This window comes from Clostridium minihomine, assembly GCF_900240385.1.
GTDB classification, from domain to species: domain Bacteria; phylum Bacillota; class Clostridia; order Oscillospirales; family Acutalibacteraceae; genus Faecalispora; species Faecalispora minihomine.
In genome coordinates this window covers 173,015-230,685 of sequence record NZ_OEQH01000003.1, presented here as the reverse complement: position 1 = coordinate 230,685, position 57,671 = coordinate 173,015, and the positions used below count along the sequence as shown (strand labels likewise).

Sequence of the window (57,671 nt, the reverse complement as noted above, 5' to 3'; positions counted from 1 at the left end):
ATCAAATCACCGCCGGCGATCATAGCCAAAACAGACGTGTTTTTGATGAGGTTCACTGCCTGATTGGTCAGCGGCGGCAAAACGATTTTCACCGTCTGAGGCAAAACAATATACCGCATCGCCTGCAAATGAGTAAATCCCTGACTTTTGGCTGCTTCCATCTGCCCCACCGGAATAGACTGGATTCCGGCTCTGACAACCTCACTGATATAAGCACCGGTATAAACGCCCACACCAACTACACCGATGGTGAATTTATCCATCATAATGCCCAGAAGGGGCAAACCGTTATAGAGAAAAAAGATTTGGATGACCAACGGAATATTCTGCATAAACTCCACATAAACCCGGCTGATCCCTTTCAGCGGACGGGCTTTTGAAGAGGAAAACATACCGAAGACAACACCCAATAGTAAGGCAAGTGTCAACGCCAGCACAGCAATTGCCAATGTTGTCAAAAATCCCTGTGCGAAAATTTGCCAGTCACCCAACAGTCTTCCCCATTTATCCAAAGAAAAAGGTGAACTTTTCATCCTCTATCCCTGCCTTTCTATAAGAATTGTCTGCGGGTGTTTTCCACCCGCCCGATTACCGAAAATCAGTTAAGACCCCATTTTGCAATCATCTGATCCAACTCGCCGCTGGCTTTTAAGGAATTAACGATGCCGTTGACATACTCTGCCAAGTCCTTGTTATCCAGCTTGCTGGTTACACCATACTCCTGGGGTGAATATTTTTCGTCCAGAATCACAGTGGTATCATCCACATAACCGCTCAAAATAGAGCCATCCACCGAGAAACACTGTACTCGGCCGGAATCCAGCGCGGCTTTGATTTCAGGATATGTGGCATACTCATCAAACTTAATCTTAATTCCATCTTTGTCTGCGGCCTCCTGAATGGCTTTCATCGAAGTCGCGCTTTGTGCCACCCCGATGGTTTTTCCATCCAGACCCTTCAGATCGGTAATACCGGAAGCTTTTTTCACCATCAGCTTTACCGCATCGGAATAATAAGGATCCGAGAAATTATAGGTCTTTTTGCGCTCTTCGGTAATGGTAAAGGTGGCAATCACCAAATCAATTTCACCGTTATCAAGAAGCGGGCCGCGTGTTTTGGCGGTAACCGCCTGTGTTTGCAGCTTGCTTTCATCGCCCAGCAAATCCTTTGCAATCACTTTTGCCAGATCAATTTCAAACCCTTCCACTTCACCGGTAGCCGTATTTTTCAATCCGAAATTCGGTACGTCCACCTTAACACCGACTTTTAAAACGCCGGCCGCTTTGATTTTATCCAGCGTCGGAGTAGAGGAAGCAGATGCTGCGTCAGATCCTTGGCCTTCTGCCGCAGAAGAAACAGGGGCGGTGCCGGAACAAGCCGTCAGAGCCAGCATAGATACGGCGAGCAGCGCCGCACAGGCCTTTTTGAATGTTTTCATGATATTCTCTCCTTCATTTCTGTAATCAATCGATCGTCATTTTAAACGGTCGATAAAGAAACGCATTATTTTAAAATCTTGCTAAGAAAGGCTTTTGTCCGGTCGCTGGTGGGGTTTTGGAAGAAATGTTCCGGTTCCCCTTCTTCCAAAATGGTTCCTTGATCCATAAAGATAATCCGGTCGGCCACCTGGCGGGCAAACCCCATTTCGTGGGTAACCACCACCATGGTGATATTGATTTTGGACAATCGAATCATAACGTCTAAAACCTCTTGTACCGTTTCCGGATCCAAAGCGCTGGTGGGTTCATCAAACAGAATAATTTTCTGCTTGGTGGCCAGCGCGCGGGCAATGGCAACTCTTTGCTGCTGTCCGCCGCTCAAGGTTGTGGGGTAAACATTTGCCTTATCCCGAAGGCCAACCACATCTAAGTATTCATAGGCAATTTCTTCTGCTTCTTGTTTCGAAAGCTTTTGCAGCTTAATGGGCGCCAGCGTAATATTTTGAAGCACCGTCATATGCGGATACAGGTTAAATTGCTGAAACACCATCGCGCAGTTTTTGCGCACCATTTCATTTTTATTTTGAGCCGTCAGCTCTGTTCCGTCTATAAAAACTTTTCCGGATGTAGGCTCTTCCAAAAAATTCATACAACGAACCATCGTGCTTTTTCCGGAACCAGAAGGACCGATTACCACCAATTTTTCCCCCTCGTTCACAGTAAGGCTAATATCCCTGAGCACCTCAAGCTCCCCAAAATTTTTACAGACACGATCCAGTTTAATCATGTTGTTCCCTCCCGTCTGTGCGTTCCATCGAAAATCATGATAAAAGAAACAGGAATCCTAAGGCAGCGCAAATGCGTTCCCTTGAATTTGAAATTATTAGTTTTAAATCCTGCATTTCGATTTGCAGATATCATACTCTGTTGATTTTAAAATGTCAACCAATCACTTTTTGAGTTTTTGAGTTAAATTGAAGTAAAATTAATTTATTTTGAGTTTTTCGACTGATTTATTCCTTAGTTATTATAAATTACTTCTAAATTCTATTTGCATTGTGAAATTTATTTCTCTGTTTTTTAAGAAAATTAAAATATTGATTTTTACCCATTTATGAAATTATTTATTTATAATATTTCAAAAATATAATTTTTGTTCTGAAAACTCACGGTGAGTTTGATAATATCGCCACCAAACCATCTTTTTTCAGTCGCACGTCTATTCAGCAAACTGTTTTTTCAGTAAATGAAACGTTACAAAGGAATCCACCGCAAAGAAAACCGGACATTTCCAAATAAAAAAGAACGTTTTCCTTGCCGCTCAGGCAAAAACGGAACAGCTGGTTCAAATATCTAAAAAATGTATATAGAAAAATGCCCTCGGAATATCCGAGGGCATTTTTCAAGGCCTTTCCGCCGCTTTTTGCGGCGGAGCAAACCATTGCCGGCCATCTATTTTTTCTGTTCTTCAAGAAAATCTTCTTGTTTTTCTAAAGCACTCTCTTCTTGTCCCAAAAAATCTTCTTCTTTTGCCAAGGTGTTTCCTTCCTCTTCTGCACACTGCTGAATTCCCTGCAGCATCCGCACTAAAAACGGCGGCAGCTTAACACCGATTGCCTGAATGTTTTCCAAAATACTGAGCAGCTCGTTGGTAATCAGCCATACCGCAACCAGCGACGCCACCGCGAACTGAAACGTCGTCTGCTGTATACCCACCTGATTACCGGCATACAGCAACAGCCAGTCTACAATCGCCCCAACGCCGACCAAAAGCCACATACATACCTTTTTCACAATTCCCAGAATACTTCGGTAAGAGCTGAGCGGCTCCTTTCGATAAACGGAAGCGATCATTCCCGTGATATAGTCGGCAAGATTGGACAGAATCAAAAGATACATCGGCACAGCAAGAATTCCCAGCCAAGCAGACAATGCCGCAAACACAGTTGTTACAGCCGCCTTGATTTTATCCACACTCCCCTCCCCCTTTAAGCGGCATTAAAGCACATTAAAATTACATTGTGCGGTGTTATCCTCTGCCCGCACCTGAATATGCGCGTGGCGAATTGGGGGCTTTAGCGCCGTAATATCAATCAGCCATCCACGCCCACCGGCATCTAACCGCGGTTCTGATGCCCGTATGACATCCCGGCCGGTAACGGTTACCTCCGGTTTTGCCTCACACCGAGCCAAAACCGTGTAAATTTCGCCTGCAGTCATGTCTTTGCTTCGGGTATCCAAAGAAAGGCCCGACACCTGAGGCGGCTGAGAAGCCGTAAAGTTATTAAAACCACCTCTGCGGATAATGGTTGGATAGTCTTTAAAGGAAAGGTTCAGGTCGACATTTCCCGTTCCATTTTTCACACCGGGAACTCGTCCAGTTTCACTATACTGCCAAATAGATGCAGGGAAATCATTAGACATGGCGTGATGATATTGGGCAAGCCATAAATCAAACCGCTTAACCCGGTTCCAATCCAAGTGATTTCGCAGCACGTTCAGGTTTGCATAAACTGCCACATAATATCCTGCTTTTTCCACTTTGTCACACCAAGACACCACTAAATCTGTCAGTTTTTCTTTAGATAACCGCAAAATGGCGTCCTGCTCCACATCCAACGCAACGGGATATTCCAGCTTGCACCCTTTGATAACATTGAGGAAAAATTCTGCTTCTTTCTTTACTTCTTCCTCGGTTACCGCGTGCATCCAGTGATATGCTCCGGTATGCAGACCCGCCGCAGCCGCACCGCTTAGATTACGGCTCATACTTTTATCTGCCAGCGTATGCCCTTCGGTGGCCTTAACCATAGAAAAATCATACCCGGATTCCTTCACAAATTTCCAGTTTACAATTCCCGTCCCATTATATACATCAATCCCTTTTTTGTTGACATAATAACTCTCCTTTCCTTACTATTAGATGCAAAAAAAAGGAAACTTGCTCTTAATTCAGCAAGTTTTCCTAAATAAATTTATTCTGTTATTTTCGAATTTTTTATTCGCAACAATGCGGATTCCGCAAGAGCAACAAGATATTTCGCTGTGGGCTCTAAAACCCCGGGATCCACCCGAAAAGCCGGGTGATGCAACGGCGCCGAGTCTCCAATTCCAATTTGTATGTACACACTGGGCAGCAATGCTTGATAATACGCAAAATCTTCCCCGCCCATATACAGCTGAGAAGGAATTGCCGAAAGCCCCTGCCGCAAAGCAACCTGCCCGGCCAGCTTAGACCAACCGAAATCGTTTTGGGCGCTGGGCGGGCCTTCTATCCACTGAAAATCGGCCGCAACATCAAAAGCACTGCAAAGGTTCTGCGTTAAGTCCTGCATTCTTTGTGCAATTCGTTTGCGATCTTCTTGTGCTAACGTGCGCACCGTACCTTCCAGTTCCACCGAAGCAGGCAGTACATTCCAGGTGTTTCCGCCCTGAATGCGGGTCACACTGACTACCGCGGGAGAAAGGGGCGACAGATTTCGGCTCACCACTGTTTGCAGTGCGGTAACCAGCTGTGCGGCAGCCACAATAGAGTCCGAGCCTTTTTGCGGCTCGGCCCCATGGCTTCCTTTGCCCTGCAGCACAATTTGAAATCGATCCACCGCCGCAGTCACAGGCCCGGCGCTGACCGCTACCGTTCCCACCGGCACATTGACCACCCCGTGAATTCCAAACATCACAGAAACATCTTTCAGAACTCCGCTTTCTGTAATCAGCAAAGCACCCCGAGACGACTCTTCCCCCGGCTGAAACACAACTTTTACTGTGCCCTCCAGTTCCTCTCGCCGTTTGTGCAGCGCAATCGCAGCCCCCAAAGCCGCTGTGGTGTGAAAATCATGGCCGCAGGCATGCATCCGTCCTTCCCTCTCTGAGGAATAAGGAACCCCGCTTTCTTCCCCAATGGGCAAAGCATCGATATCGCCCCGCAAAGCCACTGTTTTCCCTGTTCTTTTCCCCCGTATCACCGCCACCAAACCGGTTCTCAGGGGAAGCGGCAGAATCTCCACTCCTGCCGCCTCTAAAATCTCTTTTATCTTTTCCGTTGTTTGATATTCTTCAAAAGAAAGCTCCGGATTACGGTGAAACCACTCAAAGTATTCCCGAAGCGAATTTTCTGTGTGTGCCGCCAAGAAAAAACTCCCCTTTCCAGCCCCATCTTGCTTTCGCCCATTACCCTATAATGTATATATGTATTTATAGCATTATGCATATCTTACCGATTTTGACCGGTTTTGTCAATCTTTCGAAAGAAAACCCATAGCAAAATTTGCGAATATTTCTGATTTGGCTATTTTTTTTGGTTTTTAATAACCATTGATATAGCCATTTGTCATCAAATATACTATACTTAAATTCAGGTAATTCATATTTAAGGAGGAAAGAATCATTTTCAACTGCTGAATTTGCTCTGAAAATGACGGAAAACACAATGGAAAATCTAATTTTGTCCGCAGAGGTAATTGCGCCCCTTTGTATCTTGATGGCCTTGGGCTACTTCATTAAGCAAAGGGGAATGGTTTGCGAAAAAACGGTAGAGCAAATGAACAATTTGGTCTTTCGTATTTTTCTTCCCACTATGTTGTTCTATAACGTTTATCAAACAGATTTAAGCATGGCAGTTCGTCCAAAGGTTTTAATATACGGCGTAATCGCCATGTTGTCCATGTACTTTTTATCCATCCTCATCGCAGTGTTTGCACTGAAAGACAACGCCCAGAGGGGCGCTGTGGCACAAGCTTCTTTTCGAAGCAACTTTGTCATATTCGGCCTTCCGGTTACCATATCGCTGTTTGGCCCTGAAAAAGCAGGCGTTACCGCACTGTTGATTGCGATTATTGTTCCTTTGTATAATCTGTTATCTGTAATTCTGTTAGAGGTTTTCCGGGGACAAAAGATACAGGTAAAACAGGTATTGTTAAAGATTGTAACAAACCCTCTTATTATAGGTGCCGTGCTGGCTCTGTTGTGCCTGTTTTTCCAACTCAGGCTTCCCAAAGCGGTGGAAGGAATCGTAAGTAACATTGCGGGAACGGCTACTCCGCTGGCACTGATTTCGCTGGGTGCATCCTTTTCTTTTGCGGACACAAAAACATACCGCAAGCAACTGGTTTTAGGCGTATTCAATAAGCTGCTGCTTTCCCCCATGCTGTTTGTGCCCATTGGCATTTACCTTGGCTTTCGCAATGAGGAACTCATCGCCCTGTTGGTCATGTTGGGCGCCCCCGCTGCGGTGTCTTCTTACACCATGGCGCAGCAAATGGGGTCAGATGGCAAACTGGCCGGGCAGCTGGTAGTTTATACCTCTATCTTTTCCATACTTACCATATTCTATTGGATCTTTGCACTCAAACAATTGAGCTATATCTAACAAAAACGGCCCCTCTGCCTTTTCGGGATTCCCCCTGCATATTTCGAAAGAAAAAGAAAAAAATATCAGGAAACAAAGCCCGAAACCACTGCAAGGCATTGACAAGCTCTTAATTATATTGCATAATAGATTTCACTTGTTTTTAGCACTTTAGCCATGAATTTAAAAGCAAGAAGCATAGATGCAGAAGGGAACGATCGGATGTGAAAGAAGGTTCCTCTCGGGGATTTTCCGCTTACTCCCTTAAGCTGATTGCCGCAGCCGCGATGTTGGCCGACCATTTTGCGTGGCTGTTTGTGCCAACCTATAGCACAGCGGGTCAAATCATACATATGATCGGGCGCATGACAATTCCTATTATGTGTTTTTTTATTGCAGAGGGGTATTACCATTCCCGCAGCCACCCAAAATACGCCGCACGTTTGGCGATTTTTGCAGTGATTTCTCAAATCCCATATCATTATTTTCGCACCGGAAATCTGAACTTTGCTTCTGCCCCGTTTCAGTTCAGTGTAATATTCACATTGCTGTGCAGTTTTCTGGCTTTGTGGCTTTGGGATAAAAAAGGGGCTCAACCGGTTGGTTGGCTGGGGTTATTTCTTTTGATGATCTTGTCCTCTATGGGGGATTGGTCCGTTTTCGCAGTACTGTTCACGTTGGCATTTGCCATGAACCGGGACAGCCGGAAAAGGCAAAGCTTATATTTTGCCATCATCGCTGTATCGGCAGCAAGTATTTTGGCAATTGAAACAGCACTGGGCGGCAAACCGCCTTGGGGCGGACTTTTTCAATTTGGGCTTTTATTGCCGCTTCCTCTATTGCTTTGTTACAATGGGGAACGCGGCGGATCAGATAACAGCAAGTGGTTTTTTTATGTATTTTACCCCTTGCACCTGATGATTTTAACTGTTTTGCATCAATTGATTGCTTGAGTAATTTATTTAAGACTTTTGGAGGTGACTGAAATGTCTAAACGGGAAAACGTTTCGATGTCTGTAATTCGGCGACTCCCGCGCTACTACCGATTCTTGACCCATTTAAAAAAGATAGGGATGACTCGTATTTCTTCTAAGGAGCTGTCAGAAAAAATGGGGCTGACTGCCTCTCAAATCCGTCAGGATTTAAACTGCTTTGGCGGATTCGGACAGCAGGGCTATGGCTACATTGTGGATCAACTGCAACGGGAAATCGCCGGGATTCTTGGCATTTGCAATTCTTATAAGGCGATTATGATCGGAGCCGGAAACATGGGTCAGGCACTGGCCATGCACATGTCGTTTACCACGCAGGGATTCCAACTGTGCGGAATTTTTGATAACTCCCCATCAAAAATCGGTACAGAAATCAATGGCATTACTATAACCGATATGCAGCTGCTGGAAGAATTCTGCGAAAGAGAAAAGCCTACGATGGCAATTCTATGTATTCCCCGGGAAAGTGCAGAAAAGCTGGCAGATCAGTTGTATGAATTTGGAATTAAAAATTTCTGGAATTTCAGCCATTATGACATTGCGATGAAATTCCCCGATACCATCGTGGAAAACGTCCACCTGAACGACAGTTTGATGACCTTATGCTATCGCATCTCAGATAATCAGCTGCCAAAAGATGAAACAACGGATCCCACTATTTAAAACGAAAAACAAAAGCTGTTCTGTTCGCACACGCGGACAAAACAGCTTTTTCTTTTGGCAAGACAGCGGCAGCAAAAACATTTTAATCGAATGAAATATTCAAAAAAGATAAAAACAAGATCAAAAGTCCCGGTTTTCAATGAAAACCAGGACTTTTTTGAATCAGATCCGCTTATACTCGCTGTTCTGAAAGAAAAACTTATTCTTTTGCGGCTCCGTTTTTTGCCTGCCGTTTCTTATCCAGAATCGCCTGTTCGGGCGGATGTTCCGGATAGAGAAAATTCTGCACACGGCTTTGACAATCCGTATCCCCGCAGTAATAAAGCACATCTCCATCGCACAGAACCGCATAGGGGCCGGGGGAAATCATCATCATCTCTCCCCTGCGGATCCCCAAAATCGTGGCCGTTGTATAATGCCAGAAGTTAATGTCGGAAATAGACAAGTTTAAATACGGTGTTTGCGTGGTGATTTCAATCTCAAAAGGAATAAAAGGATTAAATGCCTGGAACCGTTCTGTCCTGTCCAGAATTTCCGAAATACATTCGTTCATATGCTCCGTTTCCTTTTGCTGCCGTTCCAGACTCTCTAAAATGTTTTTTTTCAGATCGTAAATAGACTTGATGTCCATAAACTGCTGAACAAACTGAACGGCATTATCATAAGAGCGAATCACTACCCCGCTGCCTTTTACTACCGTTACAATCTCTAAATCAGACAACACGGAAATGGCACGGCGGGCTGTTTCGGAAGAAACACTGTACTGACTGGCAAGGGCGGAACGGGCGTAAAGCTTGTCTCCAACCTGATATCTCCGTTCCACAATCTTGGCCGCGATATCCGCCGCAATCTGTTGATATACCGGAGCGGACACCTTAATTTTATGTTCCATGGAATGCGATCCTTTCAGTCAAACCATTGTGTTTTATTTCTCTTGCTTATATTCTTTGGCCGCACCCACAAATCCCTGGAACAGGGGATGAGGACGATTGGGCCGCGATTTAAATTCCGGATGGAACTGGGCACCCATAAACCAGGGATGATCCGGAAGCTCCATCATTTCAACAATACGGTTATCAGGGGAACGGCCGCAGAATACCACACCGGCCTGCTCCAAACGATCTCGATAATCGTTATTTACTTCATAACGGTGACGATGACGCTCTGAAATCAGCGGCTGATCGCCATACAGCTCAAACGCTTTGGTTTCGGGCAACAGCTTGCAGGGGTATTTTCCCAAACGCATGGTTCCGCCCAGCTGCACCACATCTTTTTGTTCCGGCATCAGGTCGATTACCGGGTGGCTGCTTTGGGGATCAAACTCTGCAGAGTTGGCATCTTCCAGCCCCAGAACATGGCGGCTGTATTCCACAATCGCCATCTGCATTCCCAAGCAAATTCCCAAAAACGGCACTTTATTTTCACGGGCATAACGCACGGCAAGAATTTTGCCCTCAATGCCGCGCTGGCCAAAGCCGCCGGGAACCAAAACGCCATGAGCCCCGTCCAGCATTTCTGCCACATTTTCCGGCGAAATCATTTCGGAATCCACCCAGCGGACGTCCACCTTTACCTGGTTGCCGATTCCGCCATGGGTTAAAGCTTCTGCCACACTCAAATAAGCGTCATGCAGATCCACATATTTTCCCACCATCGCAATGGTTACATTTTCGGTGATTGCCATGGCCGTGTTGACCATCTTCATCCACTCGGTCAAATCCGCACCGTGGGTGTCCAACCCAAAATGCTTGCAGACAATATCGTCCAACCGCTCTTCTTTCAATGCCAGCGGCACAGAATACAAAAGAGGCAAGTCCAAATTCTGAATTACGCAATTTTCTTTTACATTGCAGAAAAGAGCAATCTTTTTCTTTTGATCTTCTCCCACCGGAAGTTCGGAACGCAAAACGATGATATCCGGCTGAATTCCAATCGAAAGCAGTTCCTTAACGCTGTGCTGAGTAGGCTTGGTTTTCTGTTCGTGAGAAGCCGACAGATACGGCACTAACGTAACATGAATAAACAGACAGTTGTTCCGGCCAATTTCTGTGGCAAACTGGCGAATCGCCTCTAAAAACGGCTGGCTCTCAATGTCGCCCACTGTTCCGCCTACCTCAATAATGGCAACGTCCACATTTTCTTTTTCGGCCATAATCCGATGTTTAATCTCATTTGTAATATGAGGAATCACCTGAACCGTAGCGCCGCCGTAATCGCCGTTACGCTCTTTTTGCAAAACATTCCAATAAATCCGACCTGAAGTCACGTTGCTGTTCTGCGTCAGGTTTTCATCAATAAAACGCTCATAATGCCCTAAATCCAAGTCTGTTTCCGCACCATCATCGGTCACAAATACCTCTCCATGCTGAAAGGGATTCATTGTTCCCGGATCCACATTTAAATATGGATCAAATTTCTGCATGGTTACGCGTAACCCCCGCGATTTCAGCAATCGCCCTAAGGATGCCGCGGTAATCCCTTTTCCTAAACCAGACACTACACCGCCTGTTACAAACACATATTTCGCTGCCATAATTTCCTCCTACCAGCCCTGTCATTGTGGAACCTTTTGTTTGTCCTCAAAAAATAAAGTTCCCACCAAACTGCTGGGAACACAAATTACCGCATTTTATTATATCGCCTATCACATCTGGTGTCAATGCGATAGGCGATATTTTGTCCGATTCGTAAGGAGTTTCCAAAATACAAATAAAATAGTGCAATTTTTCCGCAGATTAATTAAGAGCTTTCTGAATCAGATCTTCAAAATGCTGCTGTGACTTTACGCCCACTTCAGACCACTCTTTGGCTCCGTTCTTAAACAAAATCAGGGTGGGGATACTCATAATGCCAAACCGGCGGGCCAAATCCTGCTGGTCATCCACATCTACTTTGGCAACGGTCAGCTGTCCGTCAAACTTTTTTGCCAGCTCTTCTACAATCGGGGCTACCATGCGGCAAGGGCCGCACCAGCTTGCCCAGAAGTCTACTAAAACCAAGGAATTTTCACTGATTAACTTGTCAAATTCTTCTGCGTTTGCGTGAATGATTTCCAATGTAATCTCTCCTTTATTCTGAATTATTTCGCTATCTCGCTTTTCGGTTCCTGCGTTTTTGATGCTTCGCCTACCGATGTCTCATTCTTAGCCGCTTCCTTTTCAGAAGTTTCGGCCTTAGAGGCTTTGTTTCCCGACGATTCTTCCTGATACTGTTCCAAAGTAATCTTTGTAATCGTCACATCGGTCAGCGGCTTGCTTCTTTCGTCCACCGGCACCGCTGCAATTTCATCTACAACATCCAAGCCTTCAAATACCTGGGCAAATACTGTGTGCCCATACTGTTTTACGTTATAAGCACCGTCTAACGGGGGATTTCCACCGTTGTCTTCATACAGTTTTTTGTACTCATCCGTGATTTTGGCCGGGTCCAGCATTGTTTGTTCGGGAAAACCAGATTGCTTATAGAACTCATATATTTCCTGATAATATTCCCAACTGTTCATTGCAGAAGCCGGGGTCTGATTGATAAAGAACTGGCTTCCGTTGGTATTCGCCCCAGAATTGGCCATGGCAACCGCTCCGCGGATATTAACCAAAGTTTTGCTGAATTCATCCTTAAAGGGCCCTCCAAAAGCACTTTCTCCCCCAGAGCCCGTAGCAGTGGGGTCCCCGCCCTGAACCATAAAACCATCAATTACCCGGTGAAAAGAAATTCCGTTATAATACCCTTTTTCTGATAATTTTTTGAAATTTTCGACTGCTTTCGGTGCAGCGTCTGGAAAAAATCGAAGTTTCATTTCTCCCATACTGGTTTCTATCACAGCAATTTCTTCACCCGCTGCCGGCTTATCCAACTGATATCCAAGCGTGTGCTTGTCCTCTTTGGAACAACCGCCAATCAGCAGAACCAAAAACAGAACAGACAACATAGCACAGATTTTTTTGTGCATCAGGCCATCACCCTTTCCAAAATGAACTTCTCATTATTTTAGTATATTTTACCCTGATATGCAAGCATTCTCTAACACAAGCGAAAAAACAAAAATCCCCTGCTCTTTCCCAGAAAAAACAGAACCTTTCAAATTCTGTGTTAGCCGGGTTCTTTTGCGCATATAGATATCTTGACCAGAAAAAGGAGGGTAAAATAATGGGCTTGCATAATTATAAGCCTGAGGGCTGGATGATTGATACACCGGAAAATCGAGCTGCCATGGGAAATATCACCACCTTAATGGATGCTTGCCGGGACGAAAAAATATTGGAGGGGCGCGCTCTGGTCTGTGACAGTTCCCATAATCTTTTGGTGGATTTGGGCTGTATGAAAGGGCTGATCCCACGGGAGGAGGGAGCTTTGGGGATTCGGGAAGGGACTACCCGGGACATCGCCATTATCTCTCGCGTAAACCGTCCCGTTTGCTTTATGATAACCGGTTTTCAAAAGGATGATGCAGGAAACTCCATCGCAGTACTTTCCCGGCGGGCCGCACAGGAAAAATGCCGGAAAGAGTACATAGAAAAACTGCATCCCGGCGATATTACAGATGCCCGTATTACTCATCTGGAAACTTTCGGGGCTTTTGCCGACATCGGCTGCGGAGTGATTTCTCTTTTGCCCATCGACGCAATCTCCGTATCACGTATTGATCACCCCAGGGAACGTTTCACGGTGGGTATGGACATCCGAGCCGTGATTAAATCCATTGAAGGCGACCGAATCACCTTAACCCAAAAAGAACTTCTGGGAACCTGGGAGGAAAATGTGGCCTTGTTCCATACCGGAGAAACTGTGGCGGGCATCATCCGCTCAACAGAGCCTTACGGAATTTTTGTGGAACTGGCGCCAAACCTTGCCGGACTGGCAGAAGTAAAAGAAGGCGTTCTGCCGGGACAGCAGGCCAGTGTTTATATTAAAAGCATTCTTCCCTCCCGCATGAAAATCAAACTGATTATCATAGACACCTTTGATTACTCCTATCGTCCCATTCCGCCAAAATATTTCTTTAAAGGAGATCGCATGGAGCGTTTTGTCTATTCCCCGGAATGCAGCGATAAACAAATTATTACCGAATTCATAGAAAAGAATCCGCTTTAAAAAGCTGTTCCTCCTATAAAAAGACCCTGTGCACTGGCGTTTGCCGTGGCACAGGGTCTTTTTTTCTTATTCCTCAATCGCTTCCAGTTTTAAAATGTGCGAATTAATAACCTGTTGAAAGGTTCGGTTATGGCTGCGGTTCCCATGTTCATCCAAATAAGAAACCGGGCGATAGTAATGGGTCAATTTTTGCTGCTGCAAAAAACGCAGTGCTTCTTTCCGGCTTCGGCATTTTGCAATAATGTCCGCTATTTTAATCGCATACATTGCCTCATAAGGCTCTAAACGATAGGCTTCGGTATAATTGGTCAAAGCCGTTTCGTGCTTCTCTAAGTTCTCTTGTGCCTGTGCCAAAATAGCGTACATATGGGCTCGATGTCTGGCTTGGCGGTTTACGGTAATACCTTCTTCCACAACGCTTCCTGCGGGAAGCTGGCTCCAACCATTGGTTTCCAAATATGCCTGCGCATATTTGGCGGTTTGCTGATCGCACCCACCCAGCCAACTGCCGGCTCTGGCGGCCAGATACAGCTGCTGCGGCGTTTTCGGTTCGCCGCACAAAGCAATCACCTTGCGCAGGCGTTCCTGATCATTGGGAAGAGCCGAATATAACTCTCTGGCCTCTTCCTCCACAGAATATTGAACGGGAACCGTTGCCCCCATCAGACGGAACAATGCCGCCGCTAAATCGGGACGGTTGTTTGCTGCGAATTCCATGAATACACCAGCTTTCTCTTTCTGATGCCTTTATTATACCGCCTGCTGACTTATTTCTCAATAGTACTTTCGTTCAAAGATTCTGAAGATTCTTCAAACACAAATTCGTTGTCTTTGTAATGGCAGGTAACCTGTTTGCCGGCGTGGATTTCCCCCTCCAACATCTGTTCTGAAATTTTATCTTCTAATTTTGACTGAATGGCACGGCGCAGCGGCCGAGCTCCGTATACCGGATCAAAACCTTCTTTGGCGATGGCGCTGACGGCTTCATCAGTAAAGCGAATGCCAACACCAATTTCCACCAGACGCTTGCGAAGAGTTTCCAGCATACGAACCGCAATTTCGCGGATATCCGAATCGGACAGCTTATGGAACACAATGATATCGTCCACACGATTCAAAAATTCGGGACGGAAAGTATTCTTCAGCTCGCCCAAAACCATTTCCTTTACCTTTTCGCTGTCGGTTGCTTTTTCGTCAGAGGTAAATCCAAGGCTTCCCTTCTTTTCCGTAATTAAACGGGCCCCCACGTTAGAGGTCATGATAATAACGGTGTTTTTAAAGTCCACCTTTCTGCCTTGGGCATCCGTCAGACGGCCGTCTTCTAAAATCTGAAGCAAAATATTGAATACATCGGGATGGGCTTTCTCGATTTCGTCAAACAAAACTACGGAATAAGGTTTGCGACGCACCGCTTCTGTCAGCTGACCGCCCTCGTCATACCCCACATATCCGGGGGGCGAACCAATCAGGCGGGATACCGTATGCTTCTCCATATATTCAGACATATCCAGACGAATCATAGCGTTCTCGTTGCCAAACATCGACTCTGCCAAAGCCTTGCACAGCTCTGTTTTACCCACACCGGTTGGGCCAAGGAAAATAAACGAACCCACAGGACGTTTCGGATCTTTGAGGCCCACACGCCCACGGCGAATGGCACGGGACACGGCACTGACTGCCTCATTCTGCCCAACCAAGCGCTTGTGAAGGGTATCTTCCAAGCGAAGCAGACGGGCGCTTTCTTCTTCTGTCAGCTGAGATACAGGCACACTGGTCCACATAGACACCACGTTCGCAATATCTTCGGGCGTTACCTCGCCACCCAGATGGGCACGTTTTTCTGTCCAAAGATTTTTCTGATTCTCCAGCTCTTCTCTGGCTTTTCTCTCTTCGTCCCGCACTTTGGCGGCACGCTCAAATTCCTGCGCGTTAATAGCGGCTGCTTTTTCTTGCTCCAGCTCTTTCACTCGTTTTTCCATGTCCTGTAAATCAGAAGGAGCGGTAAAGGCACGCAGCCTTACACGAGAAGATGCTTCATCCACCAAGTCAATGGCTTTATCCGGCAGGAATCGATCTGCAATATAACGGGCCGAAAGCTTTACAGCAGCTTCAATGGCCTCATCGGTAATCTTGACCTTGTGGTGTGCTTCATACCGGTCACGCAGCCCCTTGAGGATTCCAATGGCCTCTTCTTCGCTGGGCTCCCCAACCATAACCGGCTGGAAGCGGCGTTCCAAAGCGGCATCTTTTTCAATATACTTGCGATACTCGTTCACTGTAGTGGCACCAATGACCTGAAAATCCCCTCTGGCCAAAGCGGGCTTTAAAATATTGGCGGCATCGGTGGAACCTTCTGCAGAACCGGCCCCGATAATGGTATGCAGCTCATCAATGAATAAAATGATATTCCCCGCATTGCGCACTTCTTCCATCGCAGCCTTAATTCGTTCTTCAAAATCGCCCCGATACTTGGTTCCGGCAACCATGCCGGTTAAATCCAGCGCAATCAAACGTTTGCCTTTCAGCAATTCCGGCACCTGGCCTTCTGCAATTTTCAGCGCAAGCCCTTCTGCAACCGCTGTTTTACCCACACCGGGCTCTCCAATCAGGCAGGGGTTATTTTTGGTACGGCGGGACAAAATCTGAATCACCCGCTCAATTTCTGTCTGGCGGCCGATGACCGGATCAACACCGCCTTTGGCAGCCAATGCCGTCAGGTCACGCCCAAACTGATCCAATGTTTTGGTTCCCTTTCCGCTTCTGCCACCGCCTGAAACTGAATGCATCCCTGAAGACGGCCCGGATTCTTCCCCGCTGTTCAAAGCAGAACTGATTTCATTCATAATATCGCTGGACTTTGCACCCAGCGATTGAAGAAAACGAACACCATAGCTGTCACCTTCTGACAAAATAGCAATCAGAAGATGTTCCGTTCCCACATAATTGTGGCCCAGCCGTGCGGCTTCCATCACGGCAATTTGTAAAATCCGTTTGCTGCGGGGTGTAAAATCATCCGCTGACAAACTGGTTTTGGCACCGCTCCCAATCTTTTGAGACAGCATTCCTTCCATCTGTTCCGCTGTCACCTGAAGCTTATTCAGCACAGTAGCGGCAACGCCGGACCCTTCCTTTAAAAGCCCCAGCACAATGTGCTCGCTTCCAATATAGGTATGACCCAGATTTTCTGCCGATTCTATGGCAAGGTTTAGTGCATTGTTTGCCTTTTCTGTAAATCCGTTAAAACGATACATAAATCGTCCCCCCTTTTTTATTGTACATTCAGCTGCTGAGAAACGATGCCGGCACGAAGTGCGTCCCGTTCCGCAGCTGTCATTTTTTTCGTCAGCATCATTGTAGCAGGCTGCACCTGCACAATCAGGCTGTTAATGGTGTCATAGGAAATTCCCGCCAGAAAACCCGCGGCAACCCCCATTCTGACATAAGAAATCAATCGCATAAACTCGTCACTGCTGAGTACCCGCGCACTTTTCAAAATTCCCATGGCACGGTAAATCTGATCCTGTGTTTCCACGGTTTTAACCAGTTCCTCCCGGGCAGTCCGTTCCTGCGCAATCAACTGATCGGCAATGCTTTTCAAATTGGCAATGGCGGCCTGTTCGCTCAGTCCCAGCGTTACCTGATTGGAAAGCTGATAGATGGCCCCTATGGATTCGGTGCCTTCTCCGTAAATACCCCGGATAACCAAACCAAGCTTTGACAGGCTGGCAGCCACACGCCTCATTGCGCCGCTTTCTTGCAGCGCCGGCAGATGCAGCATTAAAGAGGCCCGCATTCCGGTTCCCAAATTTGTTGGGCATTGGGTTAAAAATCCCAATTCCTCATCATATGCAAAGTGTAAGCTTTCATTCAACAAGGTATCCACCCGATCCACCAGATCATAGACACCTTCTAAATCCAGCCCTTCCCGCATCACTTGAATCCGCAGATGATCCTCTTCATTTATCATAATAGAAATTGTTTCATCCTGAGTTAACAGCAATCCCCTTCCGTGGGGAGCCGAAATAAATTCCGGGCTGACCAAATGGCGTTCCACTAAAGAAACCGCTTCATTCTGGCTGATATCATCCAGAGAAACAAACCGAAAATCCTGAGCAATGGCACTGTTTCCGTGCATCACTGCATCCCGAACGGCTTGCTCTACCTTTTCTCGCTGATCCCCGCTCATTTTTACCGGAAACGGATATTCCCCAAGGTTCCGAGCCAGCCGAACACGGGTGCTGATTACCACATCGGATTCTTTCCCGCTTTTTTCATACCATTTCATCATGCTTTCCCGTCTCCTTCCAGCTTCTTGATTTCGTCACGCAATATTGCAGCCCGTTCAAAATTCTGGCTTTCTATAGCTTCTTTTAACTCTTTCTTCTTTTGCTTTAGCTCACTGGATGCCTTGGGGGGTACACTCAGTTTCGATTCCGGTGTCACCCGCAACGCGCGACTGGTCGGGCGTTTTCCGCAATGGCTGGTATTCCCATGAATTCTTTGCACAGAAGGCATCATGCGGCTGCGAAAGGTTCGGTAACATTCCGCACACCCAACCTTACCGCTTTGGGCGATTTCCCCAAAGGAAGAACCACAGCCCGGGCAACGAATGGTGTCTGTCATTTCAGGCGTCTGGCTTCCAAAAAAGCTGCCAAGCAAACTGTTAAAATCCAGTGAAAAGGGATAAAAAAAATTACCATAGCCCATTTTATGCGCACATCCACTGCACAAGGCGTATTCACTCAATTCACCGTTTACAATAATCTTCACATAAGTAGTTGCGGAATTTTTTCCGCAAAGCTGACATTTCATACAAATCCCTCCTGCACTCAAATCTGTGTCATCAGCATATGCTTAAATAAGGCGGCCCGCAGCACATCGCGGTCTTCCTGCGGAACGCAGAAATAACACCGATCGTTAAGAGCTGCCGCCATAGCGCTTGCTACTTCTTCTAAAAGAATCTCACGCTGACATAGGTTAGAAAGCATCGCCCTGGCGGTGGCGCTGTCTAATGACCGGCCGATGGAATTTACGGTATGCATAATGGCACTGCTTCCATCCATGCGGATTCGGGTAATGCGGATATATCCTCCGCCGCCCCGTCTGCTTTCCACCAAATAGCCTTGCTCCGGCGTAAAGCGAGAGGTAATAACGTAGCTGATCTGACTGGGGACACACCCCAACACTTCGGCCAGCTCATTGCGCTGGATTTCTGCCCGCCCATCTGCTGCTTCCAGCAAATTCAAAATATAATTGGCAACATTGTCGCTGATTTTCATGTCGATCCGTCCAATCCGGTTTTTGATTTTGACTTTCTTTGACTTTATGTTTTTATTATAGAGATCTCAAACTGATTCGTCAAGGTCAGTTAAAGTCAAATTGAATTTAATTTTCCAAATTATCTCCAACTATCTTTTCTTAGAAACGATTTTCAAATGATTTTAAGAAATCTCTTGCATTTTAAAGTGTAGTCACCCTATTCTTATTTTATTCTGACCAGTTCATTTCTCTGCCTTTATAATTCTACAGTTGAAGAATATATTTTAAAAATGAGCGAGAAAAATTATTGTAACACCATTTCTCCATTTGCAATATACTATAGTGTAAACCGAAAGGAGGAATACAATAATGTGTAACAATAACTTTGGTGGCGGCGGCTGCAGCTGGATCATCATTTTAATCCTCATTTTGTGCTGCTGCGGTGGCTGGGGCGGCAATAGCTGCGGTGGCGGCTGTGGCAATGATTGTGGCGGTTGTGGCGGTTGTGGCGGCTGCTGCTAAATCTTAGTTCAGCACTTAATCTCACACGCACGCAAAAAGGAGCTGTGGAAACCCCACAGCTCTTTTTTCGTTTGCCCAGAAAAAACAAGAAAGGCGCCTATCGCCCACTTCATGTAAATTCCCGCTATTTTATTTTTGGGATTCAAAACACGTTCATTTGCCTGACTGCCAACAATTATTTCTGACACAGCACACCGTCAGCAAATTGCCTGCAAAATTTTTTCATTCGAAGCTTCTCTTGAAACAAATCACGGTGTTTGCCATTTTGCAGCCTCACATTTGCTATAGAAATCTTATCCGTTGGCTTTTAATAATTTTTTTCTTTTCTTGAGTTCGCTCAGCTGTTCATCCGGTGTCAAAAAGGCCCCCAATGCACAGGGATGCGACGTGTACATTCCATGAAAATCTGATCCGCCGGTCATCAAAAGACCTTTTAGCCTGGCCAGTGCCACATACTGGGGAATATCCTCTTTTTTGTGCACAGGATGCCAAACCTCAATTCCGTCAATTTCACCGGAGTCTGCCAGCTCCATCATCAGATCATGCCCGTCATACTGACCGGGATGCGCCATAACTGCCAATCCCCCGGCACCATGAATTTGTTTAATCACATCATGGACATCCGGATATTCAATCGGGCAATAGGCCAACCCACCGCGGGGATTAAATAGCTTTTGAAACAAAGAACCAAACATTTCTGTGGTATAGCCCGCATCAATTAACGCATGCATAATGTGCTGTTTATAAATATTAGTGCACCCCTGCGCTCTGCGCATCACCATTTCCGCAGGAATGGGATACAGCCGCATCACTTTTTGCATCATGATATTGGCCGCCATGCGCCGGGATTCTCCAATCTTTTTACATAGCCCCTCAAGCCGGTCAGGACTTTCACAACAATACCCCAAAATATGTACTTTTCTGTCCCGGTCGTTATCATAAGCAGAAATTTCTATTCCCTGAATGACTTCCACACCGTGACGGTCACCAAAAATTTTTGCCCGAGTTGCACCGGCAAACGTATCGTGATCAGTTACCGCAATTGTACCGATCCCCTTATTTTTTGCCAGCAAAACCAGCTCATCAATCGCGATAGAGCCGTCGGACATCCTTGTATGGCAATGCAAATCCGCAGCCACACAATCACCCTCCCATCAAATACTGTAATTGATAAAAAACGTTATTCATTATACTACAACGACAAAAAGGAAACAAGCCAAGGCTTTAAAAAAAGCTTGGCTTGTTTGAATCAAGTGCTAAAACTCAAACAAAACTTTATTTTTTCAAAAGAGTTTCCGAATGAAATTTTCGGGCAGACAAAAACAGCAGCACAATATCAAGCACAATCAAAACCAGCCCCAAAAGTAACAAGGTCAATGCATTGAGATACACCAGCCCGGTAAACTGGCCAATGAGCAAAAGCACCAAAGGCAAAACCACAAAACCCGAAAGCTGCATGGATTCCAAATAACTTTTGGAATGCCCAGACACCAGCACCATAAAGATTACGCCAAAAATAGTTGCAGCAGGCGCCAACACCAAAACCAGCGCCAGCCAATTCCAATTCAGAAAAAACGGCATATCCAAAATCAGATTTCCCGCAGCTGCCACAATGGAAAACACCACAAAAGAAAAGGCTGTGATGAAAAAAGAAACAAAAACACACCCTGCTATTTTTGCTTTAAACAAACTGCGCACCGATAAAGGCGTCAGCAAAAGCGTTTCAATTGTGCCCCGCTCTTTTTCGCCCACAAAGCTGGCCGCTGCCGAGGTAGTGGACGACATCAGGGGAATCATCAGAAAAAACATGGGGCAAATTACATTGATCATCAAATAATACAAAGACTGCTGCGTGTTAAAATACCCAACCAGTTCCGGGGGCATCAGCTGCATCATATTCTGCACCCCATTCATCTGATCTGCAGGGGCATATAAAATCATTACAAGATACAAAATCGGCAGTACCACCACCAGGCATAACGGCAAAGCAATTAAGGTTCCCCGCACACTGGGAAGATGCCAGACCTCGTGAAAATCCTTTTTCACCACTGCCATCTCTGACTCTGTCAAAAGCTTCATTGTGCCACCTCCTGATCCCGAATACAGGAAAAATACACGTCCTCCAAAGTAGGCCGCAGCAGGCGGGCCTCATAAACCGGGATATCCTGCGTCACCAAATCCCGCAGAATGGCAGCCATTTCTTCTTCTGAAGCAATATCTATTTCCCAAAAATCTCCGTTTTTTACAAACCCATGCAAAATTTGCTCCGGCTCGGTGCGTATCCCCGCCTTAATGTGGCAGCCGGCCGCTTCACATATCGTTTGAAAATCCCCCGATGAGATCAACTTGCCCTGATACAAAAGCCCATAGGTAGTGCACAGATCCTGCGCATAGCGAAGCTGATGAGTACACAAAAAAACAGTAACTCCGCTTTTTCTAGCCAAAGCGGAGATCATTTCATTGACAGCCTGAGCAGATTCCGGGTCAAGGCCGCTGGTGGGCTCGTCCAAAAAAAGAACCTGCGGCTCATGCACCAAAGCACGGGCCAGTGACAAACGCTGAAGCATTCCGGTAGAGTACCGGCCTGCTTTCTTATCCCTGGCTCCCCACAAATCCAGTTCCCGCAGCAAAACCTCTGCCCGCTCTTTGGCCTGAGACTGGGTAAGCCCCGCAGTCTGCCCAAAAAACACCAGGTTTTGCTGCCCGGTCATATTTTGATACATTCGAGCCGTTTCGGTCATGACGCCACATAGCGCATGAACCTTTTCCGGCTCCTTTTGCGGAGAAAGGCCCATCACCGAGCATTCCCCCGATGTGGGCCGCAAAAGTCCCGTTAGAAGCTTTACCGTTGTTGTTTTACCGGCGCCATTCGGGCCCAAAAAACCACAAACGCCTCCTTGAGGAACCCGAAAAGTGAGCTCCTCAAGTGCATTGGTTTTTCCGTCATAGGATTTCTGCAAATTCAGCGCGGTAACAGCCTCCATCAGCAGACATGCCTCCCTTTTTTCTTCTCTATTCTATTATGCTCTTTGCTCCATTTTAATACGCGTTAAATCGTGAATCTCATGGACATTTTCTTTAATTCCGCGCTTATCCGCCTGTGCCAAAAGCTTCTGGCGGTTTTTCATCAGCTTCTGAACCGGCTCTACACCGCCGGGCCCGGCAACGCATCCGCCTTCGCAGGCCATTCCTTCAATCAAATCTTCCTGCATACGGCCGGCATTCATCACCATCAGCTGCTTTTTGCATTCCTTGGCACCGTTGCATTTGACGCAGGAAACTGCCTGATCAAAGCCTTCTTCTTTCAGGGCAGCTTCCACAGCCGCCGTTACGCCGCCGCTGACTGCAAAGTTTTTGCCCTTAATGCTTCCGTCCTGCTCGTTTTCCACTTCCAGTTTTTCCACATCAATTCCCTTGGCATCAAACATAGCGGCTAATTCTTCAAAGGTCATGACATAATCGGCAGAATCCTCTGCCTTTTTAATTTCCAGCTTTTTGGCCACACAGGGGCCGAAAAACACCACCATGGCATCGGGATCGCTTTCCTTTAAGTACCGGACAGTCATTGTCATGGGGGATGCCGTATGTGAAATATTCGGTTCCAGTTTGGGGAAATGCTTCTCAATCATATCCACAAAAGCCGGGCAGCAGGAAGTCGTCATCTTTTTGCTTTCTGCAAGCACTTCTTTCAGTTCCTGCGCCTCGTGATATGCGGTGGCATCCGCACCCAAAGAAACTTCCACTACTTTATCAAAACCCAGCTGGCGAAGCCCCTCTTTCAGCTGGCCCACATTGGCTGTGCCGAAATGGCCTTCAATCGCGGGGGCAAAAATGGCATATACGGTTTTATCAGACCGAATGGTTTCAATCACCGACACCAGGCTGGAGCGATCGGTAATAGCCCCAAAAGGACAGCCCGCCATACAGGCACCACAACTGATGCAGCGGCTGTAATCAATGGCCGCCAACCGGTATTCATCCATGGTAATGGCATTGACCGGACAGGAGCGCAGGCAGGGCCGCATGGTGTCTGAAATGGCATTATAAGGACATGCCGCAGCACAGCGGCCACACTCCTTACACTTGGCAGGGTCGATATATGCGCCGCGCCCGGTTACGGAAACCGCACCGAACGGACATGCAGCAACACACTTTTTGGCAAGACACTTCTGACAGTTGTCTGTTACGTTAAAACGGTTGATAGGACATCCTTCACAGGCAGCGGGCAAAACACCCACAATCTGTCCGGATTCCTGCTGGGGCAAATCCTGTCCGCAGGCCGCCGTTACTCGTTCCCGAATAATTTCGCGTTCGCGGTAAATACAGCAGCGGAAAGCGGGCTGCGGGCCGGGAATGATTTCATAAGGGATATCCCCCATATGTTCTGACAGCTGCTCTTCATAACTAAGGCGTGCTACGGAAGACAATACTCTGTATTTCAATTGTTTGGCGTCGTTATCATATTTCATTCAAATGTCCACCCTACCTCTAATTGTATTTTTCCTGCGTACAGCTTAAAGCATGAAAAAGATTCCGCGCTTCCTCTTTGAAGAGATCACGGAATAAACTTTAAGTTATCTTTGTGATTATTATAACATTTCGACTGTATAATAACAATAGAAAAATGGGATTAATAATCCAAGATTTTTTTGAGAAAATTATACAATAAACCCTCAAAAATGACATGATATTTCAACTTTATAAAAAATATTGCGATCAGATGCTACCGATTCTGCTGCCAAATTTAGTTAATTATTGCAATAAAATACACCGAAATTTCACATTGCGGAATTTGTCGCTTTAGGACATGTGTACTTGTCCGGCATACAGTTCCATTCCTCAATTTTTGTTTTTTCGCGCAAATAATCAAATTCAGAAAAAATAAATTATTTTTTCCTTGCATTTTAGAACCATTTATAGTAAAATGCAACTCGAAGAAAAAAGTAGGATGAAAGCCTATTTTCAGTGTGAGCCGTTTTTTGGCCTGCACGGCAAAAACTTCTTTTGACCATTCCTTTTGGCCTGTTTGCCAAAGGGAATCGAATGCCATACGGACAGCTAGGTCAAATGCCGATTGGCAACTTTCGTTGCCTTATTGATTGAGCCGTTGCTCAAATTTTATAAGTTGGTTACTATAAACCGTGTGCGCCAGCACATTACACTTGTGAAACAATCAATAAGAGTAGTAAAAGTAAGTTCTTGCTATATAGACTCTAAATCTCTACCTTTTTTGAATAAATAACAACGGGGGTACTTTGCGTTTGCGCGCACCCCGTTCGAAATAAAACAAAATCAGTAGAAACCGCAACTCAAGTGTAAAAAACGGCGCTGGCCGTTCTTTTTGCTTGAGTTTTTTTATTTTATTCGGCAAAAAATACACCAGAAATCAGGTGATGGTATGGAAAACAAATTGAAATTATATGGGTTTAACAACCTGACCAAATCTCTCAGCTTTAATATTTACGATGTCTGCTATGCCAAAAGCGAACGGGAACAGCGGGACTATATCGCCTATATTGACGAGCAGTACAATTCCGAACGGCTGACCGGCATTCTGGAGAAGGTTACCGAAATGATCGGCGCTCATGTGCTGAACATCTCGAAACAGGATTACGATCCTCAGGGCGCCAGTGTTACCTTTCTAATCGCAGAAGAATCTATGCTGACAGGCCGCCAATCCCGCACCCATGCCGACTTGATGGGCGAAACCATGGTGGCACATCTGGATAAAAGTCATGTAACGGTGCATACCTATCCGGAATACCATCCGGATACCTTTCTTGCCACCTTTCGGGTCGACATCGACGTGGCCACCTGCGGGGAAATTACACCCCTCAGCACGCTGGATTATCTTATCGGCAGCTTTGATTCCGATATTATCACCATGGACTATCGGGTGCGCGGATTTACCCGGGACGTTACCGGAAAAAAACTGTTTATGGATCACAAAATGACGTCGATTCAGGATTATATTGACGACAAAACCCTGCGGAAATACGACGCGATTGATCTCAATGTTTACCAGTCCAATTTGTTCCATACCAAAATGCTGATTAAAGACATCAACCTGCAAAACTATCTCTTTAATACCGATGTGTACGAAATCCCGCCTCAAACCCGACTGAAAATTTCGGACAGTCTGCGGCGGGAAATGATTGAAATTTTCACCGGAAGCAACGTGTACTGACGATGAACCTGTTTTAAAAGGAGGAGCCCATTGAGCAAGCTAGACCAAAACCGTATGCCGATTCAGCAGGCACTGCTGGAATTTCAGTCCCAGCGGGTGGTTCCCTTTGATGTGCCGGGACACAAGCACGGGCGCGGAAACCCGGAACTGACTCAGTTTTTAGGGGAGCGATGCATGGAGTTGGACGTCAATTCCATGAAACCCCTGGATAACCTGTGTCACCCGGTTTCTGTGATAAAAGAAGCAGAAGAACTGGCCGCAGATGCCTTTGGCGCTGCCCATGCCTTTTTCATGGTGAACGGCACCACCTCGTCCGTGCAGGCCATGGTGATGTCCGCCGCGGGACAAGGGGACAAAATCATTCTGCCCCGCAACGTACACCGCAGCGTCATCAATGCACTGATTCTGTGTGGAGCCATCCCTGTCTATGTCAATCCGGAAATGGATCACCGGCTGGGAATCTCTCTGGGTATGACCCTGTCTGCTGTAGAGAAGGCCATGCGGGAGCATCCCGAGGCCAAGGCGGTGCTGGTGAATAACCCCACCTATTACGGGATTTGCTCGAACCTGAAAGCCATTACAGAGTTGGCTCACAAAAATGGGATGCTGGTACTGGCAGACGAAGCCCACGGAACCCACCTGTATTTCGGGGAAAATTTACCCATATGCGCTATGAAGGCCGGCGCAGATATGGCTTCGGTCAGCATGCACAAATCCGGCGGTTCTTTGACCCAAAGCTCCTTTTTGCTGCTGGGGGATAATGTGAACGAAGGCTATGTGCGGCAGATTATCAACCTGACACAAACCACCAGTGGGTCTTATCTGTTACTTTCCAGCCTGGACATTTCCCGCAAAAAGCTAGCTACCGAAGGAAAACAGATTTTCCGTCAGGTGCTGGATATGGCGGAATACGCCCGGGAGGAAATCAACCAAATCGGTGACTATTATGCCTATTCCCGGGAACTCATAAATGGTGATACTGTTTTTGATTTTGATGCCACCAAGTTGTCTGTCAACACACTGGAATTGGGTTTGGCCGGAATCGAGGTTTACGACATCCTGCGGGATGAGTACGATATCCAAGTGGAATTCGGCGATTTGGGCAATATTCTGGCCTATCTTTCCGTGGGCGACCGCCGTCGGGACTTGGAGCGGCTGGTCAGCGCGTTGGCGGAAATCCGCCGCAATTACAAGCGGGACAAAACTGGTATGCTGCGGGCGGAATACATCACCCCCATTGTGGCAGTTCCGCCTCAGCGGGCTTTTTATTCGGAAAAGGAATCTTTGCTCCTTCCTCAGAGCACAGGAAGGATTTGCAGTGAATTTGTGATGTGCTACCCGCCGGGCATCCCCATTCTGGCCCCGGGAGAACTGATTACGAAAGAAATTTTGGAATACATCGAATATGCAAAAGAAAAGGGCTGCTTTTTAACAGGCCCGGAGGATCTGGAGCTAACCCGGCTCAACGTGATAAAGGAGGGATAACCTTGGATTTATGGTTCACAGAAAAACACGCCCCCGGCGTAAAACTGTCTATTCGGGTTGAAAAACAGCTTTACTGCGGGCAAAGTGAATTCCAGCAGATTGATGTGTTTGAATCAAAGGAATTCGGACGTTTTCTGACGTTGGACGGCTATATGATGCTGACGGAAAAGGATGAATTCATCTATCACGATATGATTGTCCATGTCCCCATGGCGGTGCATCCCAAAGTCCGGCGGGTTCTGGTCATCGGCGGCGGTGACGGCGGTGCCGTTCGGGAATTAGCTCGCTACCCGGAAATCGAGCAGATTGATCTGGTGGAAATTGATGAAGAAGTGGTCAACGTCTGCCGGGAATATCTGCCCTTTACCGCCTGCGGCTTTGAGGACCCGAGAGTGAAGCTGCATTTTCAGGACGGCCTGAAATTTGTCCGCCGGTGTGAAAACGAATATGACCTGATTTTGGTGGATTCCACCGATCCTTTTGGCCCCGGTGAGGGACTCTTCACCCGGGAGTTTTACGGCAATTGCTTTAAAGCGCTGAAAGAAGACGGCATCATGGTCAACCAGCACGAAAGCCCCTTCTATTCGGTGGATGCCCTTGCCATGCAGCGGGCTCACAAACGGATTGTGCAGTCCTTCCCCATCAGCCGGGTGTATCAGGCTCATATTCCCACCTACCCTTCAGGGCACTGGCTGTTCGGCTTTGCGTCAAAAAAATATCATCCGCTGAAGGATCTGGACACAAAAGGCTGGAAGGAACTGGGGATATCCACCCGCTATTACAATACCAAACTGCACAGGGGTGCTTTTGCCCTGCCGAATTATGTGGAGGAGCTGCTGCGAAATGTGGAACACATTGACTAAAAATATAGAAACCTTTTTGGGTTGTGACTGCGAATACGAGGAAGCAAAGGCGGTTCTGTTCGGCGCTCCCTTCGATTCCACTACCTCTTTCCGCCCGGGAACACGCTTTGCCAGCCGCGCCATGCGTGGGGATTCCTTTGGACTGGAAACCTACAGCCCCTATCAGGACAAGGATTTGTCCGAAATCGCCGTATTCGACGGCGGCGATTTAGAGCTTTGCTTCGGTGATACCGGAAAGGCTCTGGGGCAAATCGAAGCCTTTGCCGACAAGATTTTAGAGGACAAAAAAATGCCCGTCATGATAGGCGGCGAACACCTGGTCACACTGGGCACAGTTCGCGCGGCGGTTCGGCACTATCCGGATTTGCATGTGCTGCATTTTGATGCTCACGCGGATTTACGGGAAGAATATCTGGGAGCCACACTTTCCCACGCCACGGTGCTGCACCGGGTATGGGATCTGGTGGGTGACGGCCGGATTTTTCAGTTCGGCATCCGTTCCGGCGACCAGAGCGAATTTTTGTGGGGCAAAGAGCATGTGACCACCCAGAAATTCAATTTTGACGGACTGGAAGAAACGATACAAAGTCTTGCGGGAAAACCGGTCTATGTGACCATCGATCTGGATGTCCTTGATCCTTCCGTATTCCCCGGCACAGGCACACCAGAACCGGGCGGCGTCAGCTTTCTGGAGCTGCTGCGGGCAGTGCTGTCTTTAAAGGGACTCAATATCGTGGCCTGCGACGTCAATGAACTGTCCCCGGTTTACGACCAAAGCGGCGTTTCCACAGCAGTGGCCTGCAAAATCCTGCGGGAGCTTCTGCTGACCGTGGTACCCGCTTCCAAATAAAAAAACACCCGTACATGGCAGATACGCTCTGCCGCAACATCTGACGGCAGGCACCGCCTGCTAAATCACAGGAGGTATCATACTATGGGAAAAGCACTCATTATCGGCTGCGGCGGAGTTGCCAGCGTTGCCATTCACAAATGCTGCCAAAACAGCGATGTATTTGAAGACATCTGCATTGCCAGCCGCACCAAAAGCAAATGCGACGCGCTAAAAGAAAAGCTGGACGGCGGCAAAACCATTATCCACACCGCCCAAGTGGACGCAGATAATGTGGACGAACTGATTGCGTTGATTGAGCGCTTTCGTCCCGATGTGGTCATGAATCTGGCATTGCCCTATCAGGATCTAACGATTATGGACGCGTGCCTGGCCACCAAGACCAATTATATGGACACCGCCAATTACGAGCCATTGGACACCGCAAAATTCGAGTACAAATGGCAGTGGGATTACAAAGAGTGCTTTGAAAAAGCCGGAATCACTGCTCTTTTGGGCAGCGGCTTTGACCCGGGCGTGACCGGGGTATTTTCCGCTTATGCTCAAAAGCACCATTTTGATGAAATTAACTATATTGATATTCTGGACGCAAACGCCGGGGATCACGGATATCCCTTTGCCACCAACTTTAATCCTGAAATCAACATTAGGGAAGTCAGCGCCAACGGCAGCTATTGGGAAAACGGCCAGTGGGTAGAAACCGAACCCATGGAAATTAAGAAGGTCTATGATTTCCCCGAAATCGGCGAAAAGGACATGTATCTTTTGCACCACGAGGAATTGGAATCCTTGGCCTTGAACATCAACGGAATCAAGAGAATCCGCTTCTTCATGACCTTCGGCCAAAGCTATTTGACCCACCTGAAATGCCTGGAAAACGTGGGCATGACCTCTATCGAGCCCATTGAATTTCAGGGGCAGAAGATTGTTCCCCTGCAATTTTTAAAGGCTGTTCTGCCCGACCCCGCCTCTTTGGGACCCAGAACCAAGGGAAAAACCAATATCGGCTGCATCTTCCAAGGCAAAAAGGACGGCAAAGAGAAAACCTATTACATTTATAATGTATGTGACCATCAGGAATGCTACCGTGAGGTAGGCTCTCAGGCCATTTCTTACACCACTGGCGTACCGGCTATGATCGGCGCCATGCTGATGATGACCGGCGTTTGGAGCAAGCCCGGCGTTTACAACATTGAGGAGTTTGATCCGGATCCCTTTATGGATGCACTGAACAAGTGGGGCCTTCCTTGGCAGGAAAGCTTTGACCCCAAGCTGGTTGACTGATGATGGAGAGAACGGAATTGTATTTACAGGCCCCCTCCCCCAGCTTTGTGGTGGATGAAGCGCTGCTGATTCAAAATCTGGAGCTGCTTCGGCAAGTGCAGCAGAAAACAGGCTGCCACATTCTGCTGGCGCAAAAGGCCTTTTCCATGTATTCTTTGTACCCACTGATTGGGGAATCCCTTTGCGGCGCAACTGCCAGCGGACTGTATGAAGCAAAGCTGGCTCACGAGGAAATGGGGAAAGAAAACCACGTTTTTTCCCCGGCGTATCTGGATGCAGAGTTTGAGGAAATTACCCGAATCTGCGATCACATCGTCTTTAATTCCTTTGCCCAGTGGAGCAAATTTCGGGAGCAGGCTCTTGCCGCCGGATGTGAATGCGGTATCCGTATTAACCCGGAATGCTCTACACAGGATCATGCCATTTACGATCCTTGCTCCCCCGGCTCCCGGCTGGGTGTTACCGCGGCGAATTTTCAGCCCCAGCTTTTAGAGGGCATCTCTGGCCTGCATTTTCACACCTTGTGCGAGCAGGACGCAGACGCTTTGGAAGCCACGCTTGACGCAGTGGAAGAAAAATTCGGGCAGTATCTGTCCCAGTTGAAATGGCTGAACTTTGGCGGCGGCCACCATATCACCCGGCCGGGCTATGATGTAGAAAAGCTGGTTTCGCTGATTAACAGAACTCAGGAGCGGTATGGGGTTCAGGTGTATCTGGAGCCAGGTGAGGCTGTGGCGCTGAACGCGGGATTTTTGGTCTGCACCGTGCTGGAAATCGTGCAAAACGGGATGATTTCCAATGCGATTCTGGATACCTCTGCCGCCTGCCACATGCCCGACGTGCTGGAAATGCCCTACCGCCCGCCCCTGCTGGGTGCTGGACTGCCGGAAGAAAAGCCTTATGTGTACCGCCTGGGCGGCCCCACCTGCCTGGCTGGCGACATCATCGGGGACTATTCCTTTGATGCTCCCCTTTCCCCCGGCGACCGGCTGATTTTCGGCGACATGGCACACTATTCTATGGTAAAAACCAATACGTTTAACGGCATGGCGCTGCCTTCCCTGACGATTGTGAATCCGGCAGGTCAGCTGCATGTTCAAAAAACCTTTGGGTATCAGGATTTTAAAAACAGGTTATCGTGATTCGTTTCCGCACAAATGATATTAATAAAAAAACGAACGGTATTTTTCCATACCGTTCGTTTTTTATTTATTTCTTTTTTCCCTTAGAATAAGGTGCTGGATCATCAGTTCGGCCAACCAGATAATCAATACTGGTCTGATACAAATCCGCCAGTTTTATTAAAATTGGAACTGGAATATTCAGATTTCCTAATTCATAGTCAGAATAAGTGGTCTGGTGAATCTTTAAATAATCTGCCACTTGATTTTGTGTCATATCTTTATCTTCCCGCAAATTTCGAATTCGCTCATACAAGACAATCACCTCTGACTTATTATGCAATAAGGGAATATCCCTTATTGACTTTTAAGGGATATTCCCTTAAAATAATCATGAGGTGAAAAAAATGTCGGATTATAAATCAATGTATTTCAAATTATCAGCAGAGGTCGCTAATGCAATTGATCTATTGATAAAAGCGCAACAACACGGAGAAGAATCCGCTTTAGATGAGAACGAACCTATTGTAAATTTATCTTTAATATCCAAAGAGTCCATGGAAAACAGGCAATGAAAAAGAGAAGGAATACAACAAGACCCAAAACGGTTGAACCTGCCGTTTGGGGTCTTGTTTGCTCGAGTTTTTTATCATTCCATGCCTATTTTTCATTGCCCATTTGTATTTTCAGCTGGTTTAATACAGCAAATGCAGACACCTGTTCCCCATGTTCATATTGCCGAATAGCCACAGATAATTCCAGCGAAACCGGGGGCCTTCCCTGAAACAAATCGTCTAAATCGATTTCTTTAACCGCGGTTCTAACCCGGTTCACCACATTTTCTGCCGCTTCTTGATTCATTAAAAACATCGCCGCCCAAGTAACCGGCTTATCATCAATCAAATAAACCGCATCTTCAGAGCGCATGGTTTTTTGAATGGTATCAGAAATCCGCAAAATCAAGCGATCCATGTCACTGGAGCCCAGCATTTCAAAAAGCCAGTCATACTGACGAAACTCCCAAACTGCAATCGCCAAGTGCAGATGATACCGTTTTGAAATATTCAAATAGGTTTCAATGTCATGCGTATAAGCTCTTAAATTTTTCAGCCCGGTCTTTTCATCCACCATCACAAGCTCTGTCAATTTCTGCTTCAAAAGAGAATTATCTTTTTGCATTTGGCTGGAACGAGTGCTGTAAATCCCCACAGAAACGGCTGCCAGCGGAACCCAAACCATCCAAAAGAAAACACCCCAACTGGGGGGAATACCGGTATGAATCGACTGGTATGCTAAAAAAGCAACAAACAACAAAACAAATCCCAAGCACACCATTACCGTTGTGAACAAAGAAACAAACGCGGCGGCTATCATGATGATGCCGCCAATCAGCAGCATGATATAGTTAAATTCCAGCGGTTGGTCACCAAATGAAAAATAAGCCAAAGCCGCAAACAGAAGAAACAATAGCGCCAGCAAAGCCAAATCCGAAAAAAGTTTTCCCTTGTTCTTTTTCATCGGTCCCCCCTCTTTCGATGCTTGAGATACAAAAACACTGCTGCCACAGCCAATAAAATCAAAACTCCGGAACCGGCCAATATCAAACTCGGCAATCCCGGTGTGTCAGACAGTTTTTGAGTAAAAGGAACCGCTTTGGCATTGTCTTGCTTAAACCGATAAAAATGTGCGGTTGCATCGTCCACAAGAAATCCGTCACCCTTTAGCTTCCATAGTTCCTGTGAGCTACTGACATATTCCGCGGCACGCAGCATGCTTTCGTCGGTAACACCCGTCACCAGCAGCAATGCCCGGTTTTCTTTCTGATAAGGGGAATCTAAAAGCTGTACGGTTCCCAGTGTTGCGCCGTAACCGGGCTCAATTTGAAGCTTTTCGTTTGATACAATCCGGCTTCCGTCCTCTGAAAACTTGAAAAACATTTGATCTCGGTATTTTTGTGCAATGGCGTTGCGCTCAAACCGCCCGATGGATATGATGTTTTCATTTGTTAAATTGCCCATTTCCGAAACAGTGCAGGCACGCATTGCTCCCGAATTATTCTGCGTATACCGCCCCATGGCCACCGCTGTTTTCCCCAATACCGTCAGCTCGCTCTGCTGCGGCTGATCCGGCAAAACAAAAGTCAAATGATTCATCGCCCCATTTTCCAAAAATCCCTCCGGGTAATATTCCAAAAGCAAATAGGGGGAATCCTTAGAAACCAGCGTCACACTACTGTCTGAAGTCACATAAGCCCAAGGCATTTCTTCCTGACGCATCGTGCAGTACAGATCGGGGATTTCCAGATCAAAAGCCACTTTCAGATTAAAGTTGCCATAGATTTCCACATCAACAGGAAGGTAAAAACGGGCAGTATCGCCCTGAGCCCCTTGTTTTGTCAGCTTTTTGCTGCCAATGGGCATATCATTTAGATAAACAGTAACCAAAGAGCGGTTAAAATCCAGATTTTCGGAATACCGGAACACCAAATCCACCTGACTGCCCGGATCCAAAATTCGGTTTCCTGCGGCGCGGATAAAATACGTCTGTTCCTGATGGAAGGGGCCGTTAAGCATTGTTCCCGTTTCGGTAAGCCTTTGTGTTCGCCCTTCCTCTTCTTGCTGGAACGTTACCGTTTCCTTTGCTGTAACAGGCCGCCATAAGGCACTGGTTTGAGTGATATAATCAGCATTTCCAAACAGCCTGCCCGCATTGACCAGCGCCGCGGCATCTGCACCCGTGACCACCAGCACCGCCTGATTAGGTGCCGGCCGCACCAACGCCAAAACCGCCCCCGTTTCCGCCGCCTGTTTTTGCTCTGTGCTCAGCAAAGAGGATAACCTTTGCGGCAGTTTTGCATAACCGCAAACATAAACGGAATAAGGCCGGAAAGCAGAGTTTTGAGAATCATAGAGCAGTTCTAAATTCTCATAAAACATGGCGGCGTTTTTACTAACACCGGACAACACCCAAGATGCGGCCGTCAGCTCTGATTCCTGAGGATTCGGGGCAACATAAACCGCGCTTTGACGGTTTTCCAAAGCATCAATGCTGGTAAACTGCCGGTAAAAATCCGCGACCGTATCTATTTTTGCCAGACTGGTATAACGCAGGGTCACGAAGGAATCTCGGCTGACAGACATCCAGCTGGACTGAGAAACATCTTCGGAACAGGGATCGCTTTCTGTGGTGCGAAGATAGGTTTCAACCAGCAAAGAATTACTGCCGGATTTTATTTGCTCCACAGGCAAAGGGAGCTCTATTATTTGCTGCTGCCCTTTGGTCAGCGGAATGCGAGAGGAATAAAATCGCTGGCCATTTAAAGAAACCGTAAAATCAGAAACCTCTTGCCTGACTAAGGGGGTCACGGCGAAACGAAGGGTCAACTTTGCTTCGCTGATGTTCCAATCCCCTGCCGAAAAGCTTTCTGTAAAGGAAGAAAACAATCCTTTCATTGCATAATCACCGGAAAACGATTCTTGGTGAACCGACAAATCCGGCTTGACCGTAGCAACAGGAGCACCAGATACAGCCGGCACAGCCCAAACGGTCTGAAATAGCATTGAAAGAATACAACACACCAGAAGCACAGAGAAAAACGCCGACCGCTTCTTTCTTCGATTCATAAATTCACTCTCCCTATCGGACAAACTCCCGAACATGATTTCATTTTGGAAAATCTAGTTTCCTTTACACATCATACTGCATATGAGATACCGCACTGTTCAGCAATTCTTCCGCCGTTAAATCCAGTTGGGAATCCACCATGGTTCCGGTGCGGATCTCCAGTTTGGGGATCTTTTCCCCCAGCTTCTCCGTTAAGTTCATCGATTCTATCTTCTCCTTCATTCGCTGAATAATGACCGCTTCACTGTCAGGCTGCACCAAAATCAGCAATGCCCAACGGTAAGGATTTTGATCAACCAGATAGACAGCATCTTCATTGCGAAAAATTTGACGCATCTCCTGGGATAAAACCACCGCCACATCCCGCAGTTTTTCCTTGCCCAAATAGCGCTGCATTTCAGAATAAAAACGGAATTCCCACACAATCAGCAAAAGCTGCATTTCATAGCGCCGCGCCATACTTTGGTAGCCCTGCAATTCCTGCTGAAAAGCAAAACGGGTTTTTAACCCTGTAACCTCATCTATGGTAACTTGTTCTGCCACCTGCCTGCGCATACTTTCAAACTGCGCTTCAATTCCACGCATTCCGCGAAATAAGATTCCGGTGGCCGTGGTCATCAGCAGAGATAAAATCATCCACGCATAAGTAACCGTTTCATACGAAACCCCCTGCACGGCTGAAGTATATAAAAGATAAGAGCCATACCCAAAAATCAAAATTAAATTTAGAATCAGCCCTGTGGTTAACGTGGTAAAGCTGGTGATGAGCAGCACTACAAAAATCATAAACAGCGTAATGACATTTTGAAGCATGGATTCGGGATGGAGCACAACCACCACCGTGCTCAAAAACAACAACAGCATCAGTGCCAAAAATGACACATCTGCCGCCAATGCACTGTTTTGAAGCACTTGCTTTGAGGTTTGCTTTGACGCATAATATTTTGGCTTTTTCATAAATTACGTTTTCTCCTATATTTCATCCACAGCAGCCCGGCAGATAATAGGGCCAAAGAAAATACACTGGCCGCCATCCAGATTAAAACAGAGCGGTTGTCAGAAGGCTGAGAAGATTTCTTTGCCGGCATAGAAGAATTCCCCTCCTCTATGGGGTATTCATAGCAAAACACCTCATCAGGATCGGCGGCAAACGCGTTTCCCGTTAAGGCCCACAATCCCTGTTCCGTTCCCAAAGAATCAGCGGTTTTCAGCATTGCCGAATCATTGGCTCCGGTCAGCACCAACAAAGCTTTGCGGACTGTTCCGCTGTAAGGCGAACGAACGATCTGCCCGATTCCCAAAGTGGTTCCGTATTGCGGATCCACCAGCATTTTGCTGTTGGAAAGAACAGTGGAACCGTCTGCTTGAAACGAAAAAGGAAGCAGTTTTTTCTGTTCTGTAATAATCTTGTTGCGAGAAGCGGTTCCAATGGCAATGACATTGGCTTCTTTTAAATCCCCCGGCTGAGAGAAAAACGCAACCCGAACACTGCCGCGGTTCCCTTTGGCATAACGGCCCAGTGTCATCATCACCCGGTTCATTACAGTCAAATCCGCCTGATTGGGGGAATCCGGAAGCAAAATCACCAAGTGATCCAAGCTATTATCCCGCACAAACGGGCTGGGGAAATTTTCAAATAAAAGCTCTGATTGATCGATGGAATTCAGCTTCAGCATGCTGGTTTTTTCTACATAGGCCCAAGGCATTTCTTCCGCTGTCAGTTCGCACCAGTTCTCTCCCGCCGAAAGGTCAAACGTAATTTTCACCGAAAAACTGCCGGTAATTTTGATCGTATTTGGCAAAGAAAAAACCAAATGATCCCCCCGGGCATTTTCCTTGGTCAGCTTTTTGCTGGCTACCGGCTGACCATTTAAAAATACAGTCACCAAAGACCGGGTAAAATCCAAGTTTTCTGCATAACGGAAATCCAAGCTCATTTCGCTGGATTCAGAGAGGGTTCTGTTTTTGGGGTATTCCACATAAAAATCCGCCGTTTGACGAAAGTTCCCTTTCACCAAAACTCCCGATTCCGTCAAAGGCACATATTGAGCCACGGCAGATTCGGGCATTCGGTATTCCTCGGAATCTGACAAAGCTTTTGTATCGGACAAAAACTGGCGCATGAAATCCGGGTTACTCAAAACAATACCGGCATCCGACAGATCTCCGGTTCCCGTCAGCACCAGCAGGTGGGTATTCCCCAAGCGAACCAAAGCCAAAACGGTTCCTTTTTGTGCCAGCTCCTGCTGATTTTGACTCATGGCAGCTTTTATTTCCGGCAGCAGCCGTTCATACCCACTCACATACACAGCATATTTTTTCTTCAGCACATCTTGGGCATTGGCAGCTGGCAAAAGAGTCAGATTCTGATAATCCATAACAGCCGCCGAAGAAATTCCACTGGCAAGGGCCAGTGTGGTCAGTTCCTGTACATTCGGATTTGGGGGAACAAAAAAGGCGCTTTGATGGTTGCTCAGCGCTTCTATGGAAGAAAAGCACTGGTAAAATTCAGCGATGTTGGTACAGGGAGTCAAAGGCCGATACCGAATTTGAACCGCCGATTCCCGGAACACATTTAACCAATTGGACTGAGAGGCAGCGTCCACACAGGCCTCGCCATCACTGTGAAAATCTGCCTGAAACGACAGAGTATTTGCTCCTTTTGTCTGAACACTTCTTGCCGGAAGCGAAATTCGAACAGACTGGCGGGCTCCCTGAGATTTTACAACCGGAACCGAAGTCACCGGATTTCCATTTAACAAAACCGTCAAACTGGCCTTTTGATTTAGAATCAGCGGGGTAGCTGCATATTCCAGCACAAGGGAAGCCTCCAATATCTCCCAGTTCCCGGTAACAAAAGATTCGCTCATCTGGCTGTACCGTCCGGTCATAGAAATATCGGAAGAAAATGGATAACGGTATTCATACTCGTTGGAATCGGCCGGTTTGGCAAAGATGACGCTGGACGAAAAAATCACCGCTAAAACAACGCACAGCGCGGCCAGACGCCTGACACACCCTTTCATATTTCACCTCTCGTTAAAACGAACGGTTTTTTCCCATTTTGCTTCCCGGTGAAAAATCGCGTCGCCTAAATATTTGATCAGCCCATAAAAAGCAACTACCATCCATAATTTGGAATAGGTTACATACATAAGTGCCACAGTAAAAAGGTTTTTTAGATTCATTTCTCCTTTTTCGGTGGTCAGCGTGACAAAAGTGCCCACTACAAATAATACAATTGCCATAATCCACAGCAAAATACTAAACTGCGCCAGTGTAATTCTGGCCCACCCCAAAAGGGAAAAAATCATCATCAAATCGGAAAAAACCAAAGACAACAGCAACAGAAAATAAATGCTGAAGGAATATAGAATATCAAATCGCACTTTTTTGGCTTCTTTTCGAAAGAGCAAGGGAAGGTTTTTAATCAGCACATAAATATTTCCCCTCACCCACCGAGCCCTTTGCTTAAACCAAACCGGCAGTGTTTGGGGCTCTTGTTCCCAAGTGACCGCATGGGGCAAAAACTTGATAAAATATCCCATCATATAAACCCGGTAACTAATTTCCGTATCTTCGGCCAGTGCTTTTTCGTCCCACCCATCAATTTCATCCAAAATGGAGCGACGGATGATATAATTGGTTCCCGGTATGGTGCAAAGGCGGAACAAATACCAGCGGCCGGATTGAGCCATCCATTGATAGGCCAGTGTTTCAATATTAATAAAACGGGTGAGAAGGTTTACATTCTTATTGCGGGTACGGAATTTTCCAATCACCGCCCCCAGCCTGTCATCCCCTGAAATTTCCGTAACCAAATAACGCAAAGCGGTTTTTTCGGGCGTATTGTCTGCGTCATAAATTGAGATATACTCCCCTACACTGACTTTTAGGGCAATGTTCAGAGCGTTGGATTTTCCTTTTCCGCCGGTCTGGGCATCGGTATGAATGCAAGTTAGATTCCTGCCGGGAAATCTTTTTTGAATCCCCTCCAAAATTTCTCGGCTGTTATCACTGGAATTATCGTTAATTACAATAATTTCATACCGATCTTCCGGATAATCAAAATTCAGCAGCGACAATACCGTTCTTTCAATGACTTTCCCCTCATTATGAGCCGGAACCAATATAGAAACCATCGGGAATTCTGTTAAAGGCGGAAAGGTCTTTTTTTCACATTGCAGATAATAGCGGTATCCCGCTACAATCAAAACCACATTTATCAGCAGGAGCAGCCAGATGCAGATAATTGCAATGAGCATCATCGTGTTCAGCGTTCCCACATACAGCACTCCTTTAACGATAAAACTTTTTTCGATACACTCTTGATCCAATCAAAAGCAAAACAATCAGTGTAAGCAACCCCGCAATCACCACAACAATCAGCACATTGTTTCCCCGCTGCATCTGCCCGGTGAAAAACTGCTCTTCTTCCTGCACATACTGATACTGTTCATCAATGGCCGTTTCCCGATAAGAATAACTTTGGTTTGTAAAATTACGCTTGTAATCCTCCAGACTGAGCCATTTATTTTGAAGTTTTTCTACAGTTGATTTTAATTCTTCCTCGCTTGAAACCAAAGAAAGCGGAATCATCGTGTCCATAGAAAAGGTGCCAAAATTTTTACCGGGGCTTTGAATTTGCTCTAAAACATCCAGTGAAAGAGAATACGGAACCACATCCATCGGCTGATAAGCAATGTTCTCTCTCTCCAGCGCCTGGATAAACCGTTTCATTTTATCCTCCAGCGGTTCCCGCACATGCTCGTTTGGTGACACCAGCGGTTCATGGATAACGACTGTGCCATTATGAGCCTGTACATAGCGCAAAACTTGAGCAAACCGCAAAAAAGCCGGATAATCCAGATTATCATAAAGCGGCATCACCCGAATGATGAAAGGCATGCCATTTTCGGAAAGCACCTCTGCGGTACGGCAAATCAGATACGCGTCAGAAAAGGCATAAATTTCATCCAGCAGCAAATACATTTTCCCTGCGGAAAGCCCGAAGAAATTTTGCATCAGTTCCCCCATGGCAATGGCGCTCAGGCTTTGCGGCTGAAAATAGGGGGCACAGGCTTCCGATTCCCCCTGAACGGCAAATGGATACCGCCCCTGTTCTAAAATCAGCTCTCCGAAAGAATTTCCCAGCCCAGAAGCCAACACCGTTACTTCCTGCTGAAATTGGGGCAGCTCGGAATATCCCCGAAGTTCCATCGATATCGAAGCATTTTTGATTTCTTTTGTCACAACACCATCGGCAAACGCCGCAGCCTCTCCCGTGAGCAGCCGTTTGATTCCTTTTGCGCGGGCTTCTTCCAAAGGAACCCGGCTGCTGCTTACCATGCCCTGATACTCAGACAGCTTGCCTTTTTGATAGTCCCGTTCCAGAACCAAATCCGAAGGCTGGCGGCAGGCCGACAGCAACGCCTGAAGCTGCTGGCCCTCCTCCTGCGTTTTGGACACCACCAGAATTTTTTGTTCTGCCGCAGAAGCGCTGCCGAAAGAAACCGTGAACAGAAGAATGAGGAGAATGGTAATAAAAAAAAACGAACCCCATTTTTTCCTTCGTATCATCGGAAGACGCTCCTTTCTTTTGATTTTCCTGCTATTAAAATGACCAAATCATATGGAATCAAAAGGCAGGCTTTCTTTTAGAATAACCTTTTTTCTTTTCCGTAAAAACCCAATTTCTGCCTTTGTGTTATTTTGTCCTATTCTAACAGCCAACTATATGATTTTTCCTGTGAAAAACATGCTTCATGCAAAAACCAAAATAAGATGGAACATCCAAAAGATGGAAACAGCAGAATCTGCTCTAAATACCCTAAGCCGGAAGCAACGCTTCCGGCTTTTAAGAGAAGATTTATACATTGACAGTAACCTGTTCTTTTTCAATTGTTATCATCGGTTTTGTCTGCTTTTTCATACGCTTTTTCTCAATGCGATCGGACCACATCCAGATCAGAGAAGCGAAGCCTATGTAGTTCACCACATCGAAAGCCACGTTAAAAATAAATACATGCTTCGATAAATCTGCGTCACCAGCACCTAAAATAGAAATTCCCATTTGTGACACGCCGCTTAAAATACAGAACAGCAAAACCAAAGTGCGGCCTTTTTGTTTTCTGCTGAGCACCAGCGCCAACACCGACCACAGTGCAATAAATCCAAATGTTTTGGGCGCAGCATTCTCTTTAAATGAACTGTATAGGGTGAAAAATTGTGTTTTATCACCGGGGCCATGTTCCACAGACTTTTCATAATTTCCCACATAAGCCGGGCGAATGGAATAAGCGTTTTTCGCCGCGAGATTCATCATCTGCATCAATTGGCCGGGGTGCAAAGTATAATAGGCCAGCATCGAACCGAACCCATACTTGGAATAAAACGCATCCTCCAGCATTTGACTTTCCACCGGCGCTGCGGGGTACCGCTCAAAATAAATGGTTTGATCCAAAAGCGCATATTGGCGGTCAATTTCAAACGTATCCAGTGTTTTTTCCGGATTGGGGGACGTCATTAAAATCCCCCGAGTCATGGCGTGATACTGATTGATATTCACGAAAGTTTTGGGAATCAGCGTGTATACCATCAAACCAGCCACACAAAGCACCGCACCCGCCGTACAGGAAACCGCTTTCCACTTTTTTGCGGAAAACCAATTCTTTTTCTCTGTTTTTAAAGCATCCGGTTTTGGAAAACGGTGTTCCTCCCGCTTTATCACATACGGAAGTGTCATACACAAAAACCCCAGCAAAAAGCCTTCGGGGGCATTCTGCTGCTTTGCGCAAGTTAAAATCAAACCATTGACAAAAATCATTCCCAAAAGGAACCCTTGAGGATACCTGTTTTTCGTCATCAGCAATGCGCTGGATACACACAGAATGAATGAAATGAACACCATACCCTCGGCATAAAAGGAATTAAAATAGGCGGTGTATGCCAAATCAGCAAACATAAAAACCGTCAGAGCCGCAATCAAATACGATGCCCACCCGCGCTTTCTTCCGCAGGTAACGTATTCCGTTAAAAAATACACGGCCAGCGCAAAATAAGCAATGTGAATGGCGCCCAGATACCGAATATCAAAGGTGGCCGGATTGGGATTCAGTAAAGAATTGAGCCCCTTTGCCAAACCAATCATGGGAATTTGGGAAGTAAAGATACCATTCCCTGTTTCATTATAATACATGTAATTCCCGTATTCCCGAATAAAATAATTAAAATAGCGATCCGACTCTTCCAGCTGTTGAGTATAGATCCCCTGGGGGTTGGCTACCCGGCCGAAATCGCCGCTGTCTGCCATTCCAATGGCTGGGGACAGCAGTAACGCATACCCCAAAAGCAGCACCGAAATCAAAGAAGCCAAAAAAGCAGGCGATGGTCTTTTCCCCAAAAAATGAAACCATTTCTGTTCTTTGTTCATTTCTTGCTCCTCCCTCTGGAGAACACTATTTTTCTTTTCGCTAAAAACCATAAATTTTATCTACTCCATTCGTTGTTCCATCTGCTGATAGGCCAACAAAGCCATACACTGATCAAAAGAATATATGCCGGTTCCGTCAGCATTGCCAAAGGCGCCGTCCACAGGATTCTCTTTGTCTCGAACCCGAAGCGTTTCCATCCGGGCAAAAGCCGCCTGTGCTACCGGCAGGCGGTTTTCACTAAGAGCCAGCTGAGCCACCAGAGCATAGGTTCCGGTGGATTCATAAAGACCGTCCTCGCTGACCCGGCCGTCCAAATCGTATTTCGCATACAGGAATCCCTCCCGCATCCGCTCTTCCACCCAATCCATAGCTTCCGCCGGCAGGCGGTTCGCCTGAGAAAGATGAAGCAGAGTCAAAAGTGCTTCGGACATATGAAGCGATTCCCCCCGGTACTGCCCGGTGCTAAAGTCGTAATAGCTGTAATATAAGGGGAACTCCTGACTGATTTTCCCTTTTTGAACCAAACGCAGGCTGTTATCGTACACCTTTCCAAAACGGGAATCCTGCTGTTTCAGCAGAGATAGCGCCTGAAAATCCGCATAACATAGTGTAAAGCGAGATGCTTTTTGATTCCAGCTAAAATCGTAAAAATCCACTAAATTCTGATTTTCTGTTTCATATTGCAGAAGGGCATCGGCATAGGGTTTTAACACCGCAGCATTCATGCGCGACTGGGACAATACCCGATAAATTCTTAAATCATCCACAGCCGCCGTCACTGTGGACGGAGAAGCGCCTTCCTGAGTCACCCAGGCCGGCAAACCACCGGCAGTCATATTGTTTTTCACATAGGACCAAAGGCGGTCAAAGAGGTCTTGCTTCCCGGCCTTCTGCGCATACTGCAGCATCAAGCCTTGAGATTCGCTCAAAACATCTGCACCGGAGGGAACTGTTTTTGCCGAAGAACGGCGATACTCGGTTTGAATTCCCCCCTGTTCATTGAGCAGATTGCTTTGAATAAACTGAGCTAACGATTCCGTTTTTCCTGCGCGAGCCTCGCGCACCATCGAAAGCAAAGCGGCCTCCTGCGGAATTTCACCTTCTGAAAAAGACACCAAACGTCCCTTGGTATCCACCACCAACACGGTGGGAACCATATTCAGCCCATATTTTTCATATTGGCTTGCACCCTCATCAAACAGATTTTCTGTCTGAACCGAGTTCTTTTTTAAATATTCCAATGCCTGACCGCGGGTTTCTTTTTTACCATCAAGCTTATTGATCAAAACCAAGCGCCCCTGTTCCCCAGCAACCTTTTGCGCCAGTTCATCAATATTTTCCATATCTTTTTGGCAATAGGAGCACCAGCTGGCCCAATACACCAAAACTTGAACCTGATCCAATCGGTCGTTCAGCGCCACAGGATTCTGTTCGGCATCCGTAAAGGTGCTTTTGGACAAATCCTCATACAGCAAAACCGTTCGAAAAGGATTTTCACCTTGTGGCCTTTGCTGTGTCAAAGGAATGGACTCTTCACCGGGCGGAAACAAAAAAGGACGCAAAAATAACCCCATGAGGAATAAAACCGCGATGCTCAGCACCACAATGACAAGATTTTTATTCTGTTTTTGTTCCGTTGAATTCCTCATGGCCACCCCTCACTTTACAACCGTTCTAATAGAACCTGTGCGATTCTTTGGCAGGCATTTCCATCCCCATATGGATTTTTAGATAATAAACTCATTTTCTCATATTCTCCGGGATTTGTCATCAACAAATGAAATGTTTGATGCACCGTATCTTCCTGTGTTCCGGCAAGCCGCAGGGTGCCTGCCCACAACCCCTCCGGACGCTCTGTCACATCACGCAAAACCAAGGTTGGCTTCCCCATGCCAGAGGCTTCTTCCTGAATTCCGCCACTGTCTGTTAGAACCAGATAAGCGTGAGCCAAATAGTTGTGAAATTTCCGGACATCCAAAGGCTCAATCATCCGGATTCGGGGGCTATCTTGCAGCACTTTTAGCCTATCCCGAACCGCCGGATTGGGGTGAACCGGAAACAAAACTTTCACATCGGGCAGTTCGTCTACCACCCGCCGAATCGCCCGAAAGATTTCTTCGTGCTTTTCACCCAGATTTTCTCTTCTGTGGGCAGTCAGTAAAACCAGACGGCTGCCCTTGGCCCATTGCAGATTTTCATCGGTATAATCCGGTGAAATAGTGGTTTTCATAGCATCGATGACGGTGTTTCCTGTTACCCAAACCGAATCCTTCGGTTTTCCTTCCCGCAGAAGATTATCCCGTGCCCATTCGGTGGGCGCAAAATGATAAGATGCCAGCAGTCCAACCGCGGTACGGTTAAATTCTTCGGGGAAAGGTGAATCCATGTCATAAGTGCGCAGCCCCGCTTCCACATGCCCCACCGGAATCCGGGCATAAAAAGCGGCCAATGCCCCGGCAAATGCAGTGGGGGTATCCCCATGCACCAAAACAATATCCGGTTTTTCCTGTTCCAGAATCGGCTTGATTTTTAACAAAATTGCAGACGTAATATCGTTTAAAGACTGCCGGTCTTTCATAATTTCCAAATCATAGTTCGGTACCACTTGAAAAAAATCCAGAATCTGATCCAGCAGTTCCCGGTGCTGACCCGACACACAAACCACGGTATCCAGTTCCGAATAACGGGATAGTTCCTGAATTAAGGGGCACATTTTAATCGCCTCGGGGCGGGTGCCAAATACCACCATTGCTTTTTTCTTTTGCTGACAACAAAGGCTCCGCTGTGCCAATCGCCACACTCCTTTTCATTTTTCACTCACTGTTTCCAAAAATATTTTCTGGAATTTTTTCATCCTACGGAAAAAATTATGAATTGAGATATGAAATCTTATGTTGCGAAACTTTTTTAATCTGTTTCTTTATGAAAAAATATTTTTAGCAAAAATTTTTAGCAAAAATAAAATTTGATATTTTTTGTTTTCCAAATTTTTTCGCTTGTGTAAATTCTTGTTAATTTTTTATGCTTTTATTCTTGTTTGCATCCCATTCCAAAGTGATTCTTGCTTCTAAACAAACGATTTGGAACTTAGGATATAATATAAAAACAAGAATTATCTTTGCTAAATCCATGATACCTTATTTTCGGTTAAGTTACAACATCAGGTAAATTCCATTTATGGAATAGAACACCTGTATGAGGCAAAAGAGAAGAAACCGCCTGAATACACAGGTGGTTTCTTCCTTTTTATACAAAGCAGTACCGATTTACCCTTAGATGGGAACCCCCCAGATTTCCGCGGCATATTCCTTTACCGTGCGGTCGCTGGAGAACTTCCCGGCGTTCATGGTATTGACAAAGCACTTGCGAGAAAACTCTTCCCGGTTATGATACTGGCGGTTAACACGCAATTTTGCCTCGCAATAAGACTCAAAGTCGTGTAACAGATAATATTGATCTGCCCTGTGCCAGGATGCGCCCTCCAAAAGGGAGTCGTATAGCTCCTGAAACAGCCCGGTTTTGCCGTCATCCAGCGTGCCGTCAATCAAAGTATCCACCACCCGGCGGATTCTGCTGTTTTCTTCATACAGAACCTTGGGATCATAAGTGTCGGCTATGGCAGCCAATTCTTCTACCGTAGCGCCGAAAATATAGTTGTTTTCCATCCCGGATTGTTCCACAATCTCGATATTGGCGCCATCCAGTGTCCCCAGCGTCACTGCCCCGTTAAGCATCAGCTTCATGTTGCCGGTTCCGCTGGCCTCTGTTCCCGCTGTGGAGATTTGCTCGGATACATCTGCGGCCGGAATTAGCTTTTCTGCATAAGAAACATTATAATTCTGGACAAACAATACCTGCATCCGATCCTTTACCTGCGGATCCTCATTTACTACCCGGGCAATCTCGTTAATAAACTTGATAATCCCTTTGGCTCGGCGATACCCCGGGGCCGCTTTGGCACCGAACAAAAACGCAGTGGGATAAAAGTCTGTCAACGTGCCGTCTTTTAATGCAAAGTAAATATCCAGAATGGAAAACGCATTTAAAAGCTGACGCTTATATTCGTGCAGCCGCTTAATCTGAATGTCAAACAGAAAATCAGGGTTCAGTTCAAAGCCATACTCGTGAATGCGCACATGGTGGCAAAGCTGCAATTTCTTTTCCCGTTTAATGTCCCGATAGCGGGCCAAAGACGCCGGATCATTCTGATAGGGTTCCAGTTTTTTCAGCTGGTTCAGATCCGTAATCCAGCCGTTGCCAATCCGCTCGGTGATAAAAGCGGACAGCTCTTGATTGCACAGCGCCAGCCACCGCCGCTGGGTAATTCCGTTGGTTTTATTCTGGAACCTTTCTGGGTACAGACGATACCATTCCGGCATGACCGTGCTTTTCAGCAGTTCACTGTGGATTTTGGCCACCCCGTTGGTGGCATGGGTGGCATAAACAGCCAAACGCGCCATGTGAATTTTTCCGCCGCTGATGATTTGGAGTTCCGACTGTTCCTGTGGGGGTACCCCCTTCTCTTTTAAATCCCGGTTCAGGCTGTTTTGCAGCATGACCACATAGGGATACACCTGCGGAACGACAGAAAGGAACAGGGAAGTATCCCAGGTTTCTAACGCCTCGGCCATAATGGTGTGGTTGGTATAGGCAAAGGTATCCCGCACCAGCACAAAGGCATCTTCAAAAGACATCCGATAGTCTTCCATGAAAATTCGGAGCAGCTCCGGAATGGCAATGACGGGATGAGTATCATTGAGCTGGATGGCAAAATCCTCTGCAAAATGAGAAAAATTGTCCCCCCTGCGCCGAATGGATTCTTTGACAAGGCTTTGCAAAGAAGCGCTGCAAAAGAAATACTGCTGTTTTAGGCGAAGCTGTTTTCCGACAGGAGTATCGTCATTGGGATACAGCACCGCCGTAATTTCTTCTGCCCGAACCCGTTCTGCCACCGCTTCATCATATTTTTGCAAATTAAACTGCTCAAAATCAAATGCCGAAACCGGCTCTGACTGCCACAGGCGCAAAATATTTACCGTATTTCCGCCCCAGCCGATTACCGGCATGTCATAGGGGACTGCCCGTACGGTCTGATCGGCAAACACCACGATCACGGTATCCTCTTCCCGGCGGATAGCCCAAGGGTCACCCATATTCTGCCAGTCATCGGCAGTTTCTTTTTGAAAGCCTTTTTCAAAATACTGGCGGAACAATCCGTATCGATAACGAATTCCATAGCCATACAGCGGAATATCATGGGTTGCTGCTGAATCCAGAAAACAAGCAGCTAGCCGCCCCAGGCCGCCGTTACCCAATGCGTCATCCTCAATGGTCTCAAAAACACCCGGATCAAATCCGTTTTGCGCCAAATATGCCCGGCACCGATCCAACAGTCCCAAATTTAGAAGATTGCTATAAACCAGCCGTCCCACTAAAAACTCCGCAGAAAAATAACACGCTTTTTTTCCAGACACCGGTGAAACAGAAAGAGATTTCACCGCAGCTTTAGAAACCGCATTGTATAACTGCGGCACCGTGGCCTGACGGGCTGTTACCCCGTAGTCATACTCCAGGAACGCGTCGATTTGCTGTTCAAATTGATTCATGCTCTGTTCCTCCCGACCATCTTCCGTACAGCTTCATCATCTGGCAAAGATCCTTCGCCAGTTTTGGCGATATTTGCCCCGGCAGCAGTCGCCAGCGCCAATTCTGCCCCAAAGTGGATGGGGTGTTCATTCGCGCAGAATTATCCAGCCCCAGCAGATCCTGCATTTGAAAAATTGCGGTGTCCGCCACGCTGGCATACCCAGCCCGGATCAGCGCCGCCGGAATCTCCCGGTTTTTGCGCACACTTAGGTATTCCCGGGCAAAATGCAGCTGTTTTCTTTTTTGATGGGCAAAAAAACCCACCAGTGTTTCATTATCGTGCGTTCCGCCGTATACCACCTGATTCCGTTCAAAATGGAAAGGCAAGTTGGAATTGGATGCATCACCGTCAAAAGCAAATTGCAGCAATTTCATTCCCGGGTAACCGCTGATCCGCAGCAAACGGTCCACTTCCGGAATGACCACACCCAAATTTTCGGCAATGACACGCTTATTCCCCATCACACTACCAATGGCTTCTAAAAGCGGCTTTCCCGGCCCGGGGCTCCACCAACCGTTCATTGCGGTGGTTTCTTCCGCCGGGATGGAATAGTAATGGGCAATGCCCACAAAATGATCGATGCGAATGATATCATACAGCTGAGCCGAAAACCGCATCCGCTGTTTCCACCAAGAAAAACCGTCTTTTTTCATATGCTCCCAGTCATACAAAGGGTTCCCCCAAAGCTGGCCGGTTTTAGAAAACAAATCCGGCGGAACCCCCGCCACATGGGTGGGACGGCGCTGTTCATCCAGCTGAAACTGCTCCCCTTGTGCCCACACATCTGCACTGTCCAGTGCCACATAAATCGGAATATCCCCGATGATTTGAATGCCCTTTTGATTGGCGTATTCTTTTAGTCGGAACCATTGACGGAAAAACTCATACTGACAGAATTTCCAGAAATCCATTTCTGCCCGATACTCTTCCCGGCTTACCCTGATTGCCCCGGATTCTCGCAGCCGCAGTTCTTCGGGCCATGCCAGCCATTCCCTGCCATCAAATTCGGTTTTCAGTGCCATATATAGGCTGTATGCTTCGAGCCACTGATGATTTTGTTCGCAAAACACCTGATATTCCTTGGTATCCAAATGGCTGCTGCGGGAAAAAGCCAGCCGTAACAGCGGGTAGCGTCCCTGATATAATTTGGCATAATCAATCTCGACAGGGTCACTTCCAAAATCCACCGCATCCAGTTCCTGCTGTGTCAAAAGCCCTTGTTCGGCCAGAACCGGAAAATCAATGAAATACGGATTGCCGGCAAAGGCAGAAAAACTTTGATACGGACTATCGCCGTAGCTGGTGGGCCCTAAGGGAAGCACCTGCCAATATCGCTGCCCGGCAGCCGACAGAAAATCTACAAATTCATACGCCTCGCGGCCAAAGGTGCCAATTCCATAAGGAGAAGGCAAACTGGTCACGGGCAGAAGAACCCCGGCGCCCCGCACCATTGGTTTTTGCTTTTTCATGCTATCCCCCTCAACGGCCAATGCCGCCTGAATCATACTGCGTACTTTCGGAAGCGAAAGCGGGCTGCGGCCTTAGCCGGCACACGCTTTCCCCTTCCCGCATTTGAAAATCGACCACCTGATGAACGGCAGGCGCTTGTTTTTCAATACAATCCAGCAAAATGCTGACCCCTTGTTCCGCCATCTGTGACTTAGACTGCGCAATGGTAGAAAGTTTTGGATTATAATATTCTGCCAGTTCAATTCCATCAAACCCCATCACCGAAATATCCCGGGGGATCTGGATGCCCTGATCCAACAAAAGCCGGCAAGCGCCAATAGCCATCACGTCACTCATGGCAAATACCGCCGTCACTTTAGGCGAGCTTTGCAGCAGCCGTTTCATGGCATGATAGCCGCTCTCGTAAGAGAATCGTGCCTTTTGGTATTGTTCTTCGTGAAATTCGATGCGGTATTGCTCAAAGGTTTTTTGGCACCCCAAATACCGAAGGTAACTGATGCTGCTGGTATCGTGCCGATTGCCGCCGATGACCCCGATATTCCGATGCCCTTTTTCAACCAGATGTTGAATGGCTCGAGCCGAAGCCGCGGTATCATCGGTGCTGACGCTGGACAAATTGGGGAAATTCAGCCCAGCGGCACTGGCGGCTACCAAAACAGCCGGTATGGGAATTTGAGCAAATGCCTGCTGAAAATTCAGCAGATTCCCACCAAGGAACAATAGTCCCAGCGGCTTGCTTTCGCGAATCAGCTGATGTGCCTGCCGCACTTCGTTGTCATCTTCATCCAGATAGCAAACCTGCGCCGTATACCCGGCCTTTTCAATCAGCACCTGCGTCTGCTCTAAAATAGGCGCAAACAGCATGTTCGAAATGCCTTTGACCAGAACGGCAATGCTGTTGGTCGCCGTCCGCTTTAACTGGCGGGCATTCTGATTGGGAACAAAGCTGTGAGCCGCAACAACCTCCTGAATTTTCCGCTTGGTTTCTTCGCTGACATCAGGATGGTTATTCAGTGCGCGCGAAACCGTGCTGACCGCAAATCCGGATTCCCTCGCAATATCTTTAATCGTCAATAAAACCGCCCCCAGAATGAGTATTCTACAGTCTTTATCCTTTGACCGCACCGGACAGCACACCTTTGATGATGTGCTTTTGGCAGGTCAGATAAAACACAACAATCGGTATAATTGCCAAAACCAACATGGCCATCAGTGCACCCATATCCCTGGAGCCGTATCCACCCTGCAAATACTGGATTGCCACAGGTATCGTTCGGTACTTGGTTCCAATGGTCAAATAAGGCAGCAAAAAGTCATTCCAAATCCACATGGTATCCAGAATTGCCACGGTAATGGCTGTGGGCCTTAAAATGGGAAACACAATTAAAAAGAAAGTTTGCAGCGGATTGCAGCCGTCAATAATAGAGGATTCCTCAATGTCTACCGGAACACTCTTGATAAATCCGCTGAAGATAAAGACCGCTAAACCGGCACCGAACCCCAGATAAATGACCACCAAGCCCACCGGATTATCCAGATGCAGCACATTGGCCACTTTCACCATGGTATACATCACCATCTGAAAGGGAACTACCATACTAAAAACAAACAAATAGTAAAGTCCGGAAGTCAAAGGATTTTTCACCCGGGTAATGTACCAGGCCGTCATAGAAGTAAACAAGATGATTGCTGCCACGGAAAACACCGTAATAAACAAAGAATATCCAAACGCATTGAAAAAGTTAATTTTCTGTACGCCATTTACATAGTTATCCATTCCAGAAAAAGTAATAGCATCCGGAAATGCAAAGGGAGCATTGGAAATAAACAGCTGCCCTTTAAAAGAATTCATCAGAACAATAAAAATAGGAGCTAAAAATAAAACAAATAAAACAGATAGAATCAAAAATAGAAATATATGATTTCTCTTTTTCGCCTTTTCCATCAGTTCTCCACCTCCCTGCTTCGTGTGATCCAAAGCTGAACCAACGCAATTGCCGCAACTAAAAGGAAGAAAACAACTGCTTTGGCCTGACCCACGCCTTCAAAGCCCATGCGGCCATAGAAGGAATTGAAAATATCCAGCGCCATCATGGCGGTTTGCCTGGCCGGTGCGCCCCCTGTCAGGGCAAAATTTTGATCAAATAATTTAAAGGAATTGGTTAACGTTAAAAAGGTACAGATAGTAACTGACGGCATGACCAAAGGAATTGTCACATAAAACAGGGTTTGGCGTGGAGACGCCCCGTCCACCTGTGCCGCTTCAATCACATCGGTAGAGATATTCTGAATCCCCGCAATATAAATAATCATCATATAGCCTATCATCTGCCAGTTCATCAGAACCACCAGACCCCAAAATCCATACTGGGCCGCAAAGGTAATATCCACGCCAAAGTTCAAAAGAACCCCGTTGATAATTAGCTGCCAGATATAACCCAGCACAATTCCGCCAATCAAATTGGGCATAAAAAACGCAGTGCGAAATAAATTGGTGCCGCGAATTCCCCGGGTCAGCAAAAGAGCCAGCGCAAAAGCCAGCACGTTGATGGTGATAACAGAAACCACAGTAAATTTGGCTGTAAACAGCAAGGCATTTAGAAAATTCGCATCAGAAAACGCACGAACATAATTTTCAAGGCCAACCCATTTCGCGTTTGTCACCGTGGTAAATTTTGAAAACGAAAGGTAAACTCCCATAACAAAGGGAACCAAAAAAGCGATAACAAAGGCAATTACCGTTGGCAGCGCAAAAACGGCAAAATATTTTTTGAGTGATTTTTGCATGGTTTTCTCCTCCTCCACAACAAATCCGGATGATGTGCTCCGCCACCGGTGCTTTCGGGATGTTTGGAAAAAGCCGCTCCACGCCGCGGGGCGTGGGGCGGCTTTCCCGTTTTATGGAAATGCAAACCGGCTTCTTACAAGTCGCTTTCTGCTTTCCACTGGGTAACAACCTGCTGCTTCACATCATCCCAAGATTTGGTGCCTTGCGCATATTGCAGCAAAGCAGCGCCAAAATCATCCTTAAAGGTTTGATTGGGGAACACAGTAAAGTTCCACGCAACAGAGGTCACACCATCTTTAGACATCCAATTGAGTACCTCTTTGGCCAGCGGATCATTGGGCTTCTCGTTCTCTGCAAAAGTATCAAAAGGAGCAATGAACTTCAGATCATTTGTGACAAACTTCTTACCGGTTTCGCTGGAATACAGCCAATACAGGAAGTCCCCTGCCAGTTTCTGCTTTTCTGGGGAAGCCTTACTGTTGATTGCAAAAAAGTTTTCGGTTCCCGTGCAAAGCCCCTGTGTTTCTTCGCCTTCAATGCCGGTGTAAATCGGCATAAACTTAACATTTTCTTCTTTAACGGTATTGCCTTTCACATCTGCTATCTGGCTCCAACCCCAGTTTCCGTTTTGCACCATTGCGGTCTGTCCCAGCGCAAATTCAGCCATAGAATCGGTTACCTGCTTGGTTCCCAAAAGGTTTTTGGGTGTAACGGAATTGTTCAGATACAGATCAAAAATATTCTTGTAATTTTCAGCATACTGGAATTTGATCTCTTTGGTGGCATCGCTGGTCAAATCCACATTATTGTTTTTAAATTCGTAATAGATGGGCACATTGGCAAGATGAGTCTGCCAGCGCCAGTCATCGCCGGGTTTCAGCGATGTGGAAGAAAATACGCCCTGAATGCCGAGAGCATCCTTTTTCGCGGTCATATCTTCTACAACAGCCTTCAGCTTTGCAAAGTTATTAATTTCATCGATAGAAGAAGCCTTGGCGCCTTCCATGGCAAAGTATTTATCCATAATGGCCTGGTTATAGATAATACCATAGCCTTCCACCACATAGGGGATCCCATACACACCGTCGCCTTCGGCAATAGCCAGACTCTTATCGGTCAGGTGTTTGTAAAGCTCGGTGTCTTTTAAATCCGCGCAGTAATCCTTCCAGCTGGCGTATCCTCTGGGGCCATTGATCTGGAAAATGGTGGGCGCATCTGCCTTGGCGATTTCAGATTTCAAGGTCTGCTCATAAGTGTTCGCCGCCGCCGTGACCACATTCAGCGTAACACCGGTTTCCGCTTGATACGCTTTTGCAATCTCATCGTAAATCGGCGCAACCTCAGGCTTAAAATTCAAATAATAAATCGACTTTTCTTCCTGCGCGCCGCTTACGGCACTGCTGCTGGCCCCGCCGTTATTGCACGCGGTCAAAGAAGCCGCCATTGCAACCGCAAGGCCAAATGCCAGAACCTTTTTCATCGTTTCTTTCCTCCTAATCTAAAATTGAACTTCACTTTGCTTCAGTAACGTTACCGGAAACGTTACCAGTGCTTTTGTGTTTATAGTATAGTATATTATTTGTTAGTTTTCAATAGTTTTTTAGATTTTATCTAAAAATTTTAATTTTTATTTTTATTTTCAAAAACAAAGCGATTTGTTTTGTATTCCACTAAAAGAAGTTCCGCATAAGCGTCCGGTCTTCACACAGATAAACTATAAAAAAGCCGATAGGTCACACGCGCCCAGACATAGATTTAGAAGATAGAAAAAATCCGGAAACTGTAAAACAGTCCCCGGATTCCAATTCATAAAAAATAGTTTTTAAATTTTTATTTTGCCTGATTGAGTCTTTGAATAATCAGACTGGCAATGGAAGAACAGGCGGCCTGACGGGTCACCGCTCCCATTTCAAACGCAACCATGGGCATTCCGTACACCACACAAGATGCTTTATCCTGACCAATGGTATAAGACCCTTTTTTCTTCATTTCCAAAAGTCCCTTAGCCCCATCGCTGCCCATGCCGGTAAGAATAATGCCCATAGCATCTTTCCCCGCCGTTTCTGCCACAGAATGAAACAGAACATCTACCGAAGGACAGTGTCCGCTGACTTTTTCCCCGGCGGCACACTTAATATAATAGCCCCTGGAATCTTTGGCCAGCGTCATGTGCTTATCCCCAGCCGCAATAAAGGCCCGGCCCGGCTCTACCCGTTCGCCTCCCTTGGCCTCCGTCACCGAAAAATTGCACAGGCGATCCAAACGATCCGCATACATCTTCGTAAACCCCGCCGGCATATGCTGCACCACCAGAATTCCCGGAATATTGGCAGGCAATTTTTTTAAAATTTCCAGCGTCGCTTCCGTTCCGCCGGTTGAAGCACCGATGGCGATAATCTTTTCCCCTTTACCGCTTACATTCAGAGTCGGAGTGGCAAGAGCATCCAAATTAATTGGAGTCTTAGTTTTCACTTTGGCTGTGGACGCTATTTTAATTTTTACTGCCAACTCGTTAAAAAAGCCAGAACAGTCTACTCCAATACAGTTGGGTTTTCGAACAAAATCCACCGCACCGGCATCTAAAGCTTCAAAAATTCCAATATCCAAAGAGCTGACCAAAAGCACCGGAATCGGATGTTTCGGGAGCATTTTTCGAATAAAATCGGTGCCCTTCATGTCGGGCATTTCCACATCCATCGTGATTACATCCGGCGACAGTTCCTGTATTTTTTTAGCCGCCTCAGCAGCGCCGCCGGCTGTTCCCACCACAGTGATTCCGGGATCATTGAGCAGCGCTCTTTGAAGTGCCGTCCTGAAAAACAAGGAATCGTCCACAATCAGAACCTTAACGACACGTTTTAATGTCATGATGATAAATTATCCTTTCTGGTACACCGAGGGTTCCAAATAAATAAATTTAGAACTGTCCCTCTGTATCGTTTCAGAATGTCCAATCAGCAGATACCCGCCCGGATTGAGCATTTCATAGTATTTATTGATCAGCTTATTTCTGTCCTCCTGATCAAAATAGATCATGACATTCCGGCAAAAGATCAGATCAAACGGCTGCATGGGCGGAAACGGAAGCATTAAATTCAGCTTCTGAAACGTTACATGCCGTCTGACATCATCATTGATGCGGTATTGATCCGTGCCTTGTTTCATAAAATACCGGGTCAGCCAGCTGGGGGGAACATTCTTTAGCGCTTCTGCACTGTAGGTTGCATTTTTTCCTGCCGACATAGCCTTTTCCGAAATATCCGTTGCCAGAATCCGAAAATCCCACCCGGGACGCCCTACGCTAAAATAGTCTTTAAGCACCATCGAGGTGGTATACGCTTCTTCTCCAGAGGAACAGCCCGCGCTCCAAATCCGAATGGAACGGCGCCGATTGAAACGTTCCTGCGCCGGAAGAAATTTGGTTTTAATAAACTCAAAATGAGCCGGTTCCCTCATAAAATAGGTATGGTTGGTAGTAAGCTTATTAAGCATCTGGGTAATCTCTTCTGAATTGTTAGGCTGCTGAATCAACGTCAGATATTCCGAAAAGTTTTTCAGACCCTTTTCCACCAGAACAGAATACATTCGCGCTTCAATCAATTGCCGTTTGTTGGCAAGATTGATTCCATAGTTATTTTTTATGTAAGAAACAATATTTTGAAACTCCTGATCCGTCAAACGTATCATGGCCATCCTTCCTCCGGCGCCGCCAAATGGTAAAACGGCGGCACCGAACTGTTAGGTTTTATTATTTTATTAAGATTGTTTTTTAGTTGTTATTATACAGGTTTACAATATCCAGAATAAGGCTGATGCTTCCATCACCCAGCACTGCGCCGCCGGAAATGCCGCATTCCTTAATATCAAACTGATTCAGGTAAGCGGGCAGGCTCTTTACCACCACCTGCTGCTCCCCTAATAAATCATCCGCCAAAATGCAATAGACGGTTTCATGATTTTCAACCTGCACCACAATGGAATCTTCCAGTGTTTTTGCCCGGGGTTCCAGTCCAAACACAGAATGCAGACGAACCAAAGGGAAGTACTGATTGCGCATGGATATAATCTCATTGCCGTTGGTATCATGCAGCACCTGATCTGAAGTGATCTTCACCAGCTGCTTAATGTTGTTGGTGGGAATAATAAACATGGTTTCACCAACGGATACCTTCATGCCGTTGACAATGGCCAAAGTCAGCGGAATCTTAAAGAGCACCTTGGTGCCCTTTCCGGGTTCGCTGGACAGAGTCACATCCCCGCCTATTTTTTCTACATTTTTCTTAACAACATCCATTCCCACGCCGCGGCCAGAATACTCGGTAACCACCTCATTGGTAGAGAAGCCCGGCATCAGCAGGAAATTATACACATCTCGGTTAGAATATTCTTTCTCGCTCTTTTTCAGCATCCCCTGGCGTTTTGCCTTAGCCAAAACAGCGTTCCGGTCAATTCCCTGCCCATCATCTTCAATGGTAATTAGGATTTCGCCCCCGGTGTTCTGTGCGGAAAGAGTAACAGTTCCCTTGGCAGACTTTCCATTTTCCACACGGGTTTTGGTGTCTTCAATACCGTGATCCATGGCATTTCGAACCACATGCATAATTGGGTCATTGATATTGTCTACAATGGACTTATCCACCTCGGTGTCTTCGCCCACCAAAACCAGATCCACCTCTTTGCCCAAGTTTTTATTCATATCCCGGACGATTCGGCGCATTTTCTGGAACACACCGGCAATCGGAACCATGCGGATAGACATGACAATTTCCTGAAGCTCATCGGTCAGCTTGCGCAGCTGGCGGGATGCTTTGGTATAATTGTTATCCACACCGGTTTCGCCGGACTGCCCCGCATGGGACGCCGTCACCATAGACTCTGTAATAACAATTTCGCCCACCAAATCCATCAGATTATCCAGTTTCGAAAGATTCACGTTAATCAGGTTTTGCTTGATGGCCTGATGATTATTATTCGAAGTTTCATTGGTCACAACCTGTTTTTCTTCCGGAACATTTTGAATCTGTTGTTTTTGTTGTGTTTGGGGAGTTAAAACGGTATAATTTTTGGTATACACAAAGTTTTCAATCATTTTTAAAGAAGATTCCATTTCCTGACTGGTGCGGAAAGAAATCAAAAGGCCATCCCGGCTGATGATGTCCGCGTTTTGCGGGTTCGTATCCAGATGGTCTGGGGAATGATGCACTGTCACGCCATTTTCGGTGATCGCGTGAATCAGCAGCATGGCCCGCAGATGAACCATTTCGGTTTCTTCTTCAAAAAACACCTTGACCGGATATGGGTAATCTTCCGGGCTCCCGCCGCCTTGCGGCATGGCTGCCGGCAGCTTTCCCGCAGGTGCCGCATCTGAAACAGCCGAGGGGGCTTCTGCCACAGCATCAGGGGTTTGTGCAGCCGCCTCTGGTTTTGGCTGTTCCTGAGGTTCCTCTACCGCCTCACCGGAAATCTTTTTCAGGAAACGATTAATTTCTTCTTCGAAACTGCCGATATCTGTAATAAGCGGCTCATTGTTCTCAACCTTCTCCACTTCCGATTTCAGGAAGTCGCTGGATTTAAACATTAAATCCGCGAGAGGCTCGTTAAATTCC

The 57,671-nt window shown here is 46.6% G+C and carries 50 protein-coding genes (2 of these 50 running past the window's edge); 12 read left to right on the top strand and 38 right to left on the bottom strand.

Translation table 11 applies throughout. The features are described 5' to 3' along the window. The 6 genes from C1A02_RS08005 to C1A02_RS07975 all read right to left on the bottom strand — a co-directional run. Positions 1-533 carry the 5' portion of an amino acid ABC transporter permease gene (locus C1A02_RS08005; protein WP_101697692.1) on the bottom strand. It extends 223 nt beyond the left edge of the window, so 533 of the gene's 756 nt are visible here — the first part of the coding sequence; the start codon lies at positions 531-533; its stop codon lies off the left edge, out of view. A gap of 65 nt (positions 534-598) precedes the next feature. Beyond that, the gene (locus tag C1A02_RS08000) at positions 599-1,438 is read right to left on the bottom strand and encodes a transporter substrate-binding domain-containing protein (protein ID WP_101697691.1); all 840 of its coding nucleotides are present in this window, start codon (positions 1,436-1,438) and stop codon (positions 599-601) included. Between the two features lie 65 nt (positions 1,439-1,503). Beyond that, the gene (locus tag C1A02_RS07995) at positions 1,504-2,226 is read right to left on the bottom strand and encodes an amino acid ABC transporter ATP-binding protein (RefSeq protein ID WP_101697690.1); all 723 of its coding nucleotides are present in this window, start codon (positions 2,224-2,226) and stop codon (positions 1,504-1,506) included. Between the two features lie 665 nt (positions 2,227-2,891). Beyond that, positions 2,892-3,413: a phage holin family protein gene (locus C1A02_RS07985; protein ID WP_101697688.1), complete on the bottom strand. Its 522-nt coding sequence runs from the start codon at positions 3,411-3,413 to the stop codon at positions 2,892-2,894. A 24-nt stretch (positions 3,414-3,437) separates the two neighbouring features. Further along, complete coding sequence (locus C1A02_RS07980; RefSeq protein ID WP_101697687.1) at positions 3,438-4,319, bottom strand: glycoside hydrolase family 25 protein; 882 nt, start codon at positions 4,317-4,319, stop codon at positions 3,438-3,440. Between the two features lie 95 nt (positions 4,320-4,414). Further along, the gene (locus C1A02_RS07975; RefSeq protein ID WP_101697686.1) at positions 4,415-5,569 is read right to left on the bottom strand and encodes an amidohydrolase; all 1,155 of its coding nucleotides are present in this window, start codon (positions 5,567-5,569) and stop codon (positions 4,415-4,417) included. Positions 5,570-5,868: 299 nt separating this feature from the next. Here C1A02_RS07975 and C1A02_RS07970 point away from each other — a divergent pair, with 299 nt between their 5' ends. The 3 genes from C1A02_RS07970 to C1A02_RS07960 all read left to right on the top strand — a co-directional run bounded on the left by C1A02_RS07970 (position 5,869) and on the right by C1A02_RS07960 (position 8,441). Beyond that, positions 5,869-6,807 (top strand): AEC family transporter, encoded by a 939-nt coding sequence (locus tag C1A02_RS07970; RefSeq protein WP_101698006.1) that lies wholly within the window; start codon positions 5,869-5,871, stop codon positions 6,805-6,807. A 203-nt stretch (positions 6,808-7,010) separates the two neighbouring features. Further along, complete coding sequence (locus C1A02_RS07965; RefSeq protein WP_101697685.1) at positions 7,011-7,739, top strand: TraX family protein; 729 nt, start codon at positions 7,011-7,013, stop codon at positions 7,737-7,739. Between the two features lie 33 nt (positions 7,740-7,772). Continuing rightward, a complete protein-coding gene (locus C1A02_RS07960; protein WP_101697684.1) occupies positions 7,773-8,441 on the top strand; it encodes a redox-sensing transcriptional repressor Rex in 669 nt (222 codons plus the stop codon). A gap of 199 nt (positions 8,442-8,640) precedes the next feature. Here C1A02_RS07960 and C1A02_RS07955 read toward each other — a convergent pair whose 3' ends face one another. The 4 genes from C1A02_RS07955 to C1A02_RS07940 form a co-directional block, all read right to left on the bottom strand. Then, positions 8,641-9,333, bottom strand: coding sequence for a GntR family transcriptional regulator (locus tag C1A02_RS07955; protein ID WP_101697683.1), 693 nt, complete (start codon positions 9,331-9,333; stop codon positions 8,641-8,643). 33 nt (positions 9,334-9,366) lie between these two features. Continuing rightward, positions 9,367-10,974: a CTP synthase gene (gene pyrG / locus C1A02_RS07950; RefSeq protein ID WP_101697682.1), complete on the bottom strand. Its 1,608-nt coding sequence runs from the start codon at positions 10,972-10,974 to the stop codon at positions 9,367-9,369. Between the two features lie 202 nt (positions 10,975-11,176). Further along, complete coding sequence (gene trxA, locus C1A02_RS07945; protein WP_101697681.1) at positions 11,177-11,497, bottom strand: thioredoxin; 321 nt, start codon at positions 11,495-11,497, stop codon at positions 11,177-11,179. A 23-nt stretch (positions 11,498-11,520) separates the two neighbouring features. After that, positions 11,521-12,390 (bottom strand): peptidylprolyl isomerase, encoded by an 870-nt coding sequence (locus C1A02_RS07940; RefSeq protein ID WP_101697680.1) that lies wholly within the window; start codon positions 12,388-12,390, stop codon positions 11,521-11,523. Positions 12,391-12,587: 197 nt separating this feature from the next. Here C1A02_RS07940 and C1A02_RS07935 point away from each other — a divergent pair, with 197 nt between their 5' ends. After that, positions 12,588-13,532: a S1 RNA-binding domain-containing protein gene (locus tag C1A02_RS07935; RefSeq protein ID WP_101697679.1), complete on the top strand. Its 945-nt coding sequence runs from the start codon at positions 12,588-12,590 to the stop codon at positions 13,530-13,532. 66 nt (positions 13,533-13,598) lie between these two features. Here the strand turns inward: C1A02_RS07935 and C1A02_RS07930 are convergent, their stop codons facing one another. The 5 genes from C1A02_RS07930 to C1A02_RS07910 are packed head-to-tail and all read right to left on the bottom strand — an operon-like array spanning position 13,599 to position 18,811. Continuing rightward, a complete protein-coding gene (locus C1A02_RS07930) occupies positions 13,599-14,249 on the bottom strand; it encodes a hypothetical protein (protein ID WP_101697678.1) in 651 nt (216 codons plus the stop codon). Positions 14,250-14,299: 50 nt separating this feature from the next. Then, positions 14,300-16,783 carry an ATP-dependent Clp protease ATP-binding subunit gene (locus C1A02_RS07925; protein ID WP_101697677.1) on the bottom strand — a complete coding sequence of 828 codons (2,484 nt, stop codon included), beginning with the start codon at positions 16,781-16,783 and terminating at the stop codon, positions 14,300-14,302. A 17-nt stretch (positions 16,784-16,800) separates the two neighbouring features. Beyond that, entirely contained in the window at positions 16,801-17,820 is a 1,020-nt protein-coding gene (locus tag C1A02_RS07920) for a protein arginine kinase (RefSeq protein WP_101697676.1), read from the bottom strand. Then, positions 17,817-18,344: a UvrB/UvrC motif-containing protein gene (locus C1A02_RS07915; protein WP_101697675.1), complete on the bottom strand. Its 528-nt coding sequence runs from the start codon at positions 18,342-18,344 to the stop codon at positions 17,817-17,819. Before C1A02_RS07915 ends, C1A02_RS07920 begins: the two co-directional genes overlap by 4 nt. A gap of 17 nt (positions 18,345-18,361) precedes the next feature. Continuing rightward, the gene (locus tag C1A02_RS07910) at positions 18,362-18,811 is read right to left on the bottom strand and encodes a CtsR family transcriptional regulator (RefSeq protein WP_101697674.1); all 450 of its coding nucleotides are present in this window, start codon (positions 18,809-18,811) and stop codon (positions 18,362-18,364) included. A 349-nt stretch (positions 18,812-19,160) separates the two neighbouring features. Between C1A02_RS07910 and C1A02_RS13490 the strand changes: the two genes are divergently transcribed. Further along, positions 19,161-19,313 carry a hypothetical protein gene (locus tag C1A02_RS13490; RefSeq protein ID WP_164997170.1) on the top strand — a complete coding sequence of 51 codons (153 nt, stop codon included), beginning with the start codon at positions 19,161-19,163 and terminating at the stop codon, positions 19,311-19,313. A gap of 293 nt (positions 19,314-19,606) precedes the next feature. On the opposite strand, the gene C1A02_RS07905 is transcribed toward C1A02_RS13490, so the two are convergent. From C1A02_RS07905 to C1A02_RS07890, 4 genes are all read right to left on the bottom strand, one after another. After that, positions 19,607-20,452 (bottom strand): PHP domain-containing protein, encoded by an 846-nt coding sequence (locus tag C1A02_RS07905; protein ID WP_101697673.1) that lies wholly within the window; start codon positions 20,450-20,452, stop codon positions 19,607-19,609. A gap of 136 nt (positions 20,453-20,588) precedes the next feature. Continuing rightward, positions 20,589-21,392, bottom strand: coding sequence for an ABC transporter permease subunit (locus tag C1A02_RS07900; RefSeq protein ID WP_101697672.1), 804 nt, complete (start codon positions 21,390-21,392; stop codon positions 20,589-20,591). Further along, on the bottom strand, positions 21,389-22,297 hold the full coding sequence (locus C1A02_RS07895) for an ABC transporter ATP-binding protein (protein WP_101697671.1): 909 nt from the start codon (positions 22,295-22,297) through the stop codon (positions 21,389-21,391). Before C1A02_RS07895 ends, C1A02_RS07900 begins: the two co-directional genes overlap by 4 nt. Positions 22,298-22,333: 36 nt before the next feature. Further along, positions 22,334-23,782 carry a 4Fe-4S dicluster domain-containing protein gene (locus C1A02_RS07890; RefSeq protein ID WP_101697670.1) on the bottom strand — a complete coding sequence of 483 codons (1,449 nt, stop codon included), beginning with the start codon at positions 23,780-23,782 and terminating at the stop codon, positions 22,334-22,336. Positions 23,783-24,711: 929 nt separating this feature from the next. Here C1A02_RS07890 and speD point away from each other — a divergent pair. The 6 genes from speD (at position 24,712) to nspC (ending at position 31,124) form a co-directional block, all read left to right on the top strand. Then, positions 24,712-25,500: an adenosylmethionine decarboxylase gene (gene speD, locus C1A02_RS07885; protein ID WP_101697669.1), complete on the top strand. Its 789-nt coding sequence runs from the start codon at positions 24,712-24,714 to the stop codon at positions 25,498-25,500. Positions 25,501-25,554: 54 nt separating this feature from the next. Beyond that, complete coding sequence (locus tag C1A02_RS07880) at positions 25,555-26,985, top strand: aminotransferase class I/II-fold pyridoxal phosphate-dependent enzyme (RefSeq protein WP_101698005.1); 1,431 nt, start codon at positions 25,555-25,557, stop codon at positions 26,983-26,985. 2 nt (positions 26,986-26,987) lie between these two features. After that, positions 26,988-27,848, top strand: a complete 861-nt coding sequence (speE, locus tag C1A02_RS07875; protein WP_101697668.1) for a polyamine aminopropyltransferase — start codon at positions 26,988-26,990, stop codon at positions 27,846-27,848. Continuing rightward, the gene (gene speB, locus C1A02_RS07870) at positions 27,829-28,698 is read left to right on the top strand and encodes an agmatinase (RefSeq protein ID WP_207204886.1); all 870 of its coding nucleotides are present in this window, start codon (positions 27,829-27,831) and stop codon (positions 28,696-28,698) included. The genes speE and speB overlap by 20 nt, the downstream gene beginning before the upstream one ends. 84 nt (positions 28,699-28,782) lie before the next feature. Beyond that, positions 28,783-29,982 (top strand): saccharopine dehydrogenase family protein, encoded by a 1,200-nt coding sequence (locus C1A02_RS07865; protein ID WP_101697667.1) that lies wholly within the window; start codon positions 28,783-28,785, stop codon positions 29,980-29,982. Continuing rightward, on the top strand, positions 29,982-31,124 hold the full coding sequence (gene nspC / locus C1A02_RS07860; RefSeq protein WP_370737797.1) for a carboxynorspermidine decarboxylase: 1,143 nt from the start codon (positions 29,982-29,984) through the stop codon (positions 31,122-31,124). Before C1A02_RS07865 ends, nspC begins: the two co-directional genes overlap by 1 nt. A gap of 67 nt (positions 31,125-31,191) precedes the next feature. Here the strand turns inward: nspC and C1A02_RS07855 are convergent, their stop codons facing one another. Beyond that, positions 31,192-31,419: a helix-turn-helix domain-containing protein gene (locus C1A02_RS07855; RefSeq protein ID WP_101697666.1), complete on the bottom strand. Its 228-nt coding sequence runs from the start codon at positions 31,417-31,419 to the stop codon at positions 31,192-31,194. A gap of 91 nt (positions 31,420-31,510) precedes the next feature. On the opposite strand from C1A02_RS07855, the gene C1A02_RS13485 reads away from it, so the two are divergent. Further along, positions 31,511-31,678, top strand: coding sequence for a hypothetical protein (locus tag C1A02_RS13485; protein WP_164997169.1), 168 nt, complete (start codon positions 31,511-31,513; stop codon positions 31,676-31,678). An 85-nt stretch (positions 31,679-31,763) separates the two neighbouring features. Here C1A02_RS13485 and C1A02_RS07850 read toward each other — a convergent pair whose 3' ends face one another. The 18 genes from C1A02_RS07850 to C1A02_RS07765 form a co-directional block, all read right to left on the bottom strand. Beyond that, on the bottom strand, positions 31,764-32,621 hold the full coding sequence (locus C1A02_RS07850; RefSeq protein ID WP_101697665.1) for a diguanylate cyclase domain-containing protein: 858 nt from the start codon (positions 32,619-32,621) through the stop codon (positions 31,764-31,766). Further along, the gene (locus tag C1A02_RS07845; RefSeq protein WP_164997168.1) at positions 32,618-34,726 is read right to left on the bottom strand and encodes a cellulose biosynthesis cyclic di-GMP-binding regulatory protein BcsB; all 2,109 of its coding nucleotides are present in this window, start codon (positions 34,724-34,726) and stop codon (positions 32,618-32,620) included. Before C1A02_RS07845 ends, C1A02_RS07850 begins: the two co-directional genes overlap by 4 nt. 64 nt (positions 34,727-34,790) lie before the next feature. Next, entirely contained in the window at positions 34,791-35,684 is an 894-nt protein-coding gene (locus C1A02_RS07840) for a GGDEF domain-containing protein (protein WP_101697663.1), read from the bottom strand. Then, entirely contained in the window at positions 35,681-37,753 is a 2,073-nt protein-coding gene (locus C1A02_RS07835) for a cellulose biosynthesis cyclic di-GMP-binding regulatory protein BcsB (RefSeq protein WP_101697662.1), read from the bottom strand. Before C1A02_RS07835 ends, C1A02_RS07840 begins: the two co-directional genes overlap by 4 nt. Before the next feature lie 3 nt (positions 37,754-37,756). Beyond that, positions 37,757-39,013 carry a glycosyltransferase family 2 protein gene (locus tag C1A02_RS07830; RefSeq protein WP_101697661.1) on the bottom strand — a complete coding sequence of 419 codons (1,257 nt, stop codon included), beginning with the start codon at positions 39,011-39,013 and terminating at the stop codon, positions 37,757-37,759. A 13-nt stretch (positions 39,014-39,026) separates the two neighbouring features. Beyond that, positions 39,027-40,307 (bottom strand): hypothetical protein, encoded by a 1,281-nt coding sequence (locus tag C1A02_RS07825; protein WP_101697660.1) that lies wholly within the window; start codon positions 40,305-40,307, stop codon positions 39,027-39,029. Between the two features lie 289 nt (positions 40,308-40,596). After that, on the bottom strand, positions 40,597-42,159 hold the full coding sequence (gene wsfD / locus C1A02_RS07820) for a glycan biosynthesis hexose transferase WsfD (RefSeq protein WP_101697659.1): 1,563 nt from the start codon (positions 42,157-42,159) through the stop codon (positions 40,597-40,599). A gap of 60 nt (positions 42,160-42,219) precedes the next feature. Then, positions 42,220-43,809 carry a redoxin domain-containing protein gene (locus C1A02_RS07815; protein WP_101697658.1) on the bottom strand — a complete coding sequence of 530 codons (1,590 nt, stop codon included), beginning with the start codon at positions 43,807-43,809 and terminating at the stop codon, positions 42,220-42,222. 14 nt (positions 43,810-43,823) lie between these two features. Next, a complete protein-coding gene (gene wecB / locus C1A02_RS07810) occupies positions 43,824-44,951 on the bottom strand; it encodes a non-hydrolyzing UDP-N-acetylglucosamine 2-epimerase (protein WP_370737796.1) in 1,128 nt (375 codons plus the stop codon). A gap of 481 nt (positions 44,952-45,432) precedes the next feature. After that, the gene (locus tag C1A02_RS07805) at positions 45,433-47,766 is read right to left on the bottom strand and encodes a glycogen/starch/alpha-glucan phosphorylase (protein WP_101697657.1); all 2,334 of its coding nucleotides are present in this window, start codon (positions 47,764-47,766) and stop codon (positions 45,433-45,435) included. Beyond that, complete coding sequence (gene malQ / locus C1A02_RS07800; protein ID WP_101697656.1) at positions 47,753-49,276, bottom strand: 4-alpha-glucanotransferase; 1,524 nt, start codon at positions 49,274-49,276, stop codon at positions 47,753-47,755. Before malQ ends, C1A02_RS07805 begins: the two co-directional genes overlap by 14 nt. A 10-nt stretch (positions 49,277-49,286) precedes the next feature. Next, complete coding sequence (locus tag C1A02_RS07795) at positions 49,287-50,351, bottom strand: LacI family DNA-binding transcriptional regulator (protein ID WP_101697655.1); 1,065 nt, start codon at positions 50,349-50,351, stop codon at positions 49,287-49,289. Between the two features lie 34 nt (positions 50,352-50,385). Next, complete coding sequence (locus tag C1A02_RS07790) at positions 50,386-51,222, bottom strand: carbohydrate ABC transporter permease (RefSeq protein WP_101697654.1); 837 nt, start codon at positions 51,220-51,222, stop codon at positions 50,386-50,388. Continuing rightward, entirely contained in the window at positions 51,222-52,064 is an 843-nt protein-coding gene (locus C1A02_RS07785; protein ID WP_101697653.1) for a carbohydrate ABC transporter permease, read from the bottom strand. Before C1A02_RS07785 ends, C1A02_RS07790 begins: the two co-directional genes overlap by 1 nt. Positions 52,065-52,198: 134 nt before the next feature. After that, positions 52,199-53,545: an ABC transporter substrate-binding protein gene (locus C1A02_RS07780; RefSeq protein ID WP_101697652.1), complete on the bottom strand. Its 1,347-nt coding sequence runs from the start codon at positions 53,543-53,545 to the stop codon at positions 52,199-52,201. Between the two features lie 350 nt (positions 53,546-53,895). Further along, positions 53,896-54,933, bottom strand: coding sequence for a protein-glutamate methylesterase/protein-glutamine glutaminase (locus tag C1A02_RS07775; protein WP_101697651.1), 1,038 nt, complete (start codon positions 54,931-54,933; stop codon positions 53,896-53,898). A 9-nt stretch (positions 54,934-54,942) separates the two neighbouring features. Beyond that, on the bottom strand, positions 54,943-55,752 hold the full coding sequence (locus C1A02_RS07770; RefSeq protein WP_101697650.1) for a CheR family methyltransferase: 810 nt from the start codon (positions 55,750-55,752) through the stop codon (positions 54,943-54,945). A gap of 82 nt (positions 55,753-55,834) precedes the next feature. Next, a protein-coding gene (locus C1A02_RS07765) for a chemotaxis protein CheA (RefSeq protein ID WP_101697649.1) crosses the window boundary here: on the bottom strand, positions 55,835-57,671 show its 3' portion. Its footprint extends 251 nt past the window's final position; only the last 1,837 of its 2,088 coding nucleotides appear in the window; its start codon lies off the right edge, out of view; the stop codon is at positions 55,835-55,837.

Excerpts from the sequence above, each read along its gene's own strand:
- C1A02_RS07935 (WP_101697679.1), top strand. The coding sequence starts at position 12,588 with ATGGGCTTGCATAATTATAAGCCTGAGGGCTGGATGATTGATACACCG.
- speD (WP_101697669.1), top strand. The coding sequence starts at position 24,712 with ATGGAAAACAAATTGAAATTATATGGGTTTAACAACCTGACCAAATCT.
- C1A02_RS07815 (WP_101697658.1), bottom strand. The coding sequence starts at position 43,809 with ATGAGGAATTCAACGGAACAAAAACAGAATAAAAATCTTGTCATTGTG.
- wsfD (WP_101697659.1), bottom strand. The coding sequence starts at position 42,159 with ATGAACAAAGAACAGAAATGGTTTCATTTTTTGGGGAAAAGACCATCG.
- C1A02_RS07940 (WP_101697680.1), bottom strand. The coding sequence starts at position 12,390 with ATGCACAAAAAAATCTGTGCTATGTTGTCTGTTCTGTTTTTGGTTCTG.
- C1A02_RS07970 (WP_101698006.1), top strand. The coding sequence starts at position 5,869 with ATGGAAAATCTAATTTTGTCCGCAGAGGTAATTGCGCCCCTTTGTATC.
- C1A02_RS07930 (WP_101697678.1), bottom strand. The coding sequence starts at position 14,249 with ATGGAATTCGCAGCAAACAACCGTCCCGATTTAGCGGCGGCATTGTTC.
- C1A02_RS07900 (WP_101697672.1), bottom strand. The coding sequence starts at position 21,392 with ATGAAGCTTTTGACAGAGTCAGAGATGGCAGTGGTGAAAAAGGATTTT.
- nspC (WP_370737797.1), top strand. The coding sequence starts at position 29,982 with ATGATGGAGAGAACGGAATTGTATTTACAGGCCCCCTCCCCCAGCTTT.
- C1A02_RS07955 (WP_101697683.1), bottom strand. The coding sequence starts at position 9,333 with ATGGAACATAAAATTAAGGTGTCCGCTCCGGTATATCAACAGATTGCG.
- C1A02_RS07845 (WP_164997168.1), bottom strand. The coding sequence starts at position 34,726 with ATGAATCGAAGAAAGAAGCGGTCGGCGTTTTTCTCTGTGCTTCTGGTG.
- C1A02_RS07995 (WP_101697690.1), bottom strand. The coding sequence starts at position 2,226 with ATGATTAAACTGGATCGTGTCTGTAAAAATTTTGGGGAGCTTGAGGTG.
- malQ (WP_101697656.1), bottom strand. The coding sequence starts at position 49,276 with ATGAAAAAGCAAAAACCAATGGTGCGGGGCGCCGGGGTTCTTCTGCCC.
- C1A02_RS07850 (WP_101697665.1), bottom strand. The coding sequence starts at position 32,621 with ATGAAAAAGAACAAGGGAAAACTTTTTTCGGATTTGGCTTTGCTGGCG.
- C1A02_RS07895 (WP_101697671.1), bottom strand. The coding sequence starts at position 22,297 with ATGGAGGCTGTTACCGCGCTGAATTTGCAGAAATCCTATGACGGAAAA.
- C1A02_RS07915 (WP_101697675.1), bottom strand. The coding sequence starts at position 18,344 with ATGAAATGTCAGCTTTGCGGAAAAAATTCCGCAACTACTTATGTGAAG.
- C1A02_RS07785 (WP_101697653.1), bottom strand. The coding sequence starts at position 52,064 with ATGCAAAAATCACTCAAAAAATATTTTGCCGTTTTTGCGCTGCCAACG.
- C1A02_RS07780 (WP_101697652.1), bottom strand. The coding sequence starts at position 53,545 with ATGAAAAAGGTTCTGGCATTTGGCCTTGCGGTTGCAATGGCGGCTTCT.
- C1A02_RS07825 (WP_101697660.1), bottom strand. The coding sequence starts at position 40,307 with ATGATACGAAGGAAAAAATGGGGTTCGTTTTTTTTTATTACCATTCTC.
- C1A02_RS07960 (WP_101697684.1), top strand. The coding sequence starts at position 7,773 with ATGTCTAAACGGGAAAACGTTTCGATGTCTGTAATTCGGCGACTCCCG.
- C1A02_RS13485 (WP_164997169.1), top strand. The coding sequence starts at position 31,511 with ATGTCGGATTATAAATCAATGTATTTCAAATTATCAGCAGAGGTCGCT.
- C1A02_RS07840 (WP_101697663.1), bottom strand. The coding sequence starts at position 35,684 with ATGAAAAAGCCAAAATATTATGCGTCAAAGCAAACCTCAAAGCAAGTG.
- C1A02_RS07920 (WP_101697676.1), bottom strand. The coding sequence starts at position 17,820 with ATGATGAAATGGTATGAAAAAAGCGGGAAAGAATCCGATGTGGTAATC.
- C1A02_RS07805 (WP_101697657.1), bottom strand. The coding sequence starts at position 47,766 with ATGAATCAATTTGAACAGCAAATCGACGCGTTCCTGGAGTATGACTAC.
- C1A02_RS07925 (WP_101697677.1), bottom strand. The coding sequence starts at position 16,783 with ATGTATCGTTTTAACGGATTTACAGAAAAGGCAAACAATGCACTAAAC.
- C1A02_RS13490 (WP_164997170.1), top strand. The coding sequence starts at position 19,161 with ATGTGTAACAATAACTTTGGTGGCGGCGGCTGCAGCTGGATCATCATT.
- pyrG (WP_101697682.1), bottom strand. The coding sequence starts at position 10,974 with ATGGCAGCGAAATATGTGTTTGTAACAGGCGGTGTAGTGTCTGGTTTA.
- C1A02_RS07890 (WP_101697670.1), bottom strand. The coding sequence starts at position 23,782 with ATGAAATATGATAACGACGCCAAACAATTGAAATACAGAGTATTGTCT.
- C1A02_RS07865 (WP_101697667.1), top strand. The coding sequence starts at position 28,783 with ATGGGAAAAGCACTCATTATCGGCTGCGGCGGAGTTGCCAGCGTTGCC.
- C1A02_RS07770 (WP_101697650.1), bottom strand. The coding sequence starts at position 55,752 with ATGATACGTTTGACGGATCAGGAGTTTCAAAATATTGTTTCTTACATA.
- C1A02_RS07910 (WP_101697674.1), bottom strand. The coding sequence starts at position 18,811 with ATGAAAATCAGCGACAATGTTGCCAATTATATTTTGAATTTGCTGGAA.
- speB (WP_207204886.1), top strand. The coding sequence starts at position 27,829 with ATGTGGAACACATTGACTAAAAATATAGAAACCTTTTTGGGTTGTGAC.
- C1A02_RS07880 (WP_101698005.1), top strand. The coding sequence starts at position 25,555 with ATGCCGATTCAGCAGGCACTGCTGGAATTTCAGTCCCAGCGGGTGGTT.
- C1A02_RS08000 (WP_101697691.1), bottom strand. The coding sequence starts at position 1,438 with ATGAAAACATTCAAAAAGGCCTGTGCGGCGCTGCTCGCCGTATCTATG.
- C1A02_RS07790 (WP_101697654.1), bottom strand. The coding sequence starts at position 51,222 with ATGGAAAAGGCGAAAAAGAGAAATCATATATTTCTATTTTTGATTCTA.
- C1A02_RS07775 (WP_101697651.1), bottom strand. The coding sequence starts at position 54,933 with ATGACATTAAAACGTGTCGTTAAGGTTCTGATTGTGGACGATTCCTTG.
- C1A02_RS07835 (WP_101697662.1), bottom strand. The coding sequence starts at position 37,753 with ATGAAAGGGTGTGTCAGGCGTCTGGCCGCGCTGTGCGTTGTTTTAGCG.